Origin of the sequence: Halorubrum lipolyticum DSM 21995, from assembly GCF_000337375.1 — an archaeon.
GTDB lineage: Archaea > Halobacteriota > Halobacteria > Halobacteriales > Haloferacaceae > Halorubrum > Halorubrum lipolyticum.
In genome coordinates this window covers 56,187-112,636 of record NZ_AOJG01000007.1, presented here as the reverse complement: position 1 = coordinate 112,636, position 56,450 = coordinate 56,187, and the positions used below count along the sequence as shown (strand labels likewise).

The following is a 56,450-nucleotide window of genomic DNA, read 5'->3' as shown; positions in this document are numbered from 1 at the left end:
CGACGTAGAACGCCTCGATAGGGTGTTCTCGCGTCTCTTCCCCGTCACCCTGGAGGAGAGGCTCGGTCCGGTCGCCGCGGTGGTGGTCGCGGATCGCGCGTCCGAAGGCGTCGGTCATGCGACGCACCTGTCCGCCCGGCGTGAAAAGCTGTCCGTGGGGTCGCCTCGCAGTCACACACGGGAGGCGTCGGTCGTCCCGGTCGGGTCGATTCCGCAGCCCCCAGTCAGCCCCTCAGTCGTCGCTTTCGGCCGTCGACCCGTCGGTCGAATCGGCGACTCGCTTCGTCTCGCTGTCCACGCTGACTCCCTCCCAGTCGTCGTCGGTGTGGAACCCCTCGCGCTCCTTCGCGCCCGGCGCGACGCGGATGAACTCGGCCCGGTCGCGGGCGCGCTCGATCGTGTGGCCGCCGCAGTACGACAGCCCCGAGCGGATCCCCTGACAGAACTCCTCGGCGACCGTCGCGACCGGTCCCTTGTACGGCGTCAGCGCCTCGACGCCCTCGTCGGCGACCACGTCCGTCCCCTTGTCGTCGCGGTCCTCGGCGGCGGCGGTCGTCGCCATGCCGCGCGACCGCTTGTACCGCGTCCCGTCGACCTCGACGACCGCGCCGGGCGCCTCCGCCGTGCCGGCGAAGAGGCTCCCGAGCATCACGGTGTCGGCGCCCGCCATCAGCGCCTTCACCGCGTCGCCGGAGGTCCGGATCCCGCCGTCGGCGCAGGTCGTCACGTCCAGCTCCTCGGCCGCCGACGCGCAGTCGTCGACCGCGGTCAGCTGCGGGACGCCGGCCCCGGCGACCTTCCGCGTGGTGCAGTGCGAGCCCGGGCCGATGCCGACCTTCACGCAGTCGGCGCCGGCGGCCGCGAGGTCCTCGACGCCCGCGGGCGTGGCGACGTTGCCGGCGACCAGATCCGTGTCCGGGAACTCGTCGGCGATCTCCTCGACCGCCGCGATAGTCCGTTCGAGGTGCCCGTGCGCGACGTCGACGACCAGTGCGTCCACGTCGGCCGCGACCAGCGCGGCGCTCCGGGCCACGTAGTCCTCGTTGATCCCCACGGCGGCGGCGACTCGCTCGCCGGCCGCGGCCACGTCCTCGACCTGTGCCGCCTGCTCGTCGACGGTGAGGAACCGGTGGAGCACGCCGAGCCCGCCGGCTCGCGAGAGCTCGATCGCCAGCTCCGCCTCCGTGACGGTGTCCATCGCCGCCGAGACGAGCGGCGTCTCCAGTTCGACGCCCGGCGTGAGCCGCGTCGAGAGGTCCGCGTCGCTCCGGCTGTCGACCGGCGACCGCTGCGGGACCAGGAGCACGTCTCCGTAGCTCAGTCCGGTTCGTAGATCGTTCATACCCCTACCGATGGGGGAGATGGACACTGAAAAACCCCTCGGCGGTGACGGTCGGAATCGGGGACTCCGATGTCTCTTCCGGTGCTCCCCGCTGCTGCCGGCCGCTCAGAACCCCTGTTCGGACAGCGCGTCCTCCAGCGCCGCGAGGACGTACTCGACGTTCTTCGGCCGCGCGGAGTGGCCCATACAGCCGATCCGCCAGATGTCGCCCTCGAGGTCGCCGAGGCCGGAGGCGATTTCGAGGTCGTACTCCTCCAAGAGATGGTCGATGACGGCGCCGTCGTCGATCCCGTCCGGCACCCGAACCGCGTTCAGGCTCGGGAGCCAGTACTCGTCGGGGGCGTTCATCTCGAGGCCCAGGTCCTGCAGGCCCGCTTTCAGGTCGCCGGCGACGGAGCGGTGACGGTCCCACCGCGCTTCGATCCCCTCCTCGGCGACGAGGCGGAGCGCCTCGCGGAGCGCGTACACGTTGGTGATCGGCGCGGTGTGGTGGTACGCGCGGTCGTCGCCCCAGTACCCCTCTAAGAGGGAGAGGTCGAGGTACCACGACCGCGGCTGTTCGTCGCGGTCGAGCACCTTGTCCATCGCGCGGTCGTTGAGCGTGAGCGGGCTCGCGCCGGGCGGACACGAGAGGCACTTCTGCGGCCCGGAGTAGGCCGCGTCGATGTCCCACTCGTCGACGCGCAGCTCGACGCCGCCGAGCGACGTGACCGAGTCGGCGATCACGAACGCGTCGTGGTCGTGCGCGATGTCTGTCAACTCCGGGACGTTCGGTTGGAGGACCCCGGTCGAGGTCTCCGCGTGGACGAATCCGAACACGTCCGGCTGGTGCTCGTCGAACGCGCGCTCCACGTCGACCGGATCGAGCGGCTCGCCCCACGGGGCGTCGACCTCGACGACCTCGCCGCCGGCGCGCTCGGCCATCGACTTCATCCGCCCGCCGAAGTAGCCGTTCGTCGGGACCAGCATCGTATCGCCCGGCTCGACGAGGTTGCCGATAGCGGCCTCCATCGACGCCGATCCCGTCCCCGAGACCGGAATCGTCCACTGGTTGTCGGTCCGGAACGTGTAGCGCAACAGCTCCTGGACCTCGTTCATGATCTCGACGAACGAGGGGTCGAGGTGACCGACCAGCGGCGTGCTCATCCCCTTCAACACGCGTGGGTGGACGTCGCTCGGTCCCGGCCCCATCAGCGTCCGGTCCGGCGGCGTCAACTCCCCTACGTCCGGTGCGTCGTCCTCTCGCTCGGTCAACACGGATGCGTCACCCATGGGTGGGCTACCGAGAGCAACGCCAAAAACACGACGAAACCGAACCCGGCGCGGTCGGTCCCGGGTTCCCGCCCGGTCACTCCGCGTCGACGAACCTCGGCTCGGTGCGCTTCTCGTCGCGCTCGGCAACGAGGTGGTCGACGAACGCGTCGAGGTCCACGTCGCCGCGCTGGTTCTCGAAGCGGTCGCGGACCGAGACGGTGCCCGCCTCCTGCTCGTCGTCGCCGACGATCACCATGTACGGGAGCCGGTCGTCGTGGCCGGCGCGGATCTTGCGGCCGACGGTCCAGTCGCGGTCCTCCACCTCGACGCGGAAGCCGGCGTCCTCCAGCTCGTTTTTCACGCGGTGCGCGTAGCCCAGCGTCTCGTCGGAGACGGGGAGGATGCGGACCTGCTCGGGCGCGAGCCACAGCGGGAAGTCGCCGTCGAAGTGCTCGATGAGCACCATGAAGAAGCGCTCGTAGCTCCCGTACAGCGCGCGGTGGATCATCACCGGCTGGTGGTCCTCGTTGTCCTCGCCCGTGTAGGTGAGGTCGAACCGGTCGGGCATGTTGAAGTCGAGCTGGACCGTGGGGCCGTCCCAGACGCGGCCGAGGGCGTCCTCGAAGCCGAAGTCGATCTTCGGGCCGTAGAAGGCGCCGTCACCGGGCTCGACGTCGTAGTCGTAGCCGCCGGACTCGAGCACGTCGCGGAGCTGTTCCTCCGCGGACTCCCAGATCTCGTCGCTCCCGACCGACTTGTCGGGACGGGTCGCCAGCGCGACCTCGACGTCCAGATCGAGCGTCTCGACGACCTCGAAGATCATCTCGATGACGGACTCGATCTCCTGTCTGATCTGGTCCGGGCGGACGAACAGGTGCCCGTCGTCGATGGTGAACGACCAGACGCGCGAGAGCCCGGAGAGCTCGCCGCGCTGCTCCTTCCGGTACACCTTCCCGTTCTCGAAGTAGCGCTGCGGGAGGTCGCGGTACGACCACGACTGCTGGTCGAAGATCGTCGCGTGGCCCGGGCAGTTCATCGGCTTGAGCCCGTACTCCTCGTCGTTCACGTCGAGGAGGAACATGTCATCCTTGTAGTTCTCGTAGTGGCCGGACTTCTTCCACAGCTCCGTCCGGAACACGTGGGGGGTCTCGACCTCCTCGTAGCCGTGTTCGCGGTTGAGCTCGTTCGCGAAGTCCGACAGCTCGCGGAGCACGGTCTTGCCCGGCGGGTGGTACAGCGGGAGGCCGGGACCGGTCACCGTCGGGATCGAGAAGAGGTTCATCTCCTGGCCGATCTTCCGGTGGTCGCGCTCCAACGCCTCCTCGCGCAGTTCGAGGTGCTCCTCGAGGTCGGACTCGCTCGCAAACGCCGTCCCGTACACCCGGGTGAGCGTGTCGTTGTCCTCGTCGCCGCGCCAGTAGGCGGCCGAGACCTCGAGTAAGGTCGCCGCGCCGATCTCGCCCGTCGACTCCACGTGGGGGCCCTGACAGAGGTCCCGCCAGCCGTCCTGCACGTAGAAGGTGACCTCCTCGTCGTCGGCCTCTTCCTCGAGGATCTGCAGCTTGTACTCGTTGTCGGCGTAGACCTCCTTCGCCTCCTCGCGAGAGCGGACCTCCCGCTCGATGTCGTAGTCCGCCTCGATGATCGCCTCCATCTCGTCTTCGATCGCGTCGAGGTCGTCCTCGTCGAGGTCCACGTCCGTCACGTCGTAGTAGAACCCCTCGTCCGTCGGGGGACCGATGGTCAGGGTCGCCTCGGGGTGGAGCCGCTGGAGCGCCTGCGCGAACACGTGGGCGGCGGAGTGGCGCAACACCGTGAGATACTCGTCGGACTGGTCCGTGACGATCTCGATCCGCGCGCCGTCGTGGACTTCCGCGTGCTTTTCGACGAGTTCGCCGTCGATCTTCCCCGCGACCGTGTCGCGACCGAGCCCGGGCCCGATCTCGAAGGCGACGTCCTCGACTGTCGCCCCCGCCGGAACGTCCAGCTCTGATCCGTCCGGAAGGACGACCGTCACGTCGGCCTGCGCATCGGTCTCGCTCATACCTCTTCGGAACCGGACGAGGGGCATAAGTTTGTTCGATCCCCGGTACGGCCTCACCCCTTCGAATCGGCGGTCCCTCGCGGCGCCGATCATGGAAACACGCAAAAGGGCCGGCAACGATTGCGGCAACATGACGACCCATCGGGAGCCCCTGTCGTCGGTGCTGGAGACGATCGGGGAGACGCCGCTCGTCCGGGTGCACGACTCCCCGGACGAGGTGCCGGTGTACGCGAAGCTGGAGTCGTTCAACCCCGGTGCGAGCATCAAGGACCGCATCGGGAAGTACATGCTCGAACGCATGCTCGAGCGCGGCGACGTGGGTGAGGGCGGCACCGTCGTCGAGCCGACCGCTGGCAACACCGGGATCGGGCTGGCGGTCGCGGCCAGGCAGCTCGGGCTGAACGCGGTGTTCGTCGTCCCCGAGCGCTTCTCGGTGGAGAAACAGCAGCTCATGCGCGCGCTCGGCGCGGAGGTGGTCAACACCCCGAGCGAGGACGGGATGGGGTTCGCCATCGACCGCGCTCACGAGATCGCCGAGGAGCTCGACGACGCGGTGGTCCCCCAGCAGTTCTCGAACCCGCTCAACGCCGAGGCGCACTACGAGACGACCGCTCCCGAGATCGATGAGGCGCTCGACGGCGAGGTGGGCGCCGTCGTCGCCGGCTGCGGCACCGGCGGGACGCTGATGGGGATGGCCCGCTACTTCCGCGAACGCGACCCCGACACCCACGTCGTCGCCGTCGAGCCCGCCGGCTCCGCGTACCGGGAGTTCCTCGGCGAGGACGTGGACCACGAGGAGTACAAGACCGAGGGGATCGGCACCCACGACATCGAGCGGAACGAGCTGTTCGACCCGGCCCTCGTCGAGGACATTCAGGCGATCCCCGACCGCGAGGTCCACGAGGAGATGAGACGGCTCGCCGCCGAGGAGGGACAGTTGGTCGCCTCTTCCGCGGCCGCGAACGCGATCGCAGCCAAGCGCGTCGCCCGGGGGATCCACGACGGCGAGATCGATGCTCCCTCCGACACCGTCGTCACCGTGTTCGCCGACTCCTCGGAGCGGTACCTCTCGAAGGGCGTCTACCGTTCGTTCGAGGAGTGGGAAGGGTAGTCGGGACGGCGTTCGGTTCGCTTCGTTATCCGCGCAGCCGCCTGTGTTCGACTTTCATGCACTTGTCCTGCACGACCTCGATCCCGTCGGCCTCCGCGTCCGCGGCCGCCTCGTCGTGGCTGATCCCGAGCTGGAGCCACGCCGCGCCCGCGTCGCCGCGCTCCGCGTGCCGCTCGCGCACCGCTCCGAGCACCTCGGGCACCTCTTCGCTCGGGCGGAACACGTTCACGAGGTCCACGTCGCTCTCGACGTCCGCGAGCCTGTCGTACGCGGTTTCACCGAGCACCTCGTCGGCGAAGGGGTTGACCGGGATCACCCGGTACCCGTGCCGCTGGAGGTACGCCGGGATCTCGTGGGCGGCTTTCCCCGGGGTCGTCGAGCAGCCGATCACGGCGATCGCGTCGGCGTCGAGCAGTCGGTCGAGTCCCTCGTCGTCGGTGATCGGCATGGCAGAGCGTACGCGGTCGCGCAGATTAAAACGCCCGGCGGCGCGGGTCGGCGGGCACTCTCGCACCGACCGGCGGATCAGGCGAGCCGGATCTCGGGCTCGCCGTCCTCGGGGACCGTGATGACGCCGTCGAAGAGCTGTTTGAGGGTGTTCATCGCCTGCTCGTCGTGCGAGGTCGAGTCGATGCTGAACAGTCCGAGGCCGTTCACGCTCTGGATCCGACCCGTGAACACGTGGAGAAAGCGGAACACCGTCTGGAGGTCGGAGTACATCAACAGCGTCGACAGCGAGTGCACCATCACGCGGTTCTCCTCGATCCCGCGGTCCCCGAACGCCTGCAGGAACTCCGAGAGCTTGATCCCGATCCCGGTCATGTCGACCGGCGACGAGGCGTACTTGATCCGGTCGGACTCGGGGACGTCGGTGACGCCCTGTTGGCGGGTGACGCAGTCGACGACCGCGACCGGTTTCCCCTCGTAGGGCGTCCGCTTGGCGTAGTCTTTCAGCACGCGGTCGGCGCCGTCCTTCGTGGTGACGACGATCGCGCCGTCGCCGCGCTCGGTCCCGGCCGCCAGCAGGTCCATCATCAGCGACCGCTTCCCGGTGAGCGGCGGGCCGGTAAGCAGGAGGTTCGTCCCGGGTTCGACCTCCTCGTCGAAGTGTGGCCTCAGGTCATACATGGGCGTACCTCAGCGACGACGGAACCGACTCGGGCCACTCGTTCGGCAGTGACGCCGTGCGACCAGGACACATCTACTACGGAAACCATACCGGGTCCCGATAATATTCTTTTTGATCGCCCGTGGCGTCGACGATCATCGACGACGATCCGATCCGGTCCGAAGCGATTTCGAATCGCGGGACTTAACATCCTCACCGAAGTAGCGAGGCGTACGGGCGCTTAGCTCAGTCTGGATAGAGTGCTTGGCTTCGGACCAAGCTGTCGCGGGTTCAAATCCTGCAGCGCCCATTCTTTCACGGCCCGTTCCGAAGCAAATCGAGAGTCGGTCTACGCCTTGAGAACACCCACATCGGCAGAGATGGGTGTCCCGCATCGAACCGTCCAGACTGACCCAAACCGCTCACGGATCGTCGACCGTCACGTCCGCCGAATCTGCGCTACAACGGCGGATGGTGTTCGCGTGATTGACTACCGGATAGCACCCGGTGAGTGGCATCTGTCCGGAATCCGGCGTCACCTCCCGCCCGGGTTCGGTCGGGTTACAGTGACCGAGACGATCGCGCTCACCGCCGTCTCGACTGCGACTCGTGAGTGCGGATCTACGAGAGGGGTACGCCCGAGAAGGCCGTAGCGACGCCGGTCACGACCCAGTGCGGCTCAGAGAGCCGGTGACGCACCGTCGCAACGACACGGGAGCGAAGACACGGCCAGCGCGTGGCAAAGGGGCCAAATCATCCGGCAGCGCGGCTCCTGGTGAGTGGTAACGCTACGCTGACCCCTTTTTGTGACCGTATTCGCCGCGATCGACCCTCTCGGTCGGGGTCCGCGACGCCTCGACCGCAACGCGAGCGGCTATTCCGGCTTGACGAGTTCGACGTCACAGACGGACTGGACTTAAAAAAAGAACCGAGTCAGTCGGTCAGGATCGACTGAATCACACCCGCTGTGCATACGAAGGGTTGTGAACGAGTCGTCGCACAGTTTCAGACTCACCGACGACTGCGAGCGTCCGTTCGAAAAGGCGAACGGGACCGTGGCGAACGGCCCCGACGACAATCTACCGAGATGTATGATGATCGACGTCGAGCTCGCGGAGCTACTCAGTCAAAAATGTTCTTAAAGCCCGTGACGGAGTGGATCCAGCGACGGTCCAGCAGTTCAACACGAAGTGTCTGATTCGCAGGATCGAACAAGAATAGAAAGGCGCTGGAAATGATAAACGAGCTACGCGATCAGCTGAAGTCGTATGTCCGTTCGAAGATCGCGTTCCCGCTCGGGTCGTGAACTATCCGAACTACAGCCTCTCCACTGACGCCACTAAATCCACTGTCGTAGTTTATTTGCTTCCGTTCTCCGGTCTCCCAGGTATCACTAGCAATGGAACTATTGGCTAGCTCACCATCGATATAAAGCGAGAGATCAGCCGACTCAAGCGACTGTCCACCGGTTTTAGAAATATCGATACTACTTGTATCATTTCCATCAATTGTAAAGGTTGCCTGCGGTGCGGTATCTCCTAACTGGTCCCCCAGACCGAGCACGAACGTCCCGATAACGGCAGCCAGAATCACGGTAATCGCGACCATGAGGATGACTCCGATCACGGGACTCACCGCACGGTCCTCCGAATTGAACACGTTGCTTGGTTTCATAGTTTGAATCCAGCGGTCCACCGACGAAACGGCCACCCGTTCCGATCGGTTAGCTGGTTATTATACAGTAGGTAGGCTCCACTTATGTAGTTACTGGCATGAATATCAGCGGCGAAAATTAGATGAACAACAGATCGTTCGCCGACGGGTGAGAGAGACTCGTGCAACCCACGGTTCGACCTTCGCGCGCACGCACAAGCGATCAGCGTCCGGTGTCGCGGGAGACGGCCCTCGACGACGTCGCGGCCTCGGCTGCGTCGTCGAGCGCGTCGGCGTCGAAAACCGCGCTCCACTCGACGGTGAAGATCCGGAACTACTCGTCCGAATGGAGGTCAGTGATCGTCGAGTCAAAACTGGTCTTCTGAGTCGGTGATTCGGTTCGATTGAGGTCGACCGGCGGTTCCTCGGAGAGGAACAGGGCCTCGAGGTGCGTGTCGGAGGGCACGGCCAACACGTCACACGTCTCCTCGTAGGGGTTCCCCGTTTCGAGACACGCCGCCATCGCCACACCGGACAGAGGCGGGCTGCCCGCCATCGCTTGCCCCATCGATTTGGGCACGTGGATCTCGTATCGAGGCGCGTCGGTGTTCAAGTTGATCCGGAGACACTGTCGCTTGTGTTTCGGGACGAATCGAAACGTCACGTCGTCCGGTCGAAGTCCCAACTCCGGGTGACGAGTAATTATCGAGGCGACCGCTTTCCGGCGTTTTTCCGCGATCGAATCTCCGTCGTAGTCGTCGTCATGCTCTTCGTTACATCGTTCACACATAGGAAGACGCTCGTTCTATCGTTCTACTCTCATTTTGCTCCTCCGGAGTACCCCGATCGGAGACTACTCGCCGAGGTCGTGGTTTCCGTGACGAAGCTCCGGCTCACGGCGACAGACTCGTGGGAGAACTCACTCTGGTTCGACAGTTCCGACCACTGTGAACGTCGTCTCTACCGGCGCTGACGTCACTTGCTGATTCATGTCCCAGACGACGAATTCCGCGGTGTATTCGCCGGCGTCCCATCCGCCGGAGTTGTGGCTGTGATACGCCTCCCAACTGTAGTTGGCGTCGTTTTCGACCGGATACGTTCCGAGGTCTTCGGTGACGCTCACACACAGCCCGTCTGCGTTGAACACTCTCGAACGGGTGACAAAACGGATCGCCTTATCGACGATCTGTGGGCTAAAACGCGCTCCGATTTCGATGTTCGAGCCTAACGACGCCTCGGTGATCGCGTTATCCACCACGTCCCCGTATTCGTTCCACCCCGAAATCAAGTTGGATTCCGTAATCAGGTCTTTCCGTTGCGCGGGGCTGCTGTCTGGTTGTGAAGGCTGCCTGCTGTCGCCGATAGCGAGCTCCGACGGTAACTCCGGGAGACGGCGCGTCATGACGAGCCGTACGTGCTGGCCGACCGTGAAACCTCTCCCGGTCCACTCGAGCGACACGAGTCACCGATTCGTCCCGATCGGCGCTGCACGACGCGCACTGTCGGTCCGGATCCCTCTGGGCAAAAGAGTAATATATTCTGCCTGTCGTATTGGATGATACGACACCAACTACTGGTTGGAAGCCCCCTACGCTGCCGTCGGTCGGCATATCTCAATGGTGTGTCCCACCAAGCCTACCGATGTGGCACAGTGTTCAACTCCCACCGTGGCGGCAGCCGGATACTTTCCTGTAAACTCGGTTCAAAAAGACCGGTCTACAGGTCACCGTGGATTGGGGGGCGGCCGATGAGTCTCTCTTTCGCACTTCCGGGAGGCCTTCAGCGTGCGTCAACAGGGGTCCAGCAGCTGCTGGCAGTTCCCGGGGCGAAGGCGCTTGCGGTAGTGATGCTTCTGCCGTTCACCGGGATTTACCAGTCGATGGTCACGTCCGGTGCGTTGGATTCGCTTACCGGTGCAATCGGGCTCGGGGCAGTCGTGTTCGGCGGCCCAGCAGCGATTTCGATCGTATTCGCGAGGCTCTCCGCGAGCCGAGCACGGGGACTGAAACTCGTGTGTCTCATCGGGGCCGTACAGCTCCCGGCAGCCGCCTTCTCCGCAGCCGTCGCGACGGCCTCTCAGAACGCGCTCTGGGTAGAGGGTTTCTCCCTTCTCACGGTGGTCGTGTTGTGGGTCATCGCGTTCGACATCGTTAACGGCTCCACGCCCTCCTGGGTCCCCTCGCTGCTGACGATCGGCGGCGCCGTAACGTGTTTGATGATTCTCGATGTACTCGCGAGCGTCGTTACTGGCGAGGTGACAGTCGTACTCCCCGGTGACGGAATGATGCCGTGGGTGTGGACTGGGCTGACGACCGAGTGGGCGGTCGTCGGACGGTCGCTCGCCGCGGCGCTCTCCGGAGTTTCGCTCGTTATGCTGTCCGTCGTGTTTCGTCCTGTCCTGTTGGATTACGTTACCCTCCGCCGCTTCCAGATGGGGAGCGCGATCGCGTTGTGTCTGATCGGACTCGATGTCGCGGGGTTCGTGGCTAACGCCCCCACACTGACGATTGTGGTCGTTTCGCTCGGTCTCGCGGTCGAGACCGGTAGCAACGGAGGGGACCGGTGATGGACGTTATCGTCACCGCGACCTATGGCGTCGTGCTCGCGTCTCCTGATACCGTCTACTACGTCCCCACAAAGACGCCCCCGAGAGGTGTTCGATGGCCTGCAAAAACAGAGAAACGCGCGGACCTCAAACGCGATTCCGTCGCGTCGATAGATGCCGCTGCGGGTGAGACCGTGTCCCTGACAGCTGATGACCTCAATCGCGTCGATGGCGTTATTCCATTCTCCGGTGACAGGCGACAAGCGGTCGGTCGAGCCACCGACTGGGCACAGGTGGAGGAACTCGTTGGTCCTCTCCGTTACCGTCAAGACGTCGAGTGTGCCGCGATGTATTGGATTCCAGGTGAGGAACGGCCTCGAATTCCGGTCCGTGTCGCCGCGCACGGCCCGGGCGCAATTGCGATATATTTGTCCGCGTATGGCCACCGCCCGTGGGCGGTGGCAAAGGCCCTTCATTTAACCTACTCGGAATTATTAGAACACGAATATCGAGACGTGTACGAAAAGACTCCTTCGTTCGACTGGGAGGGGTACGAGTATGAGTGACGATGTCCCTCCGTTCTATTCGTTGCTCGAAGTCGGAACGGACGCCTCCACGGACGAGATACAGGAACAGTATCGGACGCTCGTCAAAACGTACCACCCGGACCAAGGTGGGTCCAGAAGTGAGTTCAAGAGGCTCAAGTCTGCTCGGGATACCCTGACGTCATTCTCGGAGCGACGTCGATATGACCGCTTGGGTCACGATGAATACGTCAGAGTTGCAAACCCGGGGGGATGGGAACCGGCTAGGTCAACTGGCGAATCTGCGGGCGAGGAAGGTTCATCGTCTGCTCACGACGCGTCGACGGACGAGCGGACAGCGTCGGGGCGGACTGGCCACACCGATCGCGGCCACGACGCCGCGAACGCCTCAGCCGGAACCGACAGAACGACTCGGGACTCGACGTCCGGGGGGGCAAGCGAAACGGGCACCGGTCAGTCCTGGGCGGAGAGCGGGTCGGAGACGACAAGCCAGCAGCGCACGGCTAAGACCGGGGACGCTGGGTGGGATCGGTCGGGCCGATCGACGTCGAGCCGTTCAAACGCGACCGCGGGCGACGGCGCGCAGACCGGTACAGCGAGTCACTCGGACTGGGGGAGCGCGAACACGGGTGCGAGCACGAGTACAACGACGACGGGGACCGGTAGCGACCGTCGCCGTCGCTCAGCGGCGGCGACCGAGAACGGGAGAGGGTATCCACGCACGCTCGCCGGCGTCGTGTTATCGTCTTTGCTCTCGGCCGTCTTCGGCTCGATTGGGGGGATGTCCGGAGGCCTGTCGGTCGGGATGGGGGTCGTCGCCGGCTTCGGGTTCGTCTTCGGTCGTGACGCCCTCTCCGTCCTGCGCGCGACTCCCCGAAGCGCTCCGGCTCTCGACCCGGACGATGCCGTGCTGTACGCACTCCTCTCCGGGATCGGGCCGGTTATTCTGCTTGCCGCAGTCGCTCAGGGGAGCGCGAACGGCGGACTGCTGTTCAGCAGGTTCGCCGGGGTCCTCATCGGTGGTCCGCTGTTACTCGTCGGTCTCGGTGCGGCCGGAGCGGTGTTCTGGTCGGCTGGTAGCCCGCTGCTCGCCGTGTCTGTCGGGGCGTTCTCGTCGCTGATCGTGTTCGCGGTCGAGTTCACGCCGTACCGGTGGTGGATCCCGTTTCGGGCCATTGAGAACGAGCCCGCCAGCGTTATCGCCCCGTGGGTGTCTGTCGGTCCGGTAGTCGGCTTCACACCGGGATGGGCGGCGAATTTCGGGCTGGCTATCGTGCTGTTTTACTCTCTCGCCTTCGGCCTCCTGCTTCTGCTCCTCGGGTTCTCGGACCTACTTCGAGACGGAGCCGTCGGCGGGGGACGCGTTCTCGGATGGGAGCTGTTCGCCGCGGCCCCGTTCGTGCTCCTGACCGGGTGGGCTTTGACCGGAAACACGCTGTGGGCGCTGTGGGGCGTTCCCCCCGCGACGACTGTAGCCGCCGCCATTGTGATCGTCGCATGCGCGTGGCCGTCGACCGTCTTCGTGACGTACGCGATGGTCGAGCGCATCGGTGACCGGTCGAGTCGGTAGCATCGACGACTGTTGAGGAGAACTGGTTGGCAAACATGATTTATAACCGTAGGAGAATACTATCGCTGTGTGAGACAAGACACCCTGAAACAACCTGGCACTGCGCTCTCCGGATCCGGTGTGACCTGATGGCCGGCCCCGGATTCGACGTCGACAAGGTAGTTTCGAATAACCGGCACACACCGAGTGAGTCGTTCGAGGCCGATCGACTCACCCGCGAGAACATCTCCGTCGCGCAATACCCCGCTCAGATCGACCGAGCGGCCCTCGACGTCTTGTACGGGATCGGCGTCGGGAAAGCCGCGAAGGACAGCGATTTCGGGGGCACGATAGACAGAGAGAATTTCGGAACCGCGACCGGCTCGTTTTACGTCAGCGGCCTTCAGGAGCTCGCCGGTGACGGACAGACGCTGCGAGAGACGCTGCGCAGTTACGACGACCAGCGAGTGGGCGAACTGGCGTTCCAACTCACCGGGTTGCGAGACGCGCTCGGCGATTCCGACGAGGAGTACGATGTCGACCGCGCTATCGAAGCGATCGTCGAGAAGCAGGCGACGGCGGCGATCGAGGAGAGCAGCCGTAGTGACGCGAACGACGGCGCGGGTCTGCGGATGCTTCGCGACAGCGACTCGACTGCGGACCTGATCGCGCGGCTCTTCTCGGATCCGACGGTGACCGCCTACGCGACGGAGCTGTTTGACCGACTCCCCGACGGGGACACTCCCTCCGATACCCTCGCGCACCTGCTCGATAGCCCTCAGTTGACGACGCCGCTGTGGGATCACCAGCGAAAAGCGCTCAGGAGCTGGGTCGACGCGGGTCAGCGCGGCTACGTCAACATGGCGACTGCAACCGGGAAGACGGTCCTCGGCCTCGCGGCCATCGCGACCCGCTATCGCGACCTGAGCCCGAGCGGAGCGGGCGGACTCCACCCCGTTGATTCGGGACTGATCGAGGCCGACACGGCTCGCGGCCCGTTCGACAACTCTCTCGACAGCGGCCCGGCTACCGACGCCACCCCCAGGGTTCTGATTGTCGCCGGCAACGACCTGCTGTTGTCTCAGTGGCGTCAAGAGTTCGACACGCACCTCGATATTCCGGAAGCGCGGACGATACCGAGGGAAGTCGACGGCCGCCGAGAGATCGCTCTCAGATGGGGTCGAATCGAGTTCGCCACCTCTCAGGCGCTGCTCCAGCGGGAGGGATTCAGTCAGTACGACCTGATCATTCTCGACGAGGCCCACAGATACAGTCGCGGCCAAGCGAGCGGCGGATGGGGCGACCTGTTCGAGCGACTCACCGAGGGTGGCAACGCCGTGCTTGCGATGTCCGGATCGATCGATCAGGGCTGGCTCGGCGACGAAGGCGTCCAAGACGCGCTCGAGAAGCACCTCGGTGAAGTGTCGCGGTTCGATATCGCGACGGCCCGCGAACAAGGCGTGATCGCCGATTTCTCGTGGACGGTCAGCTACGTCCCGACGCTGTCGAGCGACGAGACGACCTTGGCCGAACTGACAACCCGGCTTGTCGACGCGTACGACTCCGCGGACGGGACGCTGAACGCCGATTCTCTCGGTGTCTCCCGTGAAGCCCTCCCACCGGAACCGACGACGTACCGCCGTCTCCGCTCGTTCGTCAAAACGGCAGACGCGCGCGACCTCCGCGGAAACGCTCCGGAGTTCGACGCGTTCGCGTCCGCCCTGCAGGCTCGACAGGTCCAGCGGTGGAACGTCTCTCCGCGTCAGCAGTCGGTCATCGACATCGTCGATAAACACGCGCCCGAGGCGAAGACGGTCGTCCTCGTCCAGTCGTACGAAGCCGCCCGCGAGCTCGCGTCGTCACTCGCCGAGCGCTACGGAGAGGCGGCCGTGTTTGCGCTCGGAGACAGCACGGTCGACCGGATCGGGGTCATCGACGACTTCAACGACAGTGACCGCGGCGTCATCATCGGGCCGGGGAACCTCCTCGGGACCGGTGTCGACATGCCGGACGCTGAGGTTGCAGTCAACGTTGCACGCGGCGGCGTGAACCCCTCGCTCGTCCAGCGGATCGGGCGCGTGCTTCGGAATCCCACCGGAGAGAAGCAGGCGCAGTTCTACCACGTCGTTCCGACCCCGGCGCGGTCCGACGCGGTGGACGTTGTCGAGGACGGTGCGACGCTGCTCGGGCGCGCCGCCGAGTTCGTCTCGCTCGGGGACGGATTCCGTGAAACGCCCCGCTTCGCCGTCGACGAGTCGATCAGTGACACGCTCACCGAACTCGAACGGGGCGGCGTGCGGATGGTGGAACGGATCGACGATCTCACCCCGATCGTCCGTGACGATGCCCGCGATCACTTCCACACGATCCAAGGCCTCGTGTACGATACGGCAAATGAGGACGACGTTGCACCTCCCGCTCTTACCAGCTGGTCGGGCGGTGACGCCTCCGAGAGTATCGATCGCGCCGACGGCCCCTTCGACGAGCGGAATCAGAACTACGAACAGTACCGACTCGCACTCGGGCCGTATCGCGCGACGAAAGCCGTCATCCGCGAGCTCCACGGCTCCACGGTAAAGACGTACAAAGACGAAGCGGGCGTCTGGCAGGCCGACGTGGGCGACGAGGTCGCCGGGACGCCGGTCCACGAGACGCTAGTGGAATGGCTCCGCCGTTACAGGTCGTACCGAGAGGTCTGCGATAACCGCGACGGCGACGGTGAGCCCGGATCGCTGCCCGAATACAAACAAGTGTGGCCGGAGCCTCCCCGGGACAGAGGCGTGATGCTAGCCAGTGACGCCGCGGCGAGCCTCGGCATCGATTACACCCAAGACGACCCGATCTTCTTCCCCCGAGACGAAGACGGCGTGTACCGGATCCCGCTCGGCGACGGACGGAAACTCACTACCGAAGGGATCGTCGGTCCGGGCGAACCGGACGAGGGGCCACAGGGCATCTCCGTGAGTCCGGTCGTGCTGTCGGCCGCTCGAGATGCCGTGTCGGAGGGCCGTTACGACGACCTCTCGTCGCTCGTGGAGGACGCAACCGGTACGCTGTTGAAACGACTCGTGTCAGAGCCGGTTCCGCCGGTGTTCTCCGAACGAGCGTTCGAGACGACGGGCCTGTCCGCGGAGCTCTCCGAGCGGCATCTTCCGATCGCCACCGCCGTCGTCGAGGATGAGAGCGATCCGTTCGACACTGTCGACGCGCTCGTCGAAACCGCTTTGGCTCACGAGTTAGCGATCAGTGGCGACGAGATGGCCATCGAGATCTCGCTGGGTGGCGAGTTACGCGCAGCGGTTTCAACTCAACCCGAGGCGGACCCTGAGGCGTTCATTCGCGAGAGTGTACGTCGCCGGTTGCAGCGGAGTCAGAACTAACGGCCGATTGCCCAAACTGTCCCACGTGATACCATTGACTCATTCCACACGGAGCGAAAACAAATGAACACGGATACCGAACGGGAGATCGTGAGCGTAACGGTTTCTCCGGGAACGGCACTTGCCCTCGAAACACGCGCGGACGAGAGTGATCGTGAGTTGAGTACCGTGGTTGCGGACCTCGTCAGCGACCATCTCAAAACGAGCGTCGACGGCGATGTCAGGACAGACGTCACCGTCGAGAACGGGACGGAAGTGCCCGTTTCGCTCTCAAAGCGACAACAGACGATGGCTGCAGCGGTCGGCGGCGACCACGGCGTTGAAGGGTTCGTCGCTTCCGCACTCGAAACACGAACGGAGTCGGCCACTGAGTCGGTCACTGTTGAGCTTCCGGGCAGCATCATCGCTACGCTGGACGCGCTCGTGTTCGCCGGCGAGTACGCCGATAGACCGACAGCCCTGCGACGAGCGCTTCTCGACGAGGGCTCCGACTCGCTCTCCGATCCGCTTGACACCGCTCGAGGCGCCAACGATGAGTGATTCAGAGTACTCTCAACACCAGCGGAACTGCCTTGACGGCTTGCACGAAGCCGCTGAAATCGTCGGCGAGTCTCCGACCGTGCGTGAGTATGACTCGTTGGACGTCTCGCCTTCGTCGACGGCGATCAAAAACGCCTTCGGCTCGTGGAACGATGCGAAACGGGCTGCGGACCTCGACATCCGTAGCGTGGCCGGCCACTCGCGCGTCAGCATCAACGAAACGTATTTCGAGACGATCGATACGGACGAGAAGGCGTACTGGTTGGGTGTCCTCTTCAGTCGGTCCACGATAAGCGAGCAGGGAAACAACGGACGGGCACTACAGCTGGGTCGGACCGGAGACAAGCGATACTACGTCACGGAGTTCGCCGCCGCAGTCGATTCCGACTACTCCATCAACGAGTTCGAAACACCGGAGTCCGTGCAAGCCACCACGCTAATCTCAAACGCGGAGTTCCTCGACGTCCTCGCGGACCACGGACTGACCGATTCCGCCCGGAACGTCGCGACGCTCCCACCGGTCCCGGACGAACACAGACGCGCGATGGTGCGTGCGGTGCTTGAGAACATCGGAAACCTCGGAGTGGACGGAGGCTGGACGATCCGAGGGAGAGACGGTGGGGACCGCCTCGAACAGCTGAAAGAGTGGATCGACACGCTCGATGTGAAACACAGCAATCTGTCGACGAAAAGCGGATCTCCCATCTTGTACGTCTCCAACACGATGGACGCGGCGAAGATCTTCGAGGCTGCGTGGCCCGAGGGAGTTGCAACCGCTCCGGCGAATCCGTCGGTCGCCCGGACATACGCGGAGCGGATCGTCGAGGAACACCCCTTCCCCGAAACCCTCTCATTCACTCCGTTAGGGGAGGGTTCAGAGTCCGACGAATCAGAAGGGGTGCCGGAGACGACCGGTTCCGATGACGCTCAACCGGTTGAGGACACCGGGTCTAACGTCGATCCCGGGAGCCAGGTCGGTGGCACTGAAGAGACCGGAGAAGTCGTCGTACCCCTCTCTGTTGACACGGCCCTTCTCCTGGACACGCTCGCGTTGACAACTGATCGGAGTCGAAGCGACATCGCTGCCGACGCCGTCCGGTCGTACTTGGGCGGCTTGCTTTCCGGGCACGACCCCAACGGCGATTTCGGTGCGACTGCTGGCGTCGTTGACCGGTCACTGAACCTCCCGAACGAACTGCTACAGATCGTTGCAACGACACCGGACAATCTGCCGCTCCGCAACGTCGTCGAACCGGCGATACGCTCCGCACACAGTGCCGAAACTGCTGCCGTCACGCTTGAGCTCCCGCCCGAATCCACTTCCGAGATACCGACTACCGCCGAGCCGATCGCCGACGCGCTGCTCGAGGTACTGAACGACGACTGAGGTCGATACGCCGCTCGCGTAGCAGCGAAGCGCCGCTCTCGACTCACCCGATTTCGCGGGCCCCGATTCGTCGTCGAGATCGCAGACCGGAGGCGATCACCGGTCTCTGAATTCGACCGTGTAGCCGTTGTCGCGAAGCGCTTCGACGAGGTCGTCACCGGGCTCGATCTTGAATTCGTGAAACGAGTTGGTCGGGGAATCCGTCGAGTAGAGATCCGAGTCGATATTGTCTGGGATCTCGTTCTGATGGGTATCCTCTTGCACAACGACTGGCTGACTGGGAACGCGTTCGGAACGGTCACCGTCTGTCATTTGGATAGATGTCCCGTTGCCGCTATGCGGCTATCTGTATTCCGATTCTCGTTTCCGTTGCTCTCGGAAGACGAGCGCGAAACCGGTGGGTGTGGAGTTGGGTAGACGGGCTACTGCAGATACGGTCCACTGGGGAGACAACCGTGAGGACGGGCGATCACCGCGACGAACATTCCCGGCGACGGCGCTCGCGTCGAGATCGACACCGCGTGACCGCGCACTCTGCGCTTATAAAGCGTCTGCAGAGCGCTCCGAGCCGCCGCCGACGCTCGGCGGCAGCTCGCCGTCGTACCCCTCGGGCACGTACGGACAGAGCGGGTCGCTCTCCAGCGGGTCCCCCGTCGCCGCGAACGCCCGCGACCGACTCCCGCCGCAGACCCGCCGGAACTCGCAGGCACCGCACTTCCCCTTCAGCCGGTCGGGCTCGCGAAGCGATTGGAACAGGTCCGCGTCCCGGTAGATGTCGACGACCGACCGGTCGCGGACGTTACCCGCCGACTCCGGGAGGAACCCCGACGGGTACGCCTCGCCGGTGTGGCTCACGAACGCGAACCCGCGGCCGGCGGTGATCCCGCCGCGCCGCCGGACCGCGCTCTCGCCCCCGTCGGACTGGATCCCAACTCGTCGGTAAAAGGGCGCCTCCGTCGTCTTGACGCCGAACGGCTCCGACTCGGTGACGCCGTGGAGCCACTCCATCACGTCCTCCGCCCGTTCCGGCGGGACGGGATCGAGGACCCGCCCTCGTCCGACGGGGACGAGGAAGAACACGCTCCAGAGGACGGCGCCGAGCTCTCGGACGCGGTCGCGGATCGCCGGGAGCTCGTCCACCGTCTCCGCGGAGACGGTCGTGTTGATCTGGAGCGGCAGTCCAGCGGCGGACGCCGCTTCCGCCGCCGCAAGCGTGCTCTCGAAGCTCTCCTCGCCCCGGAATCGGTCGTGGCTCTCTCGCGTCGCGCCGTCGAGGCTGAGCGCCATCCGCCGGATCCCGGCGTCGGCGAGGTCTTCGATCCGGTCGGAGGTCAGCGACCCCGTCCCGCTGGGCGTGATCGTCATGCGGAGCCCTCGATCGTCGCCGTGCGAGACGAGATCGAGCAGATCGTCTCTGGCGAGCGGATCGCCGCCGGAGAGCACGACGAGCTGTCCCTCTCCGAACGTCGCCGCGTCGTCGAGGAGCCGCTTCCCCTCCGCGGTCGTCAGCTCGTCGGGGTGACGAGCCGGCTTCGCGTCGGCGCGGCAGTGACGACAGGCGAGCCCGCACGCCTGCGTCACCTCCCAGATGAGAACCAGCGGCCGCCGGTCCGTGTCGAGGTCGTCGAACATCGGCGTCTCGAGGGTTTCCGTCCCATCCGTTTGGTTCCTCTCCCGAACGTGTTCACGCGACCGAGAGGGGTCTCCGAGAAATCTCGTTCCGTCCGAACGGCCCCACGGATTGATACGCTCGCCCGTCGAAGGAGGCGTATGGCAGACTCCGTGCTCGTCGCGATGGACGACTCGCCGCTGAGCCGCGAGGCGCTCTCGTTTGCCCTCGAAACGTTCCCGGACGCGCAGACCACCGTCGTTCACGTCGCCCATCCCGACCTCGAGATGCTTCCCGAGGACACCGAGGAGGTGTTCGGCGCTTCCCTCGACGAACTCGACGGCGTGGGCGACGAGACCGCCGCGTCGGTGTTCCAGGCCGTCCGCGAGGTCGCCGGCGACCGCGACGTGACCGCCACCTTCCTCACCGGGGAGGCGGAGCGTCGGATCGTCGCCTACGCCGACGACAGTGGGTTCGATCACGTCGTGCTCGGCACGCACGGGCGCTCGGGGATTTCACGAGTGCTGATCGGCAGCGTCGCCGAGGCCGTCCTGCGGGAGACGGCGGTTCCGACGACGCTGGTGAAGTGACCGCGTCGACGCCGACCGATAGCCGGGTCGATTTTTTCGCCTGCTGCCCGTGCTCACATTCTCGCCTACGACCGCGATCGACTCGAGAGCGCCTCTCCGCCCGATTTGTGGACCAACGTCGGTCTCGAGACAGAAGAAAATTCGATATAGCGGTATATGATTTATTCGATAGATATCGAACGCCAATTCGGTCGGATACTCGACGACGGAAGTTGGGAAAACGGCTTCGCGTGTCCGGTCGCTATCCCGACAGCCGATACACGTTCGCCTCGTACGTCTCGCGGACCTGATCGCCCCAGTTGTGGGTGTACGTGTCGATCACGTCGTCGGCGACGTCGCCGCGGAGGTACTTAACGACGCCGCGGTCACCGGTTCGGTCCCGAAGATGCGTCGTGAAGAAGTGCCGGAAGTAGTGCGGTGTGACGTTCTCGGCCGCGCCCCCGCCGGTGCGGTACCACCCCGCCTCCCGGGCGTAGCGCTCGACGACGTGTCTGACCGCCTGCGGCTCGAGCCGCTCGCCCCACCCCTCAGCGGTGCCGACGAACAGCGGCTCCGCGTCCGAGGGGGCGTCAGGCCGCACGGCGAGCCACCGTTTCAGCGTCCGGGCTAGCTCGTCGTCGACCGGGATCACGGTGGCGCGCTTCCGCTTGTTCGAAGCCGTGCGCACCGCTCCGTTCAGCTCCTCGCCCACCGTCGCGTCCGGGGTGACGTACAGCGAGTTCGGTCGGTCCGCGAGCGCCGGCCGCGCCCCCAGCGAGAACGCCCCTCTGACCTCTTCGTCGTCGAGCGCGAGGTCACGGAGGTCGAGGTTACAGAGCTCGCCGACCCGCATCCCGGTCTTCAACAGCGTGACGACGAGGGCCCGGTGAAGCGGATGTCGGATGCCGGCGACGAACTCGCGCATCGCCGGGATCGACACGTCCCGCCGCGCGGGGTCCTTATCCACCGTCTCGTCCATCTCCTCCATCACGAGCGTCATCGGGTTCCCCTCGAAGACGCCGACCTCGGTCATGTACCCGTAAAATCGATGCAGATACGCCGCGTACGTCGCCACCGTGCTGTCGGCGGCGTCGCCGCGCAGCGAGTGGACGAACGCCATACAGTCGCGGTGGGTGGCCGATTTCGGTGTCGTTCCCTGGTCGAGAAACGACTCGAACCGACGGAGCACGCGCTCGTAGGCGTCGCGCGTCCGTTCGGTCTTCCCGTGGTAGGTGAGGTCCTCGATGAAGTACCCGATCGGATCGTCGACCTCGGCCGGGGTTCGGGTGCTACTCATCGATCAGCGCGTACCCCCCTTCCCGGCCGTTGTACCTGACGCGGTTCCGATCCTGCAGCGAATCGAGCGCGTCTTCCAGCCGCCCCTCGAAGTCGTCGAACACCGCGTCGACGAGCTCGTCCCACGAGCGCACCCCGTCGGCGAGCGCCGCTTCGACCCGCCTCTCGAGGTCGCTACCCCCAGGGTCAGACCCCGACGGATCGGGTTCGACGGGGTTCTCGGCCCTGTCGATCGAAAACTCCCGTCTCCCGGACTGTACCATCATTCTGACGAACTCGCTTTGCGACATCCCCAACTCGTCGGCGTGCTCCTGCCAGATCGCCTTCTGGTCCTCGGGGACGTACGTCTTCACCGAGCGGCGGTCGTCGCTCATCTCTCGGACGAGCCTTCTCGGGCCGCCACCTTCAATCTATCCCACAATTCGGGATAAGGTCACTTATCCAGTACTGTAGGCCTCTAAATGAGGGGGCCACTATTTAATATGCAGAATACTAGTACTACAAAAACGAAGATTCAGTCCTAGTCATCGGGATATATTCTCACTGAGTAAGCGAGGTCCTTTCGCTTGTCGGCCTGGAGGTGTGGAGGAAGATCACGTCGGTCGTGACACCGGCAGCAGGGGGAAGACGGTTTCGTTGGATATCCAATAGGTATCTTCGTCTCGGTCGATACCGCCGTCGATCGAGTCCGATCGGCGGCGATACCCCGCACATGCCGTGTCCACCACCGGTCGATCGAGTCGGGCGCATCGAGTGAGACCGAGACGTCAGGATCGACGGTGTGAATCGCTGTGTAACGCCTCGGCGTGGTTGCTTCCCTCACGTCTCCCCGGACTTCGAAACCCCTCAGCCGACGCTGACGAGGGTCCGTTCACATCGAGCGCGTTCCCGAGAGCGGCCGGGATGTCGTAGCTCTCATCAACGACACGGATACAGAGGCTTCGGGCGCTATCGCGGCCGTATGGGTCGATCTCGAGCACCGGCAGCCGATCTGATCGCGACATGTACATCACATGTCGCTATAGAAAGTACCGGGGTCAGACTCGGATCTCGGAGGACGGCGATTCGACCGCGATCGCGTCGAGCGCGCATTCGACGCGCGGGTCGTGTTCGGCCGCGTTCCGCATCAGTACGGTCTCGCTGGGGAAGAGGTGTTCGCCGACCACGAGCCCGTGTTCGCGGGCCGTCGATCCGGTGACCGTGAGGTAGACGCCGAGCCCGGTTCGGGCGATTGCGGCCTCCTCCTCCTCGTCCGCGTTCGGGTAGACGAACTCGACGCCCTCCAGCGCGTCCGTTCCCAACACGGCGGTGACGAGCCGCTCGTAGCGCGGAGAGATGCAGAGTGATCCTTCGTACTCCGCGACGAAATCGCGGTCGAGATCGGTCCCCGGTTCGATCCCTTCGGGCCGGCCCATCAGCGTGTGATAGACGGTGTCTCCGAGGCCGTTGACCACGCGCACGTCGGTGTCGACGGGATCGATCCGGTCGTTGATGTCGGCAATCTGGCCGAGACCGCCCGCTCGGATCCCGACCACCTCCTCCAAAACGAGGTCGGCGGAGTCGAACCCGAGCGCGAACTCGTGGGTCCGGAGCGCCCGAAACGGCTCCTCGCGGCCGACGAGCTTCAGGGTCACCTCGCCGAGGTCCACGGTGGCCGCGTCGAAGACGATCCGGCGTGGCTTGCCGTCGCGGTCGTCGCGCAGGAGCGTGAACTCCGGCTGTTGGGGGTCTTCGGGGTCGGAGTACTCGGTCAGCCGCTCGTACGGGCCGTCCTCGGCGTCGACGCGCCCCTTCGTGACGGCCTTCTCGTACCGGAGGGTGTTGCTCACGCGGTCCGCGAGCCCGTCGAGCCGGTCGTCCGGGCCGACGGCCGCGATCCGTTCGAGGACCGCTTCGAGGGGTCGGCCTTTCCGCGGCACGGCGACCGGTACCGGTTCGCTCATTACCGGACGTGGACCGCCGCGGGTAAAACGGGTTGCGCTTTCCGTCCGGGGCGAGTTCGGCGGCGGGGTCGAAATTCGCTTACGGCCCGAACGCCTCGTTGAGCCGCTTTCTGAACGCTTCGAGCTCTTCGAGGTGGTCGTTGATCGCGTCGAGCTCCGCCTCCACGTCGTCGAGGTCCTCGCCGAGCCGGTCCTCGATGTCGGTCAGGCGGGTGTCCACCTCCGCGAGGTCGTCCCAGAGGTCGTCGAACTCCTCGTCGAACCGCCCCATCCGGGCCTCCACGTCGTCCACCCGGTTCTCGGTCGCCTCCAGCCCCGCGGCGGCGTCGTCGACCTCTTCGTACAGCGTCTCGATGTCGTCGCCTAGGTCGTCGACCGCCTCGTCGAGGCCGGTCGTCTCGTCGTCGAGCCGCGACACGTCGTCCGTGACGCCGTCCACGGTCTCCTCGACGCCGTCCACGGTCTCCTCGACGCCGTCCACGGTGTCTTCGAGGCCGTCCACGGTTCCCTCGACCGCTTCGACCGACTCCTCGACGCCGGACACGTCCGATTCCACGCCTTCCACCCGGTCGTCGACGCCGTCGACGCGCTCGCTGACGCCGTCGATCCTGGCGGTCGCGGTCGACACCGATTCGTCGACCCGCGAGACCTCATCGCGCAGGTCGCTCCGGTCCGCGTCGGCGGACGCGAGCCGGCCGTCGATCGCGGCCATCTCCGACTCGACGGCGTCCACCTTCTCGTCGAGCTCGTCGAGGATCTCGCGGGCGGTCCCCTCGCCGTCGATGAACTCCGCGAGCGCGTCGGCGTACGCCTCGATGTCGGCGACGCTCGATTGGAGGCGGCCGATCCGCACGTCGACGCTGCGTGGAACGCCCACGTCGAGCTCGGAGCGGAGCGTCTCGAGGTCGTCGTCGTTCACCTCGCCCGCGCGTATCTCCGTGGCGAGCGCCGCTGCGAGGCCCTCTTCCGGGGTCGACGCCGGCGGTTCGTCCCCCGATTCGGGGTCCTCGGTGACCGGAGCGGACGCTTCCGACTCGGGCGCTTCCGGTTCGACCGAGCCGTCCGTCTCGTCTCCGTCGTCGACTTCGGCCGTCGCGTCCGCTGCCACCTCGGCCGCCTCGTCGGCTGTCGGTTCGTCGGCCGCCGGCTCGTCCGCGTCTGTCTCCTCGTCGTGCGAGGTGACCACTGCGGTCCCCGCGACGACTGCCCGCGGTTCGGGAGCCTCGGTGTCGTCGGCGTCGGCATCTGGGCTCTCCGCCGCGTCGGCGTCGGATTCAGATTCCGCTTCCGCTTCGACCGCCGACTCAGCCGAATCGACGCTCTCCGTGTCGGTTTCGACCTGTTCCGTTCCCTCATCCTCCGCCGCGAGCGACTCCTCCATCCCGGGGAGCGTCGCGCGATCGCCGGAGAGCACCTCCCTGACGGCGTCGGTGTCGCCGGCGCCGAGGACGTCTTCGATCTCCTCGCCGACCGGGACGTGCTCGATCACGGGCGTCCCGAGGAAGCCGTCGAGGTCGGGGTCGTCGTCGCGGATCCCGAACACCGTCTCGATCGCGTCGCCGGGGTCGATCACGCGCTCGAACTCGACGCGGTGGTCTTTATAAGCGGTCCAGTTGTCGCTCTCGTACTCCGGGTGGAACCCGATCCGGTCCATCGGGAACGACTCGGGGATCCGGTCGACGATGCGCACGCGCACGGGCTCCTCGCGCGTCGAGGAGAGCTCGTACATCACCGCGGGCACGGGGAACGCGTCGTCCGTGAAGGACTTCTCGACGCGGATACCGTCCTCGTCGACGGTCGTCGTCGCTTCTGCCGTCCGTTCGCTCATACCGAGACCCTCCCGGAGCAGGGGCTTAAATTCCACGGGCCGCGTTTCGACGTTGATAACCACCTACCGCTGAAAAAACGCGAGATCGGGTTCTCTGAGGCCGAACGCCTACAGGTCGATCCGGTCGCCGATCTCGACTATCTCGAGCCGGTTCGGGTGGGAGCGACTGCGGGTGTGCTCGTGGAGCGCGGTCGGGTCCGCGGTCAGCCCCTTCCACATGTCCCAGTGGGTCGGGACGAGCCGGTCGAGCGCGAGGTCCTCGGCGGCCGCCGCGATCTCGTTCTCGTCGCTGTACCACTTGGTCTCGATCGGCTCGCCCGTCTCCTTGTCCGGGACCCTGCCGACGGAGCCGAACGCCAAGATTCCGAGATCGATGTCGAACTCGTCTGCGAGCCCCGAGAACGACGCCGAGGGCTTGCTGTCACCGGCGTGGAACAGGGTGCCCGACTCGTGTTCGATCACGTAGCCGACCGGATGCGTGGCGTCCGCGTCCTGCGTTTCGACGACGTGGACGGTGAACTCGCCGACCCTCAGCTCGTCGCCCTCGGTCACTTCGAGGAACGCCTCCTCGTCCACGTCCCAGTGTTCCGTCCAGCGCTCCTCCTCGCGGGCGACCGCGAGCGAGTCGTCGGGCGCGAGGAAGTCGGCGTCGGTGTTCGCGAGGATCGGCGCCTGCGAGGGGCCGTGGACGTGGTCCGTGTGCTCGTGGGTCGCCAGCACCGCGTCCGCCTCGTCGATATCCTCGGGGTCGAACGGGACCGGGATCATCCGGACCGTGCGCGGCGGGTCGCCCGTCCCGACGTACGGGTCGATCCAGAGGACGGTCCCCTCACTCCCTTTGATCGCGAAGCCGTTGCAGCCGAGATACCACAGCGCCACCGTGTCGGGGTCGGCGTCCGCCACCGCGCGCGGCAGCCAGTCGCCCCAGTCGGAATCGGTCATGACCGACGGTGGGAGTGCGGGCGGTGTAATCGTTCCGGAGTCCGCGGAGAGTGAGTCGTCATTTCTGGATCGGCCGAATTTCGTCGCCGCCGTGGCAACAGTGGATCGTCTGCGGAGGGACTGATAAATCATATGCCGCAATATAAAATTCCGATCGGAGCGGTCGGCAGAGGGCTTGCTCTATCGGTCGTACGATCGGCTCGCGAATGCCCTTTTCAACGGGTCGGCGAGAAACGGCTCACAGCGACTCGTACAGCGACCGGTACCGCTCGGCGATCGCGTCGAGCGAGAACGACTCGCTGCGCGCCGCCGCGTTCGACCCGAGCCGCTCCCGGAGCGCGGGGTCGGACAGCCGCCGGAGCGCGTCTGCGAACGCCGCGGTCTCGTCGTCCCCGGCGGGGTCGACTTTCAAACAGTCCTCGCCGTCGTCGAGCCACGAGAACGTCTCGATATCGCGGACGACCACCGCCTTCCCGGCGGTCATCGCCTCCAGCAGCGCGATCCCCTCGTTCTCCTCGTGAGTCGGGAAGAGGAACACGTCGCCGGCGGCGAACGCGCCCCGGACGTCGTCGACGAAGCCGGTGAACGTGCAGTTGTCCGGCGACTCCTCGATGAGCCTCGTGGTCTCGCGCCCTTTTAACGAGAGGTCGAGCGGCCCGAACCACGCGAAGTCGACTTCGGGGAGCTCGCGGGCCAGCTCGACGAACGTCTCCAACCCCTTCCGCTTGATCACGTGGCCGACGAGGAAGACGGTCGGCGGGTCGAGGTCGTAGCGCTCGCGGTACTCGGCCTCCAGCGACTCGAAGCCGGCGAGCTTCTCGCGGTCGACGCCGTTCGAGATGACGGTCGTCGGCGCGTCGGCGTACCCCTCGATCACGCCGCGGTTGTACTCGGAGGGACAGACCAGCGCGTCGGCGAGGCCGTACGCCCGGCTGAGGTAGGGCTTGAGGGGTTTCGCGAGCGCGTTGGTGAATCGGAAGCTATCGCCGAAGTCCTCGGCGGTGACGTGGGTGTGCGCGACCACCGGAATCCCGCGGTCGCTCGCGCGCTTGGCGTACCACACCGACCGCGGCCCCATCAGGTTGCAGTGGAGCACGTCGGCGTCGAGGGTCGGCTCGGTCGTGTACGCGATCCCTTCGCGGTCGAGCATCTTCCGCTGGTGGACGACCGACTCGCGGATGCCGCCGGTGACGTGGTCCTCGAACTCGAAGTAGTGGCTGACCTTCATCGCGGGGTCGCGGGGGCGATCGCTCTCGCGTCGGTCACTCCACTTCCAGCCACGGGACCTCCATCAGCGGCGGGATGTGCGTCTCGATGTGGTGTTCCCACACGCCCTCCTCGCCGAACGCCTCGCCGTGGTCGGCGGTGACGACGACCGTTCCGTCGAGCTCCTCGGTGAGCTCGGCGACGGACTCCAACGCGATCCGGAGGTTCTCCTCGTAGAGCTTGAGCGCGGTCACGCGGGTGCCATCCGTCACGAGGTCCTTCGGGTCGAGTTCGAGCCACAGCCCCGCCTTCTGGGCGAACTCGCTGTCGTCGAGTCGGCTCTCGATCTTCGGCCGGACCGAGTCGCTGAGTGACGAAAGGAGGCCGCCGTCGTCGTCCGCGTCGCCGCTTTCCGCCTCCTCTTCCTGCCGTTTGATCCCCTTCTGGATCTGCTTGAGCTTCTGGCCCTTCCCGCGCGAGAGGTACGGCGCGTGCGGCTGCATGTAGTGGAGCACGGTCCGGTCGGCGCGCTCGACGGCGTCGAGGTTGTCCCGGTACGCCTCCGCGAGGCTCTCCGGCGGAACGGTACCCAGATCGTCGTCCCAGCCTGTCTTCCAGACGTCGTGGATGTCGCTGATGTGGTCGGAGGCGGTCCACTCGTAGTCGCAGCTCGCGCCCCACTTCAACTCGTTCAGCGGGATCCCCAGGTCGTTGATAAAGGGGTTCCCCGAGAAGTAGGCGATGTCGTGGTCGCCCGTGAAGGTCCGGTAGGCCCACTCCGGCGTCGACGACCCGACGCTCCGGCGCTTCTCGAGGTCGCCGTCGAGGTACTCGTCGTACACGTCCTCGAACACGTCGTAGCGGCACGCGTCCAACACCAGACAGTAGTCCCACTCCGATTCGAGGAACCGCTGATCGTCCATAAGTACGCGACCGTACCCCGTCGACGGTTGTATTCTTGTTGGTGCCGTCTCGGAACGCGAATCCGGCGCTTTTCTGCTTGAAACGTCGACTCTCCGCGATCGCTCCCTGTTCTCCCGGTCGAGTCCGGACCCGCCCGACGAGCGAGACCCGATCAGACGTTTAAAGTCGGCCAGCGCGCCATCCACCCCATGGACGGGAGCCAACGGCGGGGACTGCTCATCGGCGGCGTCGCGGCGGTCGCGGTCCTCGCCGTCCTCTTCGCCGTCGTCGGGGCGGACCGCGTGATCGAGACGGTGCTTTCGGCGGACCCGACCCTGGTCGCGGCGACGTTCGGGTTCGCGCTCTGCTGGCTGGTCGCCTGGAGCCTCATGCTCCGGACCGTGCTCGGCTCGCTCGACGTCGATCTCCCGGTCACCACCTCCTTCCTCGTTTACGCTGGGGCCGTCTTCGCCAACAACGTCACTCCGTTCGGGCAGGCGGGCGGGGAGCCGGTGGCGGCCGCGCTCATCTCTCGGGTCTCCGGGTCGCGCTACGAGACGGGCCTCGTCGGGATCGCGAGCGTCGACGTGCTCAACGTCGTTCCCTCCATCTCGCTCGTGCTCCTCGGCGTCGGCTACTACGCGACGACCGCCGCGGTCGGCGAGCGCCTCGAGGTCGCCGTCGGCGTCGCCGTCGCGCTGATCGCGGCGATCGTCGCGGCGATCGGCCTCGGCTGGCGGTACCGCCGAGTCGTCGTCGACCGCCTCCCGAGCGCGGTCGGCGGGCTCGCGGGACGGTTGGACCGGTTCGACGCCGACGCCGTCGAGGCCGGGATCGCCAAGCGGCTGCGGAACTTCTTCGAAGACATCGAGCGCGTCGGGACGAGCCCCGGGCGGCTGGCCGCCGCGGTCGGCCTCTCGCTCTCCGGCTGGCTGTTTCAGGCCGCCGCGCTCACGGTCGCGTTCGCCGCCGTCGGCCACGCGGTGTCGCCGGTGGTCCCGCTGTTCGCCGTCCCGCTGGCGTACGTCGCGGGCGCGACCCCGCTTCCCGGCGGGCTCGGCGGGATCGAGGCGGCGTTCGTCGCGCTGCTCGTCCCCACGACCGGCGTCCCGGCGTCCGCGGTCACCGCCGCCGTGCTCGTGTTCCGCGGCGGCGTCTACTGGATGCCGATGGCGATCGGCGGCGTGTCGGCGTCGGTGCTCGGCGTTCGTACGATCCGGTAGCGGGCGACCGTCGCAGTCCCGTCACGCGTCGTACGCGTGGCTTTCGAGCGTCTCTCGGTCCACGGCATCCAGGACCGCCTCGTTGGTCGCGTCGAGAACGACGGGGGGAACGGTCGTCTCCGGGAGCCGCTCGGCGCGCGTCGCTTCGAGCGCCTCGACCCACCGCCCGAGACAGAGGCACCAGCGGTCGCCGGGCTCGAGCCCCGGGAAGTCGAACTCCGGACGCGGCGTCACGAGGTCGTTCCCCCGCGCCTCGCTGAAGGTCAGAAACTCGTCGGTCATCACCGCGCAGAGCTCGTGTCTCCCCCGATCGTCCGGGTGCGTCCCGCAGCACCCGTCGCGTTCGAAGCCGGTCGCCGGGTCGGAGCTACAGGCGGCGAGTTCGTCGCCGAGGACGTTCCGTTCTGGCATCCCGAGAACGCACGGGCCGCGAACTGAAGGCTCTTCGCGTGAGGCCGTTTCCGAAACGCCCCCGACGCTCACCGATCAGAAGAACAGCCAGATGACGAGCAGCGCGTACAGCACCGCGAGCGCGATGATCGTCAACCGGATCAGGATGTTGACGCTGAACACGAGCCCGTTGTAGTCGTTTTTTAAGAGCTTGAGCGGCCGTGTCGTTCGGCTGGCGAGCCCGATCGTCGCCGGGGCCACCTCGTCGACCGCGCGCTCGACCGCCTCGGTCAGGGCGTCCGTGTCCGACCGCCTCGTGTTCGCGAGCTCGTGGATGGAGGCGTGGGTGTCCGTCGAGAAGACGAGCGCCTCGTCGAACTCCTCGCGGTAGTCGGCCGCCAGCTCCCGCACGTCCGGCGTGATCCCGTTGGTGTCGATCCCCAGCAGCAGGACCTCCTGCCCGTCGACCGACTCGACGAGCGCCGCGACGTCCTGGTCCGCGCGGCGGACCGCGAACCCCGCCGCGTAGTCGTGAAGCGGCGCGTCGGCGAGCCGGTCGCGGAAGTCGTCGAAGTGCCGCTTCAGTCGGTCCGCCTCGGAGGAGCCGTACAGCACCTCCTTCTCCGGGCCGTTCTGGAGGTCGTGCTTGTGGAGGTCGACGAGCAGCACCTCCGACTCGTCCACGTCGCCCATGAACACGCCCGTGTCGTAATCGTCGATCCCCTCGCCGTGGAGGAATATCACCTGCTTGTCGCCGATCCGTCGGCCGTGAAACTCGATCTCATCGTAGTCCCGGTGCACCAGCCGCGACGCGCGACCGACGCGCTCGGGGTCGGCGACGGCGTCGAGGATCGTCTCGGCGTCGTCCGGGTTCGAGAGGTCCTCCTTGTGCGTGCAGGGGACGTGGAGGAAGAAGCCGCTCTCGCCGTCGTCCCCGTCGTTCAGGGCGTCGATGACGTTCCCGCTCAGCTGGCCGCCGCCGAACCCGCCGAGCGGGCCGGGGTGGACCCACGGCGCGGCGAGCGTCAGCCGGTCGCCGTTGTCGATCGCGAGCGTCTCGACGGCGGGCTCGGCCTCGACCCCCAGATCGAGCGAGGCGCGGTCGTTCCGAAGGATGCCGGAGGTGAGCTCGAACGCGGAGACGTCGGTGTTGCTCCTGATGAGGTAGTCGACGATCGCGAGCACCAACACGAGGAACGCCGCCGCGATGAGCAGCGACGCGAACGCGAACACGTGGCGGTACGTCGTGAAGCCGAGGTCGCCGCCGGCGAACGCGTAGAACGCGGCGATGAGCGCCGCCGGCTCCGCGAGACCGACGAGGAGGATCCGCTTGTAGCGGTCGATTCCGGTCGAGACGACGAGCGCGAGGATGTTGATCAGATAAATGGTGATGAACAGGAGCCAGACGATACTCCACGCGTTCCCCACGTCGTTGGCGCCGGAGAGGACCAGCGCGTAGACGAACGTGACGAACTGGTTGACCAGCGCCAGGAAGAAGCTCCACGTCCGCGGATACCGCGGGAGGACGCGGTGGAACAGCTCACCGGCGAACAGGAACGGGAGCAGGAAGAGCAGGGCCGCGAGCGGGATGATCGTCGAGGGCTCGGGCGAGAGCGGCGTGAACGCCGTGAAGGCGGCGAACGCGACGACGCTGTACGCGACCCCGAGGACCGCCATCGCGGGGAGCTGCCGCGAGAGCGGCGGCACGCTGAACACCAGTCGCTGGAAGACGTCGACGTTGTCGGCGCCCATCTACGACACCCCGTATATCTCCTCCAAGTCGTCTATCGTCCGGTCGACGGAGAACTCCTCGACCGCCGCGCGAGTCGGCCTGTCGCCGTTGAGGCAGTCCTCAACGGCGCGCTCCATGTCGTCGAGGTCGCCGTGCTCGAACCGGGCGCCGTTGTCCGGGCCGATGGTGCGGTCGAACGGGGGCACGTCGGCGGCGGCGACCGGGGTCCCGCACGCGTTCGCCTCCAGCGTCGAGAGCCCGAGCGTGTCGCAAGTCGAGGCGGTGACGAAGACGTCGAGCGCGGAGTAGAACGCCGGGAGGTCCTCGCGCGGGAGGAAGTCGCGCAACCTGGCGTTCTCCGGGGCGTCCCGCTCGAGGGCGTCTCGGACCGGACCCTCGCCCACCAGCTCGAACCGCAGGTCTGGTCGACGCTCGGCCAGCCGGAGGATCTCGTCGACGTGCTTCTTCCGGGTCATCCGACCGCTGTACCCCACCGTCGGCTTCGTCGTCTCGTATCGCGAGTCCGCCACCGGTCGGAACGTGTCGGTCTCGATACCGACGGGGAGCTTCCGGGGGGACACGTCACGCCGGATCCGCGAGGTCGAGGCCGTGACGCAGTCGAACGACTGGAGGAACCGGTTCTCGTAGGCCACGTACGCCCGGCCGGCGATCCCGGCCAGCAGCTCCAGTTTCAGCCCCTGAACGAAGTAGTCTTCCACGGGCGTGTGGTGGGTGTAGACGGATTTCACGCCGTGCTTCTTCGCGTATCGACGGCCCATGAGCCCGGTCGACGCCGGGCCGTGACAGTGGACCACGTCGAGGTCGGGAAGCGTCGAGAGCCGCCGGTAGGTCGGGACGCGGTACTGGCCGTAGAAGGGGTTCGGCAGCGACGGCACGGGGATCTCGCGTTCGTCGGGCTCGTGGCTGCTCGCCGGGTAGACGACGTACACCTCGTGGCCCCGGTCCTCGAGCCGGTTCCGCCACGCGCGGATCGTGTACGTCACGCCGTCGACGCCGGGAAAGTAGCTGTCCGTGAAGAATCCGATGTTCATGAGAGGGCCCGTCGTCTCCGCGTCGTCTGTCTCGCACCGCCGTCGGAGCACTCGCCGGGGTCTGGCGACCGCGTCGATCCGCCGCGGACCGCGTCCGGGAGCGGGGGCGCCACCGTCCCTCCGGTCGCCGTCGCGCCGCCGTCGCGAGCGGATCGGCCCGCAGCGCCGTCGTCGTGTCCAGGCTGTGCCACGGTTGTTACGTCGCGGATTTTCCTCGGACGTGCATCAACATTTTCATTTCCCGACCGACGCGATTCCGGGCGCGAAAACGCCGCTCTCCCCGCGGCCCCAGCATTAATCTCCCGGCGCGCGAACGCTCGCCCATGATCACCACCGATCGGATGGCGGCGGTCGACGCCAACGCCGCCGCCCTCGGCGTCCCGCGGAAACAGCTGATGGAGTCGTCTGGCAACGCCGTCGCCCGCGAGGTCCGGGCGCTCGCCGACCCCGGCGCGAGCGTCGATCTGCTCTGCGGGCGCGGGAACAACGGCGGGGACGCGTTCGTCGCGGCGCGCTTCCTCTCCGCGTACGACGTGACCGTCCGCCTGCTCGGGCGGCCCGAGTCGATCCGGACGGAGATCGCCCGCGAGAACTGGGCGGCCCTCGAGCGCGCCGAGATTCCGACCGAGACCGTCGCGGACGCCGCGGACCTCGCGCTCGACGGCCCCGACGTGATCGTCGACGCGATGCTCGGAAGCGGCGTTACCGGCGCGCTCCGAGAGCCGGAGCGGACCGCGGCGCGGCTGGCGAACGAGAGCGACGCCGCGGTCGTCGCCGTCGACGTACCCTCCGGGATCGACGCCGACACCGGGGAACCGGCCGGGAGCGGGTCGGGGGAGCCGACCGGGAGCGACGCCGGCTCCGCGGTCCGCGTCGAGGCCGACCGCGTCGTCACCTTCCACGACGAGAAGCCCGGACTGGCGGCGCTCGACGCCGAGGTGACCGTCGCGGACATCGGCATCCCGGCGGCCGCGGAGCGGTTCACCGGCCCCGGCGACCTGCTCGGACTCGCGCGCGATCCGGACTCGCACAAGGGCGAGAACGGCGAGGTGCTCGTGATCGGCGGCGGCCCGTACACCGGCGCGCCCTCGCTCTCGGCCCGGTCGGCCCTCCGGACCGGCGCCGACCTCGTGCGCGTCGCGTGCCCGGAGACGGTCGCGGGGACGGTACAGGGGTACTCCGCCGACCTGATCGTCCGCGGGCTCCCGGGCGATCGGGTCGGTCCAGCCCACGTCGACCGCGCGCTGGAGCTCGCCGCCGGCAACGACGCGGTCGTCCTCGGTCCGGGGCTCGGCGACGGCGAGAGCGCGAGCGAGTTCGTTCGGGAGTTCCTGTCGCGGTACGACGGGCGCGCGGTCGTCGACGCCGACGCGCTACGCGTCGTCCCCGAGGTCGACACGGGCGCCGAGCTGATCTGCACGCCGCACCAGGGCGAACTGGTCGAGATGGGGGGCGAGACCGCCGACGACCCCGACGAGCGGGCGGCGCTCGTGCGGTCGTTCGCCGACGAAATCGGTCACACGCTGCTGGTGAAGGGCGCGGTGGACGTCGCGAGCGACGGCGACGCGGTCCGCCTGAACCGCACGGGCAACCCGGGGATGACCGTCGGCGGGACGGGCGACGTGCTCGCGGGCGCGGTGGGCGCGCTCGCGGCCGTGACCGACCCGTTCCGGGCGGCCGCGGTCGGGGCGTACGTCAACGGGCTGGCCGGCGACGCGGCGGCCGAGGAGATGGGGTACGGCCTCGTGGCGACGGACTTACCCGATCGGCTTCCCGAGGCGATGCGTGATGAGTGACGAGCGCGCGGAGCGGGGGAGAGCGACCGACGAGGGAGCCGACACCGACGAGCTGACCCACACCGACGCGTCCGGCGAGGTGCGGATGGTCGACGTGGGCGACAAGCCCGACACGAGCCGTCGCGCGGTCGCGCGCGGCGAGATCCGACTGACGCCCTCGACGATCGCGGCCGTCGAGGCCGACGAGGTCGGGAAGGGCGACGTGCTGGCGACCGCCCGGGTGGGCGCGGTGCAGGCCGTCAAACACACCTGGGAGACGATCCCGATGTGCCACCAGATCCCGATCACGAACGTCGACACCGACTTCGTCGTCGGCGACGACCGGATCGAGCTGACGGTCGCCGTGGAGACGACCGGGAAGACCGGCTGCGAGATGGAGGCGCTGGAGGGCGTGACGACCGGGCTCAACGTCGTCTGGGACATGGTAAAGGCGGCGGAGAAGGACGAGGACGGTCAGTATCCGGACACCGGGATCACTGACGTTGGCGTCGTCGCAAAGGAGAAGCGGGCGCTCGGCGAGTAGTCGGACCGCCCGTCCCGTCTCAGAACAGCCCCGTCACGTTCCCGTCGGCGTCGACGTCGATATCCTCTGCGGCCGGCCGGGCGGGGAGCCCCGGCATCGTCATCACGTCCGCGGTCTTGACGACGACGAAGCCGGCGCCCGCCGACGGCGACACCTCGCGGACGGTGAGCGTCCACCCCTCCGGCACGCCCGTCAGCGAGGGGTCGTCCGCGAGGGAGTACGGCGTCTTCGAGACGCAGACGGGGAGGTCGCCGTCCCCCCACGCCTCGACGCGGTCGAGGTCCGCCTCGGCGCCGTCGACGTACTCGACGCCGTCGGCGCCGTACACCTCGCGGGCGACGGTCTCGATCTTCTCGCGGAGCGGGGCGTCGAGGTCGTACAGCGGCGCGAACTCCCCGGTCCCGGCGCGCTCGCGGACCAGCTCGGCGAGACCGGTCGCCCCCTCGCCGCCGTCGCGGTAGGCGGTCGAGCGCGCGACCGGAACCCCCGCGTCGGCAAGCGTCGACTCGAGGGCCGCGAGCTCCGACTCCGCGTCGTCCGGGAAGACGTTTATCGCGGCGACCGCCGGGACGCCGAACGACTCGACGATCTCGACGTGCCGTCGCACGTTCTCGACGCCGGCCCGGACCGCCTCGGGATCGGTCTCCGCGAGCGCGTCGAAGTCGGCCGGCCACATCTCCAGCCCGTGACGCTTGGCCCCGCGGACCGTCGCGACGACGACCGCCACGTCGGGGACGATCCCCTCGCGGGCGACGATGTGCATGAACTTCTCGGCGCCGAGGTCCGCGCCGAAGCCGGCCTCGGTGACGAGGTAGTCGGCGAGCGAGGCGCCGACGCGGTCGGCCACGAGCGTGTTGGTCCCGTGCGCGATATTCGCGAAGGGGCCGCCGTGGACTAAGGCGGGGACGCCCTCGACGGTCTGGACGAGGTTCGGGCGGAACGCGTCGCGGAGGAGCGCCGCCGCGGCCCCCGTCACGCCGAGGTCGTCCGGCGTGACCGGGTCGCCGTCGGCGTCCTCGGCCAGCGCGATCCGACCGATCCGGTCTTTGAGGTCCGCGAGGTCCCCCGCGAGCCCGAGGACGGCCGTCAGCTCCGAGGCCGCGGTGATGACGAACTCGTCTTCGCGCGGGACCCCGCGCGCGGGCCCGCCGAGCCCCACGACGGTCTCGCGGAGCGCGCGGTCGTTGACGTCGAGCGCGCGCGGCCAGTCGACGCGGCGCACGTCGATCCCCTCGTCGTTCCCCTGATGGAGGCGGTTGTCGAGCGTCGCGGCGATCAGGTTGTGCGCGGCCGTGAGGGCGTGGATGTCGCCGGTGAAGTGGAGGTTGATCGCCTCCATCGGGAGCACCTGCGAGTACCCGCCGCCCGCGGCGCCGCCCTTGACCCCGAAGACGGGGCCGAGGGAGGGCTCCCGGACCGCCACCGCCGCGGACTCCCCCAGCCCGGCGAGCGCCTGTCCGAGCCCCACCGAGGTAACGGTCTTCCCCTCGCCCTTCGGCGTCGGGGTCATCCCGGTGACGAGCACGGTCGTCCCGTCGGGCTCGCCCGCGGTCGCCGAGCGGACGGCCGACTGCGTGAGCTTCGCGACCCCGTCGCCGCGGGGTTCGATCTCGTCGGCCGTCAGCCCGAGGTCGGCCGCGACATCCTCGATGGGACGGGTGGTCGCGGCGCGCGCGACGGCGAGGTCGGACTCCGGTCCGTCCGCCGCGTCGGCCCCGTCGACCGCCGGGTCTGCGTGCACCATACCCGAGCGTTCTCTCGGCGTCGTAATCAGTGTTGGAGGCGTTCTCGTCCGATAAAAAACCGGTCGCGAGACGGCGATCGCTCAGTCGTCCGCCGGTTCCGCGTCGCCCGACTCCGCGTCGCCCGACTCCGCCTCGGTCTCGCCGCGGCTCGCGCGCTCTCCGCCGTCGGTGACGGTGACCGCGATGTCCGCGGCGGCGGCCTTGTACTCGGGTATCTTCGCCCGCTCGTCGAGCACGTCGTTCGTGAGGCGGTTCGCGGAGGCGGCCGCGAAGTGCGGGGTCGTCCAGACGACGCCCTCCTTGATGTCCTCCGTCACCTGCGCTTTCACCTCGATCTCGCCGCGTCGCGACCGGAGCGTCACCCGGTCCCCGTCCTCGATGCCGTACTCTTCGGCGTCGTTCGGGTGCACGTCGACGAAGTTCTCCGGGTGTTGCCGCGCCAGCGTCGGCGAGCGCCGGCTCATCGTCCCCGTGTTGTAGTGCTCCTCGAGCCGGGCGGTGGTGAGGATCAGCGGGTACTCCTCGTCCGGCACCTCCGCCGGCGGCTGGTGGCGGACGCCCTCGATCTGGCCGAGCCCGCTCTCGGTGTCGAACGACTCCGCGTAGAGGTACTGGTCGCCCTCGTCGCCCTCCTCGTAGCAGGGCCACTGGAGCCCGGTCTCGCCGAGCGCGTCGTAGGTCATCCCGTGGTAGATCGGGCACACCTCGCGCAGCTCCTCGAAGACGGCCTCCACGTCGTCGAAGCGGAACTCGTCTTCGCTGAACAGGCGGCTGCCGACCTCCATCAGGATCTCGAGGTCGTGTTTCGTGTTCCCGTGGACCTTCTCGGCGCCGCGCATGCGCTGGACCCGCCGGTCGGTGTTGGTGACGGTGCCGCCGCGCTCCGCCCACGTCGTCGCCGGGAGGACCACGTCCGCGAGCTCGGCGGTCTCGGTCATGAAGATGTCCTGCGCGACCATGAACTCCAGCGACTCGAGGCGCTTCTCGACCTCGTTGCCGTCGGGCTCGCTCATGATCGGGTTCTCGCCCATCACGTAGAGCCCCTTCACCGAGCGGCCCGCCTCGTGGGAGATCTCCACGTTGGTGAGCCCGGGCTCGTCGGGCACCTCGAACCCCCACACGTCCTCGACGCCCTCGCGGGCCTCGTCGTCGTCGACGAGCTGGTAGCCGGGGAGGACGTTCGGCATCGCGCCCACGTCGCTCGTCCCCTGGACGTTGTTCTGGCCGCGGAGGGGGTTGACGCCCGTGCCGGGCTTCCCGAGGTTCCCCGTGATCAGCGCGAGGTTGATCTCGTTCTGCACGTTGTCGACGCCGCAGGTGTGCTGGCTCATCCCCATCCCGGTGAAGATGGCCGCGTTGTTCGCCATCGCGTACTTCTCGGCGGCGAGCTCGATGTCCTCGAGCGGGACGCCGGCCTCCTCGGCGGCCGCCTCCTTGTCGAAGTCTTCGAGAGTCTCTTTTAAGTGATCGAACCCCTCGGTGCGCTGTTCGACGAACTCCTCGTCGATCCAGCCCGCGTCGGGCTCCTCCTCGTGGCGTTCGAGGACCGTCTTCAGGACGACGTTGAGCAGCGGGATGTCGGCGCCCGGGTTCACCTGCAGGTGCATGTGCCGGTCGGTCTCGCCGATCTCGAACGACCGGGTGGTCTTGTTGGCGTGGGGGTCGACCTGGATGACCGTCGCGCCCTCCAGGACGGCCTGCCGGAAGTACTGGCTGTTGGCGATCGGGTGCTGCTCGCCGGGGTTCGCGCCCTGGATCCAGAACACGTCGGCCGACTCCTCCAAGTCGACCATGCTGTTCGTCATCGCGCCCGCCCCCAAGCTCGTCCGGAGCGCCCACACCGTCGAGGCGTGGCACATCCGGGTGCAGTTGTCGACGTTGTTCGTGCCGTACCGGCGCGCGATCTTCTGGAGGAGGTAGTTCTCCTCGTTCATCGTCTTCGAGGAGCCGAAGAATCCCATCGCGTCGGGGCCGTTCTCCTCGCGGATCCCCTCCATCTCCGAGACGATCCGCGAGTACGCCTCCTCCCACGTCGCCTCGCGGAACTCCCCGTCTTCTTTTATAAGCGGCTCCGTGAGTCGGTCCTCGTGGTCGACGACCTGGGTCGCCGCGCCGCCCTTGATACACACCCGCCCCTCGTTGACGGGCGCCTCGCCCCACGGCATGAAGTTCACGTCGCCGGGGTCGTCGCCCTGGTTCACCTTGATCCCGCAGCCGACGCCGCAGTACGGGCAGATGGTCTTCACCGGTTCGTCGTCCTCAGCGGACATAGCTCTCACCTCGACGTGCGATCATATGTCATGATTTGTGATGCCACCTCAATGAGTGTGTCGGTGGTTCCCGCCGGAAGCCGACGCGAGCGGCCGGGGCGGGCGGTCGACGGAGCCGGCGCGAGCGGCCGCCGAGCCGACGCGGGTGGCCTGCATCGCTGGCGGCCGCCGAACGGTTTTGTCGGCCGGGGCCGTTCGAGGGGACATGGACCGCACCGTCGCCGACGTCGAGGACAGCGTCGCCGACCACGTCGAGGCGTACCGGGAGTCGGCCCCCTTTCACCCGGTCGAGGCGGAGGCGATCGAGTCGCTCCCGGCGGCGTTCCGGGCCGGCGAGTACGGGAAGCGGGACGTTGAGTGGGTCGTCCGCTGGTACTTCCGGCGCGCCGTGACCGACATCGACCACGGGGAGCGGCGCGCGGCCGAGGAGGCCGTCTCCGACGCCGAGCCTCGGGAACTCCGCGGCGCGATGTGGGACGCGATCGACGCGCTGGACGGGGCGGAGTCGGAGGCGGTCGCCGACTCGACCCCCCCGCATCACCGCGCGTTCGACGCTCTGACGCAGATACCGGGCGTCGACGTGGCGGTCGCCTCCGCACTGCTGTGGTTCCTCGTCCCGGACGAGCAGTTCGTCGTCGGCGAGCGCGAGTGGGCGGTCGTCGCCGCGCTGACCGACGACGCTCACCTCGGTGCCGCCCTCGACGGCCCCTATCCGGAGCCGATGACGGTCGATGCGTACGACCGGTACCTCGACGCGGTGCGAGCCCTCGCCGACCGGCTCGGCGTCGACGGCTGGCACCTGTACATGGTGCTTCGAAACGTCCACGCGGAGGCGGTCGAAGGAGAGCGCTAAGCCCGGTTACCGGTCCAAAAACGGCGGTATCACGACCTCGGCGCGCTTCTCGTCGCCGCGCACGACGACGCTCACCTCGGTTCCGGGCTCGGTGTAGTGCTCGTGGAGGTACCCCAGTCCGATCGGCTCGTCGAGCGTGGGGCTCATCGTCCCGGAGGTCAGCTGGCCGACCCGCGTGAGGTCGCCGTCGGTGACGGCGTACCCGTTGCGCGGGACGCCGCGCTCGAGCAGGCGGACGCCGACGAACCGCTCGTCGACGCCCTGCTCCTTCTGGGCCTCGAGGGCGTCGCGGCCGACGAACTCGGTGTCGAGCTTCACGACGAACCCGATCCGGGCCTCGTAGGGGCTCCGCGGCTCGGTCTCGGGGTCGAAGTCCTGCCCCGAGAGGAGGTACCCCATCTCCGTCCGGAGGGTGTCGCGCGCACCGAGCCCGCAGGGCTGGGCGGCGCGCGGCGCGTCGACGAACGCCCCCCAGACCGTCTCGACGCCGTCGGCCGGACACATCACCTCGAAGCCGTCCTCGCCGGTGTAGCCGGTCCGGGCGACCCAGCCGTCGACCCCGTCGACGGCGGCGACCGTCGCCTCGAACTTCGAGAGGTCGACGACCCGGTCGGTCGGGGTCGCCTCGTCGAGGGCGTCGGCCGCGTCCGGCCCCTGCACCGCGAGCATGGCCCAGTCGTCGGTCGCGTTCGCGACCGCGGCGTCGAGCCCCTCCTCGCCCCGGTAGTCGACCCACCGGTCCGCCATCTGCTCGTCGTGGCCCGCGTTGGGGACGAAGAGGTACGCGGGGTCGCCGGCGCCGGCGTCGAGGTCGCGGTCGAGCCCGGCGAGGGACGCGGCGCCCTCGCCCGCCTCGATCCCGTCGGGGAGGCGGTAGACCACCGTGTCGTCGAGCATGACGCCGTCCGCGTTCGTGATCGCGGCGTACTGGGAGTCGCCCGGGTCGAGCGCCGTCACGTCGTTGGTCGTGAGGCGGTTCATCAGCGTCGTCGCGTCCGGTCCCGACACCTCGATCTCGCCCATGTGCGACACGTCGAAGACGCCGAGCGAGTCGCGGACCGCCGCGTGCTCCTCGCGGATCGAGTCGAACTCGACCGGCATCTGCCACCCGCCGAAGTCGGTGAACTTCGCGCCGCGTTCCTCGTGGACCTCGTGAAGGGGAGTGCGTCGGTCAGGCATGCCGAACCCGTCTCTCGGCCGGACCTAAGGTCTTGCCATCCCGCTCACGCCGCCCCCGTACCGCGACGGCGACTCCCTCGAAACTTCCCGTGAGCGGGGCCCGTCGCCGACAGCCTCAAGCCGTTTCCTCCCCCGATACCGCACGTGACGCGGAACGCCTCCGACCTGCTCGCGCCCGCCGTCGCGGTCCTGCTGGTCGCGGTCGTCGTCGCCGCGGTCGCGGGCGCGTGGCCCCCCTTCGTCGCCGTCGAGAGCGGGAGCATGGCCCCGGAGGTCGAGCGCGGCGACCTCGTCGCGGTCACGTCGACGGACCGGTTCCCGTGGGGCGGGCTCGTCGGCGCGACGGAGCCCGGCGCGCCGACGCGCCTCGGCGGCGCCGGCGACGTGGTCGTGTTCAACCCGCCGAACGACGGCCATCGACCGATACTCCACCGGATCGCCTTCCCGGTGACCGCCGGCGAGGACTGGACGGAGCGGGCCGACCCCGCGCTGCTCGACGGCGACTGCTCGGCGATCGCGTCCTGTCCCGCCCCGCACGACGGGTACGTCACCTACGGCGACGCCAACGGCGAGTACGACCAGAGCGCCGGGATCGCCCCCGTCGTCCGCGAGGAGTGGATCACCGCCAAGGCGCTGTTCGCCGTCCCGGACCTCGGCTGGTTCCGGGTCGGCGTCGACGCCGCGGTCGCCCGGGCGGGACTCCTCCCGACCGCCGTCGGAGTCGGCGGTCTCGCGGCCGTCACCGGGGGGTTCGGCGCGCTCCTCCTCGGTCGGATCGCGGCGCGTCGACGGCCCAGCGACGAGCGCGACGAGCGCTAGCGGACGGCGCCGTCTCTCTGACGCCGATCACGAACCGTCGTTTTCATCGTTTCCCTCGTCCTCGTCGCCGTCGAGCGTCACCGAGTCCGTCGTGGCGTTTCGGAGCGCGTCGGATCGGCCGAACTCCCCGGGCGCGATCGCGAGCGTCCGGATCCCGTAGCCGTTCGCGGTCTCGACGACCGGCTTGAAGTCGGTGTCGCGCGAGGCGATGGCGAGCGTCGACATCCGGCCCTCGGCCGCGAAGCGCGCGGCGTCGACCGCGAGCTTCACGTCCACGTCGCCGCTCGTGACGACGACCTCGAAGCCGCGGGCCTCCGCCGCCTGTATCAGCCCCGGCGTCGCGTGCTCGTCGAGGTAGAGCCGCGTCGTCACGAGCTGCCCCTCCGCCTCCGCGGCGACCCGCACGTCGTCGAGGTCGACGTCGAACTCCTCCCGCAACACGTTCGGTCCGTCGACGAACAGCGCCACGCCGACGGGGTCGTCGTCCGACCGGCTGGATTCCATGCGTCTCGGTGCGCGATCCGCGGAGATATGTGTGCTGGTCTGGCGCGGCGGCGAGACGACAGTTAAACAGCCGACAACAACACCACTCGGTCAGTTATAAACAGTCGATCAACCGAATTGAGACACGGACTCCCGCTATCGATCGAGACCGAGCGTTCGACGACTGACCGTTCCGGCTCGGCTCGTCTCCGCGAAGAGAACTGCAACGGAGGCACACGGGGAGACCAGAGAGAACACGAACTGATGCGTGCGGACACACCACTTATCCGTGCGTCGGATGTAGGTCGTCCTATGATATCCCGCGTGCTGGTGCCGATGGACGAGTCGGAGATGGCGGAGCGCGCGCTGCGGTTCGCGCTGGAGGCGCACCCGGACGCGGAGATCGTCGTGCTCCACGTGGTGGGCCAGCCCTCGTCGATGATGGGGGGCGCGGCCGGGCTCGCGCTCGCCGACGACACCGAGGAGGCGGCGGAAGAACAGGCCAGCGACCTCCTCGACCGCGCCCGCGAGATCGCCGCCGAGAGCGGGATCGAGGTCGATACGGAGGTGATGGCCGGCCACCCGGCGCGGTCGGTCGTCGACGCGAGCGAGGGGTTCGACGTCGTCGTCATCGGCAGCCACAGCGGGAGCCTCGCGGACCGACTGCTCGTCGGCAACATCGCCGAGAAGATCGTTCGAGGCTCCGCGGCGCCCGTCACGGTCGTTCGGTGAGTCGGCGGCCTCGTTCCGACTTCTATACACCTTATATTCGTATTACCACCTGATCGACGACTGTAGTGAATATACGAAGTATTGAAGTAGGATGTCCAAGAATAACCGATTATGATGTCCGGACCCAACGCGTACACCGTCATTTCCGAGCAGAACGATCACGATTGCACCACGGTACGTGCACATCCGCGCAACGAGACCTTCCACGTCGTCGAGTACGCCGACGAGGACGCGCGCGACCGCGTCGCGGACCTCCCGGTGGGCTCGGTGGTCAAGATGGAGCTGTCGCGGGCCGGCCGCCGGAGCAACGTCTGGCGCGCCGAGTCCGTCCGGACGGCGCACACCGACGGCGGGACGGTGGGAGAGTAGGAGAGGCGGGACGGAGAGCGGAAAAACGGTCTGCGAGCGCTTATTAACGGTCGGCGGTGTTCGTTCGACTCTTTATAAGTCGCGGGTCAGTCTCGGATTCGTCACGGCGCCGTCGGACGCGCCGGCGAAGTCGCGGGCGTACTTCGCGAAGACCCCGCCCTCGTACTGCGGTTCCGGCTCCTCCCACTCCGCGCGGCGCTCGGCCAGCTCCTCCTCGGAGAGGTCGACGGCGAGGTCGCGCTCGGGGATGTCGACGGTGACGTGGTCGCCGTCCTCGATGAGACCGATCGGGCCGCCGTCGGCCGCCTCGGGCGCGACGTGACCGATCATCGGGCCGCGGGTCGCGCCGGAGAAGCGGCCGTCGGTGAGCAGCGCCACGTCGTCCTCGTGGCCCGCGCCGACGACGGCGGCGGTGACGCCGAGCATCTCGCGCATCCCGGGGCCGCCGGTCGGTCCCTCGTTGCGGATCACGATCACGTCGCCGGAGTCGACCGCGCCCGACTGGACGTACTCCATCGCGTCCTCCTCGTTCTCGAACACGCGCGCCGGCCCCTCGTGGTAGAACTCGTCGTCGCCGGTCACCTTCAGCACCGAGCCGTTCGGCGCGAGGTTGCCCTTGAGGATCTTGATGGCGCCCTCCTCCTCCTTGGGGTCGTCGACGGTGTAGAGGAAGTCGGCCTCGATCTCCGAATCGTCGGGGAGCACGCCGCGCTCCTCCAGCTCACCCAGCTCCTCGGCGAGGGTGCGCCCGGTGACGGTCATCGCGTCGCCGTGGAGCAGGTCGGCCTCGAGCAGGCGCCGGAGCACGACCGGCACGCCGCCGATCTCGTGGAGGTCGTTCATCACGCGGCTCCCGCCGGGCTGGAGGTTCGCGATCTTCGGCGTGCGGCGCGAGATCTCGTCGAAGTCATCGATCGAGAGGTCCACGTCGGCCTCGGCGGCCAGCGCGAGCAGGTGGAGGACCGCGTTCGTCGACCCGCCCATCGCCGTCTGGAGCGCGATCGCGTTCTCGAACGACTCCCGCGAGAGGATGTCGGAGGGGCGGCGGTCCTCCTCGATACACTCCAGGGCGAGCTCGCCGGCGCGCTCCGCGATCTCGTAGCGCTCCGGGTCCTCGGCGGGCGCGGAGGCGGAGCCGAGCGGCGCCATCCCGAGCGCCTCGGAGATGGAGGCCATCGTGTTCGCCGTGAACATTCCGCCACAGGAGCCCGCGCCGGGGCAGGCGTGGCGCTCTAAGTCGTCGAGCTCCTCGCCGCTCATGTCGCCCTCGGCGTAGGCGCCGACGCCCTCGAACACCTGCACGATGGTCACGTCGCGGCCGTCGTGCTGGCCGGGCATGATCGAGCCGCCGTAGAGGAACACCGACGGGAGGTCGGTGCGGATCGACGCCATCAGCATGCCTGGGAGGTTCTTGTCGCAGCCCGCGACCGTCACGAGCGCGTCCATCCGCTCGCCGAAGGAGACGAGCTCGACCGAGTCCGCGATCACCTCGCGGGAGACGAGGCTCGCCTTCATCCCCTCGGTCCCCATCGAGATGGCGTCGGAGATGGTGATCGTCCCGAACTCGATCGGCATCCCGCCCGCCGCGTCGATCCCGTCGATCGCGGCGTCCGCCACGTCGTCGAGGTGGACGTTACACGGCGTGATGTCGGCCGCCGGGTTCGGCACGCCGATGATGGGCGAGGAGAGGTCCTCGTCGTCGAACCCCATCGCCCGGAACATCGCGCGGTGCGGGGCCTTGTCCGCCCCCTCCGTCACGTCTCTGCTTCGCAGATTCTCGTCCTTCTCGCCCGCGAACCGGTCCGCGTCGTCGCGGTCCCGGGAGCCCGCTCCCTCCGACCGCGGCTGCTGTTCGCTCATACTCGTATCTGTAACTCGGGGGTCTTAAACGGACGCAACGGAGCGAGGGTTGCTCGGTGGGGCGAACTGGTTCGGGGTGGGAGTTACCACTCGCCGTCGAAGTCGATATCGACGCCACAGGCGTTAGCGAACTCGCGGAGGTGGCGCTTCTTGTCGCCCTTGTTCAGCGAGGTGTACACGTAGTAGTCGCCACCAACCGCACGATATAACCGCATTTCCTCGCCTGACGGATGCGTCGGTTCGTCGTTTAATATTGCAATCTTCTTGCCGGGAACGTACGGGAGCGGGGCATACGCGTCGATCAGGTCGTGGTCTCTGATAAGGTGGTCGACGACGATCCCCATGAGGTCGGCTTGACTGTCGTCGCTGAACAGGTTTGAGTCCGTTTGATCAGCGATTTCGACCACGTACGCACCGGACAGATCATCGACGCCGGTCTGTTCGCTACGATCCGATTCAGTTTTCGGCTGTGCAGAGTTACTCGCGTCGGTGTTGCTGTTGTTTTGATCACTTTCCAACTCCGCGATCAGATCGTCGACGAACGTTTTCGAGAGCGACTCCGCCGGCTGAGAGACCACCTCGCCGACGCGGTCGACGACAGTCTCGCGGATCGCTTCGGCGACCCCCGCTTTTTGTTCTGTGAGCGTCTCAATCGCCTGCCGGCGGCGTTCGACACGCTGGTAAATCTCCGTTGATGCTCCCGACCGGATCGACTCCTCGGACAGCGCGGCGAGCAGCCAGTCGTTTGCCGTGAGGTCGGACAGATCGATGCGTCGGAGGAATTCCACGTCGGGCTTGTTGCCGTCTTTTTTGAGTCGGTAGATGTGGTACGACTTTCCGTTCGTGAGAAGCCCCCAGTCGACCCACTCCTGTCGCATGTAGCTCCGGAGCTGGTCGGCGTGCGACTCCGTGATAGTGGTGTCACAGCCTTTCGCTTCGACGAACACTGCCGGCGATCCGTCGGTGAATAGTGCGTAGTCGACCTTCTTTTTCGTCGATCCCATCTGGACCGAGTACTCCATCTCGATCGATGTTGAATAGAAATCCCAGCCGAGAACGTCTCTTATAAATGGGTCTATCAGTCGCGCCCGTGTGTTCTGCTCGTCCATTTGCGGCGACGACTCGACGAGCGACTGAGAGCGTGCGACGTATCCTGACACCGTCTCCTCGTCCATCTTCTCGATATGTCGCGTGCGTGTCCTCTTAAAAGTACAACCGTTCGTGTTGTCTCCGTTATACCGCCGTTTTCAGCTCCACCCGGTACCCGAACGGGTCCCGGACGTACACGGCGGGCGACTCGCCGACCGCGCCGAGCGGCTCGTCGAGCGACTTCTCGATCTCGACGCCCGCCGCGTCCAGCTCGGCCTCGAGCTCGTCGGCCGAGCCCTCGACGACGACGGCGACGTGGTCGTAGTTCGTCGCCGTCGGCGGCTCGAACTCGTCGGTCGGCCACAGGTGGATCACGGCGGTCGCCGACAGCCGCACGTCGAAGAAGGGCTTCTCGCCGGCCGCGTACGGCCCGTCCTCGATGCCGAAGCCGAGCCGCTCGCCGTAGAACTCCCGGGCGTCGTCGACGCCGTCGGCGGGGATCCGGAGGTTGACGTGGTCGATGTGGCGTGCCTGCATGGGGGCCGGTTCGGGCGCGGAGTTCAAAAAGTGAGCCGGTCGGAATCCGAGCCGACGGGATCGGGCGCTCCTCATATATGTATAGCAGTGTAACTACTACACATGACTACGATCGGCCACGGCGGACGGGTCGCGGCGGCCGTCGGTCTCACCGCGCTCGGGGCGTTCGCGCTCGCCGCGCTCCTCGTCGGCGTTCCCACCGCGGGACCCACGGTCGCGACGACCGGAGCGGGGTCGATGGGAATGATGGGCGGCATGGGCGGCGCGGCCGGACCCGGGATCGCGCCGTTCCTGTTCGTGCTCCTGCCGCTCGCGGCGGTTCTCGTCCTCGCCTACGTCGGGGTTCGCACGCTGTCAGTCGACGGGGCGGCCGAGTCGCGAGAACGGGACGCCGGCCGAGACGTCGTCGACGAGGACCCGGTAGAGCGGCTTCAGCGGCGGTACATGGAAGACGAGCTCAGCGAGGACGAGTTCGAACGCGCGCTGGAGCGCGAGCTCGGAGACGAGGCGGACGGCGAGGCGGAACGCGGAGCGGGGACCGTTGACCGCGAGCCCCGAGAGCGCTCGGAGCGAGCGTCCGATCGGTAGCGAGCGTCCGATCGGTAGCGAGCGATCGCGAGACCACCGCGAGACCACCGCGGGACCTCCGTACCGAGTCGGAAGCGCTCAGTCGCGACGGATCCAGGCGTCGACGTGCGCGTCCGGGCCGTACGACTTCCCGACGACGTCGAGGGCACCGTCGCCGGTGAGATCGACGGGCTTCGCCTCGTGGGTCGGGACCCCCCGTCCGATCTCGACGCGCTCGAAGCCGGCGTCACTGTCGAGGTCCGCGCCGCGGTTCCGATAGACGAACAGCCGGGCGTCGTCGTTGTCAGCGAGGCCCATCTCCCCGACGAGGAGGTCGGGTCGGCCGTCGCCGTCGAAGTCCGCGATCTGGGCCGTGTGCGGGCAGAAGAGGTCGTCGTCGAGCACGGTCACGTCCCAGTCCGGCGGGTCGAAGACGCCGACGCGCCCGAGGCGGTCCCCGTGATACGGCAGGTCGCCCTCGGTCAGCACGATCTCCGACTCCCCGTCGCCGTCGAGGTCGGCGGCGGCGACCCGCGTCCACTCCCAGTCGTCGCCGAGGCGCTCGCGGTCCCAGCCGCCGTCGGGCCCGCGGCGGAACACGTTCGGACCGGCGACGATCTCCGACTCCCCGTCGCCGTCGAGGTCGGCGACGGAGAGCCCCTCGACGTTCAGCCCCGCGGCGACGACGTGGAGGCACTCCTGGGGCCACGGCGAGGCCCGGGGATCGTCGGGAACGTCGAAGTAACAGACCACCTGGCTCAGCTGTGAACACACGACCACCTCCGGCTCCCCGTCGCCGTCGACGTCGGCGACCGCCGCGTCGTGGTACTTCCGGAACGCGTCGGTGATCAGGTGTCGGGTCCACGGCTCCCGCGGGTCCGGCGGGACTTCGAACCAGTACAGACCGGTGCCGTCGTTCTGTCCGACGACGAGGTCCGGTCGGCCGGTGCCGGTAAGGTCGCCGAGCGACGCGCCGACCGAGAGGTCCGGGCAGTCGGCGACCTCGTGTCGCTCCCACCCCGGGTTCTCGTACCAGAACACGTTGGACTCGAGGCGTTCGATCGCCGCTCCCACGACCGGCAGCAGACGGAGCTTGATCCGCTTCCCGAGGACGGTGACGGGCCTCGTCGACCCCATCCCGCCGACCACCACGTCGGGGCGGCCGTTCCCGGTCAGGTCGGTCGTGAGGCAGAAGCCGAGCCGCCCGCACGGGGGGTCGTCGTCGATCCGTTCGTGTTCGAATCGCATCACCCCGACTGTGCACGTGCGACGGGTTTGCTAACGAGTACATAACGGTTTCTAGCAGAGACGGCCACCGCTCGCTCCGACGGCAATCGGCCGTTCCGCCGGCCACCGCCGCCGACGCCCGTCCGGGATCGTCGACGGCCGAAGCGGACTCTCGGCCCGCGCCGACGGCAATCAACTCCCGCCTAACAATATCGGTCGACGGCTTAGCTCGCGTCATCGTGGCTCCACCGATGTACCGTGTCAGTTCTCGCGCCCCCGGCGCGGCGGACCGTCCGCGCGGTCGTAACGCATGACGGACGCCGAGCACCGCACGGTCGACGCCGACCACCGCACGGCAGACGCCGAGCGCGATCGGGTCCGCGTGCTGATGTGTCCCGACTACACGGAGTCGAACCCGTACCAGTCCGAGCTGATCGACGCCCTCGCGGACCGCGATGTCGACGTCACGCCCGTCGCGGTCCGCGGGGCGTTCCCGCTCCTGTCCGCCGCCCGCCGGCACGGCGTTCCCGACGTGGTGCACCTCCACTGGGCGCACCGGTTCCTGATCACGGAGCGGCGGTTCCCCGCCGTGTTGGCCGCGGCCCTCGGCGTCAGGCTCCTCTTCGAGGCCTGCGTGTTGCGGGCGCTGGGCGCGCGGCTCGTGTGGACCGTTCACAACCTCGCCGACCACGAGCGGCGTGCGCCACGCGTCGAGCTCGCGGTCAGGCGGGGACTGGCGGCGGTCGTCCACCGGCTCGTCGTCCACTGCGACGCGGCGGCGGCGTCCGTCCGCGAGACGTACGGGCTGCCGAACCGCGTCGCGAGGCGCATCCGGGTCGTCCCCCACGGCAACTTCGCGGGCGTCTACCCTGACGACGTGACGCGTGAGGAGGCGCGTCGGCGCCTCGACCTCCCCGAGGACGTTCCGGTGCTGCTGTACTTCGGCCTGATACGGCCGTACAAGAACGTCCCGTCCCTCGCGGACACGTTCCGAGAGACGGACCTCGACGCGCGGCTCCTCGTCGTGGGGAACCCCTGGAGCGACGCCCTCGACCGGGAGGTCCGCGCGGCGTGCGACGGCGACGACAGGATCCGGGCGGTCCTCGAGTACGTCCCCGACGACGAGGTCCAGCGATACATGCGGGCCGCCGACGCGGTCGTGCTCCCGTTCGACTCGGTCCTGACCTCCGGCAGCGCCGTGCTCGCGATGACGTTCGGACGGGCGGTGGTCGCGCCCGAACTCGGCTGTCTCCCGGGGCTCGTCGGCTCCGCGGGCGGGCACCTGTACGACCCCGAAGAGCCCGAGGGGCTCGCCGACGCGCTCCGCCGGGCGGTGGCGGACGCCGATCAACTGGGGTCGATGGGGCGGCGCAACCGGGCGGTCGCCCGACGGCTCGACTGGGGCCGGATCGCCGACCGGACGCGGGCGGTGTACCGGGACGCCGCACTCGTCGGCGCGAACCGAATCGGAGGTGACGACGGCGACGCCGAGCCGTCTCCGACGTGACGGGTCGCGAACCGGACGAGTCGGTCGCCGACGGGGGCGTCTCGGCGTGAGCGTCTCGATGCGCGGGTTGTTCACGTGGGACGTGGTCGCGGTCGCGGGCTACGCCGCGGGAGCCGTCGCGCTCGCGGCGCAGGTCCCCCCGGCGCTCCGGCTCGTCGTCGTCGCTCCCGTGCTCCTGTTCCTGCCGGGATACGGGCTCGCGGCGGCCCTGTTTCCCGGACGCCCGAGCGTCGGGCGCACGCCGCTCAACGGACGCGCCGTCGAGGTGCCGCGGCTCGGCCTCGTCGAACGCGCCGCGCTCTCGTTCGGACTGAGCGTCGCGCTGCTGCCGCTGCTCGCGCTCGCGTTCGGGGTCGCCCTCGGTGACCTCGGCGGTCCGATCGTCCCGGTCGCCGCGGCCATCGCGACCGGCGCGACCCTCGTCGGCGCGGTCAGGCGGAGCGCGCTCCCGGAGGGGGACCGCTTCGTCGTCCCCCTCGGCAGGTGGCTCGATGCGGCGCGGGCCGGGACCGTCGAGGGCTCGACGCGCACCGCGGCCGTGAACGTCGCGCTCGCCGCGAGCGTGCTCGTCGCGGTCGCCGTGGCGGGGGTCGCGTTCGCCGCGCCACAGGAGGGGACGTCCTACACCGAGTTCGCGGTCGGCACCGAGCGGGACGGCGAATTCGTGGCGGGCGACTACCCGACGGACGCGACGGTCGACGAACCGATCTCCCTCCAACTGCAGGTGGAGAACCGGGAGCGGACCGCCACGACGTACCGCGTCGTCGCCCAGTTCGAACGAGTCAGCGACGGGGGCGTCTCGGAGGTGGTGCGCACCGACGAGTTCGGTCTGACCGTCGAGCCCGGCGCGACGACGACGCGGTCTCACGAGGTCTCGCCGCCGATCGCGGGCGACGACATCCGGCTCACCTATCTGTTGTACGTCGACGAGCCGCCCGAGAACCCCGGCCGCGACAGCGCGTACCGGTCGGTACACGTCTGGCTCCCGGTCGACCGCGGCCCGGGCGGCTGACGCCGCGAGGGGCGTCGGTAACGCGACTATAACGCCCGACGAGAGGTCTGTCGGAGCTCGACCGCGCTCCGGCGGCGTCTCCCGAACGCGACGGCGCGTCGAGGGGAGTCGCGACGCCGGCCGCGCTCCCGTCCCGGGGCGTCCCGCCGGCGGTCGAAAGGCGAGGGATAACAAAGACCCGACGGGCCGACAGTGCAGTCGAACCGGTCGGATACCGAGGAGACGGAACTCACACATGGATCGTAACCACTCACGACGCGCGCAGGAAGCGTTCGGACCGCCTCCGACCCACGGGTCACGCGACCCGCCCGGGCGGAGGGCCACGGAGGGAACGCCGGACGGCGACGGACCGTCGGCGACGGACCGCTCATGAGGGAGACGACAGCGTGGTTGGACCTCGCGAGCCCCTCTCATCCGCTGTTCTTCGAGGGGCTCTTGGCGGACATCACCGACGTTCGGTTCCGGACTTCGGTCCGGCGGAAGACGGAGACGGCCGCGCTCGCGCGGGAGGCGGGCTTCGAGTTCGAGCTGGTGGGGCGCGACTTCGACAACGTCGCGCTCCGGACGATCGGCGTGCCGCTCCGAACCGTGCAGCTCGGGTTTCAGGCCCCGAGCGCGGACGTCTCGCTGTCGGCGAGGAACGCGATGTGCGTGTTGGCGTCGCGCGCGAGGGGGATGCCGTCGATCCACTTCTCGGACAACGACATCACCGCGTACGCCGAGACGCCGCTCGTCGAGCGGCTCTTCTGTCGGTTCAGGTCGTACGCCACCCGGCACGTCGTGCCGTCGGCGTTCCGGACCTCGGAGCTCACCCGCTGGGGGGTCGACCCGGACCGCATCCACACCTACGACGGGTACAAAGAGGACATCTACGTCGCGAACTTCGAGCCCGACGAGTCGTTCACCGAGGCGCTCCCGTTCGACCGCTACGTCGTCGTCCGGCCGGAGGCGCTCGGCGCCGCGTACGTGGACGAGTCGGAGACGCTCGTGCCGGCGCTGCTGCGGGCGCTCCGCGACGCCGGGACGAACGTCGTCTACCTGCCGCGGCGCCCCGCCGACCGACCGCACGCGGAGCCGTTCGACGACGACCGGGTGTACGTCCCGGACGGCGCGCTCAACGGCCTCCAGCTCGCCTGGCACTCCGACGGGATGTTGACCGGATCGGGGACGATGGCCCGGGAGGCGGCGTGCATGGGGAAGCCGGCGGTCTCCTTCTTCCCGGGACCGCTCCTCTCGGTCGACAGGCAGATGGTCGCCGACGGGATGGTGTTCCACTCCCGCGACCCCGACGAGATCGTCGACCACTTGGCGCCCGCGGGAGGCGTCGAGACCGAGCCGGACCTCGACCGGTCGATCCGCGTCCGTCGGGAGGTCTCCCGGCTGGTGCGCGCCCTCATCGACGACCCGATCGACCCGGATCTCGACCGCACGGACGGCGTGCTCGACGAGCGCCCTCCGAGAGCGGACGGGCGGTGACCCCGCTCAGGGCGTCCGGAAACGGGCGCATAACTTATCGGGCGGGTGCCGAACCGCCGGCAAGATGGGTCAGGATGCGCGAGCGACCGACGACGACGCCGAAAGCGTCGGCGAGACCGGGACCGATCCCCCCGCCGCGACCGCCGAGCGGGCCGACGACGGGGCGACCGCCGAGCCGGCGGAGCTTCGGCTCGGTGGGGTAGTTCACGAACTCCGGGCCCCCGGGGCCGACGGCGAGGAGCGGGCGACGGTCGCCGGCTACGACCCCGCGGTCGTCCTCGACGCGGCGCTGGGGTGGGCTCGCGACCGGGACTACGCCGGCTACGACCCGTACGACGGGCTGAACAGCCCGATCCTCTCGGCGATCGCGCGACGGCCGATCGCCCGGCTGGTGGCGATCCACGGCGTCCAAGCCTCCCCGGTGAACCTCCGCCCCGCGCTCGGCGTGCCGCGCGAGCGGAATCCGAAGGGGATCGGGCTGTTCGCGACCGCCTACCTGAACCGGTACGAGCTGACGGGCGACCGGGCCTCGCTCGCGGAGGCCGAGCGCCTGCTCGACTGGCTCGCCGAGCACACCTCGGAAGCGTTCGACCGCCCGTCGTGGGGGTACAACTTCGACTGGCAGAACTCGACGAAGTTCTTCCTCCCCGCGGGGCACCCCTGCGGCGTCGTGACGGTGTTTTGCGCCCGCGCGTTCCTCCGTCACCACCGACTGACCGGCAGCGAGCGGTCGCTCTCGATCGCGCGCGGCGCGGCGTCGTTCCTCCTCGAGGACCTCGAAACGGTGCGCGTGGGCGAGTACGACGCGCTCAGCTACACCCCCTACGACTCGTACGTGGCGGTCAACGCGAACGCGCTCGCGGGCGATCACCTGCTCGCCGTCGCCGACGCGGTCGGTGACGACGCCCTCCGGGACCGCGGCGAGCGGCTCGTCGAGTTCGTCATCGACGAACAGACCGAGGAGGGCGGGTGGCACTACTCCGTCCCCGCGTCGGACTCCCATCTGGGGTACGACAACTTCCACACCGGGTTCGTCCTCGAGAGCCTCTCTCGGTACGCCGAGGGCCGATCGCCCGACCACCCCGCGCGCCGCGCCTACGAGCGCGGGATGGCGTTCCACCGCGAGCACCACTTCGAGCCGGACGGCGCGCCGAAGTTCGAGCACGACCGGTCGCACCCGTACGACGCCCACGCGGCCGCACAGGCGCTGATCACGTTCACGCGTCGAGACGACCCGGCGGACCGGGAGGTCACACGCCGCGTCCTCGGGTGGTCCCTCGAGCACCTGTACGACCCCGACGGCTACTTCTACCGCCGGATCGGGCGCGCACTGACGGACAGGACGCCGTACATCCGCTGGAGCCAGGCGTGGATGTGTCTGGCGCTGAGCGAGTACCTCCTGCGGACCGCGGAGGACCGCCCGTGAGCCCCCGATCGCTCCCGAGCACTGCGGCGGGCGCCGTCGCCGCCGCGGTCGCCGTGACCGGGACTGCCGCCACGGTCATCGCGGCCGTCGCGGGGGCCCTCGACCGCCTCGCACGCGGCGCGTTCGAGGAACCGGACGCCGACGACGCGAGTGAAGCCGGCGACGACGCGGGGGAAGCCGGCGACGGTTCGCCGGCGCCGGACGCCGTCGCGGTGCCCGACGACGGCCCCGCGGACGGCCGGCGCGCCGCTGGGAGGCCGGGCCGGCTGCTCGTCGTCGGGGCGTCGAGCGGCGCCACCGGGGGAGTGGGCCAGTACATCACCGAGCAGCGGAAACACCTCGCGGGCGACACGGCGCTGCACAACGTCGCCTCCCCGGACGGCTCGGGGACGCGGTGGTTCGTCGCGGCCGCCGCGAAGGCCGTCGCGGACGCGGCGCGGTTCGTCGTCCGCGACCGGCCGGACCTCGTCCACGTCCACTGCTCGCACGACTACTCGTTCGTCCGCGAGTCGTTCTACGTGCTGTTCGGCCGGTACGCGTGGCGCCGGCCGGTCGTGTTACACGTCCACGGCTCCTCGTTCGACGAGTTCGTCCGGACCGACTCCCGGCTGCTGGGCGCCTACCAGTCGCTCGTCTTCGACGCGGCCTGTCGGGTCATCGTGCTCTCGACGTACTGGAAGGAGGCGGTCTCGCGCCGGGTGGACCCGGCGTCGGTCGCGGTCGTGCCGAACGCGGTCGACCCGTCCGAGTACGACGCCGAGGGCGAAGACGACGCGGTGGACGGCGAGGGGGAGAACGACGACGACCTGGCGAACGATGAGCGCGCGACCGACGGCCTCCACGTCGTGTTCCTCTCGAACCTGATCGAGCGGAAGGGCGTGAGCGAGTTCCTCGACGCGCTCGAGACGCTCGACGAGACCGACTCGCCGCCGTATCACGCGACGATCGCGGGGAAGGGCCCGTACTCGGACGCGGTCGAGCGGTTCGCGGCCGACCGCCCTCACGTCGCGGTCGCCGGATACGTCTCGGAGTCGGAGAAGCGGGCGCTGCTCTCGGCGGGCGACGTCTACGTGCTGCCGAGCCACGCCGAGGGGCTGCCGATCGCGATCCTCGAGGCGATGGCCGGCGGCAACGCGATCGTCTCGACGACGGTGGGGAGCATCCCGGAGACGGTCGGTCCGGAGAACGGCCGGACGGTGCCGCCGGGCGACGCGGACGCGCTCGCCGAGGCGATCCGCGAGCTGATCGCGGAGCCGGAGTCGACCGCGCGGATGGGACGGACGAACCGGGAGCTGGTCGCCGAGCGGTACTCCTGGGAGGTCGTGACCGCGGAGCTCCGGGAGGTGTACGCGTCGTGTCTCGCCGAGGGGGCGTCGTGAGCGCGGTCCGCCGCCGTCGGCGGTCGCCGCGGAGACGCCCGCGGGACGGGGTTATTCCGCATCTAACGAAGCCGGGGAACCCCCTTCGTCGGGGCAGATGAGCTACCGGGCACGAAACTCCCGCGGCGGGCGCGACGAGAGGCGGCGCGACCTCCGCAAGGCAGTCCTCGCCGTCGGGTTTCTGGGGATCGCCGTCGGGACGCTGGCCGCTTGGAACGCGCCCGCGACCGGGTACGAGATATCCATCTACCGGGCGACGCCGACGGCGTTCTGGGCGGGCGCGCTGGTCGCGTTCGCGGCGGCCGGCGCGGTTTGCGTGATGAACCCGCGGGACCGGCTCTCCGGGATCGGGGTGCTGCTCGGCTGGCTGACGACGGTCCTTATCAGCGGACTGCCGGCGGTCCGGAGCTACCGCTTCCACGGGAGCGGCGACCCGATGACGCACCTCGG

Annotated in this window: 52 protein-coding genes and 1 tRNA gene (2 of these 53 cut by a window edge); 24 read left to right on the top strand and 29 right to left on the bottom strand. The window is 68.0% G+C overall.

Going from position 1 to position 56,450, the window contains the following annotated elements; translation table 11 throughout:
- The 4 genes from C469_RS02780 to thrS form a co-directional block, all read right to left on the bottom strand.
- On the bottom strand, nucleotides 1-118 hold the beginning of the coding sequence (locus tag C469_RS02780; RefSeq protein ID WP_008003675.1) for a hypothetical protein. The gene continues 602 nt to the left of window position 1, outside the view; the window shows 118 of its 720 coding nt (coding positions 1-118); it begins with the start codon at nucleotides 116-118; the stop codon falls past the left edge of the window.
- Nucleotides 119-232: 114 nt separating this feature from the next.
- A complete protein-coding gene (locus C469_RS02775) occupies nucleotides 233-1,342 on the bottom strand; it encodes a guanosine monophosphate reductase (RefSeq protein WP_008003673.1) in 1,110 nt (369 codons plus the stop codon).
- Nucleotides 1,343-1,447: 105 nt separating this feature from the next.
- Complete coding sequence (locus C469_RS02770) at nucleotides 1,448-2,614, bottom strand: pyridoxal-phosphate-dependent aminotransferase family protein (protein ID WP_008003671.1); 1,167 nt, start codon at nucleotides 2,612-2,614, stop codon at nucleotides 1,448-1,450.
- Nucleotides 2,615-2,690: 76 nt separating this feature from the next.
- Nucleotides 2,691-4,667, bottom strand: a complete 1,977-nt coding sequence (gene thrS, locus C469_RS02765; protein ID WP_187127436.1) for a threonine--tRNA ligase — start codon at nucleotides 4,665-4,667, stop codon at nucleotides 2,691-2,693.
- Nucleotides 4,668-4,770: 103 nt separating this feature from the next.
- On the opposite strand from thrS, the gene C469_RS02760 reads away from it, so the two are divergent.
- The gene (locus tag C469_RS02760) at nucleotides 4,771-5,751 is read left to right on the top strand and encodes a PLP-dependent cysteine synthase family protein (RefSeq protein WP_008003667.1); all 981 of its coding nucleotides are present in this window, start codon (nucleotides 4,771-4,773) and stop codon (nucleotides 5,749-5,751) included.
- Between the two features lie 25 nt (nucleotides 5,752-5,776).
- Here C469_RS02760 and C469_RS02755 read toward each other — a convergent pair whose 3' ends face one another.
- Together C469_RS02755 and C469_RS02750 are read right to left on the bottom strand one after the other, a co-directional pair.
- Complete coding sequence (locus C469_RS02755) at nucleotides 5,777-6,199, bottom strand: CoA-binding protein (protein WP_008003665.1); 423 nt, start codon at nucleotides 6,197-6,199, stop codon at nucleotides 5,777-5,779.
- Nucleotides 6,200-6,276: 77 nt separating this feature from the next.
- Nucleotides 6,277-6,879, bottom strand: a complete 603-nt coding sequence (locus tag C469_RS02750; RefSeq protein WP_008003663.1) for an RAD55 family ATPase — start codon at nucleotides 6,877-6,879, stop codon at nucleotides 6,277-6,279.
- A gap of 215 nt (nucleotides 6,880-7,094) precedes the next feature.
- Here C469_RS02750 and C469_RS02745 point away from each other — a divergent pair.
- Together C469_RS02745 and C469_RS17815 are read left to right on the top strand one after the other, a co-directional pair.
- Nucleotides 7,095-7,169 (top strand) — tRNA-Arg (locus tag C469_RS02745).
- A 673-nt stretch (nucleotides 7,170-7,842) separates the two neighbouring features.
- Entirely contained in the window at nucleotides 7,843-8,001 is a 159-nt protein-coding gene (locus C469_RS17815; RefSeq protein WP_449272113.1) for a DUF7386 family protein, read from the top strand.
- Nucleotides 8,002-8,113: 112 nt separating this feature from the next.
- On the opposite strand, the gene C469_RS16180 is transcribed toward C469_RS17815, so the two are convergent.
- The 3 genes from C469_RS16180 to C469_RS02735 all read right to left on the bottom strand — a co-directional run bounded on the left by C469_RS16180 (nucleotide 8,114) and on the right by C469_RS02735 (nucleotide 9,971).
- Entirely contained in the window at nucleotides 8,114-8,533 is a 420-nt protein-coding gene (locus tag C469_RS16180) for a type IV pilin (RefSeq protein ID WP_082230091.1), read from the bottom strand.
- Nucleotides 8,534-8,846: 313 nt separating this feature from the next.
- A complete protein-coding gene (locus tag C469_RS02740; RefSeq protein ID WP_008003660.1) occupies nucleotides 8,847-9,302 on the bottom strand; it encodes a hypothetical protein in 456 nt (151 codons plus the stop codon).
- Nucleotides 9,303-9,431: 129 nt separating this feature from the next.
- A complete protein-coding gene (locus C469_RS02735; protein WP_008003659.1) occupies nucleotides 9,432-9,971 on the bottom strand; it encodes a hypothetical protein in 540 nt (179 codons plus the stop codon).
- A gap of 288 nt (nucleotides 9,972-10,259) precedes the next feature.
- On the opposite strand from C469_RS02735, the gene C469_RS02730 reads away from it, so the two are divergent.
- From C469_RS02730 to C469_RS02710, 6 genes are all read left to right on the top strand, one after another.
- Nucleotides 10,260-11,078, top strand: coding sequence for a DUF5794 domain-containing protein (locus C469_RS02730; RefSeq protein ID WP_008003658.1), 819 nt, complete (start codon nucleotides 10,260-10,262; stop codon nucleotides 11,076-11,078).
- The gene (locus tag C469_RS16620; protein WP_147587232.1) at nucleotides 11,078-11,623 is read left to right on the top strand and encodes a hypothetical protein; all 546 of its coding nucleotides are present in this window, start codon (nucleotides 11,078-11,080) and stop codon (nucleotides 11,621-11,623) included. The genes C469_RS02730 and C469_RS16620 overlap by 1 nt, the downstream gene beginning before the upstream one ends.
- Entirely contained in the window at nucleotides 11,616-13,172 is a 1,557-nt protein-coding gene (locus C469_RS16175; RefSeq protein ID WP_082230090.1) for a J domain-containing protein, read from the top strand. Before C469_RS16620 ends, C469_RS16175 begins: the two co-directional genes overlap by 8 nt.
- A 128-nt stretch (nucleotides 13,173-13,300) precedes the next feature.
- Nucleotides 13,301-16,531 carry a DEAD/DEAH box helicase gene (locus C469_RS02720; protein ID WP_008003656.1) on the top strand — a complete coding sequence of 1,077 codons (3,231 nt, stop codon included), beginning with the start codon at nucleotides 13,301-13,303 and terminating at the stop codon, nucleotides 16,529-16,531.
- 63 nt (nucleotides 16,532-16,594) lie between these two features.
- Complete coding sequence (locus C469_RS02715; RefSeq protein ID WP_008003655.1) at nucleotides 16,595-17,071, top strand: hypothetical protein; 477 nt, start codon at nucleotides 16,595-16,597, stop codon at nucleotides 17,069-17,071.
- Nucleotides 17,064-18,458 carry a homing endonuclease associated repeat-containing protein gene (locus tag C469_RS02710; protein ID WP_008003654.1) on the top strand — a complete coding sequence of 465 codons (1,395 nt, stop codon included), beginning with the start codon at nucleotides 17,064-17,066 and terminating at the stop codon, nucleotides 18,456-18,458. Before C469_RS02715 ends, C469_RS02710 begins: the two co-directional genes overlap by 8 nt.
- Before the next feature lie 96 nt (nucleotides 18,459-18,554).
- Here the strand turns inward: C469_RS02710 and C469_RS02705 are convergent, their stop codons facing one another.
- Nucleotides 18,555-18,770, bottom strand: a complete 216-nt coding sequence (locus tag C469_RS02705) for a hypothetical protein (RefSeq protein WP_049910953.1) — start codon at nucleotides 18,768-18,770, stop codon at nucleotides 18,555-18,557.
- Nucleotides 18,771-18,998: 228 nt separating this feature from the next.
- Nucleotides 18,999-20,090, bottom strand: a complete 1,092-nt coding sequence (locus C469_RS02700) for a radical SAM protein (protein WP_008003651.1) — start codon at nucleotides 20,088-20,090, stop codon at nucleotides 18,999-19,001.
- 138 nt (nucleotides 20,091-20,228) lie between these two features.
- Here C469_RS02700 and C469_RS02695 point away from each other — a divergent pair, with 138 nt between their 5' ends.
- Nucleotides 20,229-20,657: a universal stress protein gene (locus tag C469_RS02695; protein WP_008003649.1), complete on the top strand. Its 429-nt coding sequence runs from the start codon at nucleotides 20,229-20,231 to the stop codon at nucleotides 20,655-20,657.
- 241 nt (nucleotides 20,658-20,898) lie between these two features.
- Here C469_RS02695 and C469_RS02690 read toward each other — a convergent pair whose 3' ends face one another.
- The 7 genes from C469_RS02690 to C469_RS02660 form a co-directional block, all read right to left on the bottom strand.
- On the bottom strand, nucleotides 20,899-21,933 hold the full coding sequence (locus C469_RS02690; RefSeq protein ID WP_008003647.1) for a tyrosine-type recombinase/integrase: 1,035 nt from the start codon (nucleotides 21,931-21,933) through the stop codon (nucleotides 20,899-20,901).
- Entirely contained in the window at nucleotides 21,926-22,306 is a 381-nt protein-coding gene (locus tag C469_RS02685) for a DUF5805 domain-containing protein (protein ID WP_008003644.1), read from the bottom strand. The genes C469_RS02690 and C469_RS02685 overlap by 8 nt, the downstream gene beginning before the upstream one ends.
- 663 nt (nucleotides 22,307-22,969) lie before the next feature.
- Nucleotides 22,970-23,875 (bottom strand): hypothetical protein, encoded by a 906-nt coding sequence (locus C469_RS02680; protein WP_008003642.1) that lies wholly within the window; start codon nucleotides 23,873-23,875, stop codon nucleotides 22,970-22,972.
- A 79-nt stretch (nucleotides 23,876-23,954) separates the two neighbouring features.
- Entirely contained in the window at nucleotides 23,955-25,703 is a 1,749-nt protein-coding gene (locus C469_RS02675) for a hypothetical protein (protein WP_008003640.1), read from the bottom strand.
- Nucleotides 25,704-25,811: 108 nt separating this feature from the next.
- Nucleotides 25,812-26,645: an MBL fold metallo-hydrolase gene (locus C469_RS02670; protein WP_008003638.1), complete on the bottom strand. Its 834-nt coding sequence runs from the start codon at nucleotides 26,643-26,645 to the stop codon at nucleotides 25,812-25,814.
- A 238-nt stretch (nucleotides 26,646-26,883) separates the two neighbouring features.
- Nucleotides 26,884-27,873, bottom strand: coding sequence for a glycosyltransferase family 4 protein (locus tag C469_RS02665; protein ID WP_008003636.1), 990 nt, complete (start codon nucleotides 27,871-27,873; stop codon nucleotides 26,884-26,886).
- Between the two features lie 34 nt (nucleotides 27,874-27,907).
- Nucleotides 27,908-28,774: a hypothetical protein gene (locus C469_RS02660; RefSeq protein WP_008003634.1), complete on the bottom strand. Its 867-nt coding sequence runs from the start codon at nucleotides 28,772-28,774 to the stop codon at nucleotides 27,908-27,910.
- A gap of 189 nt (nucleotides 28,775-28,963) precedes the next feature.
- On the opposite strand from C469_RS02660, the gene C469_RS02655 reads away from it, so the two are divergent.
- Nucleotides 28,964-29,977, top strand: coding sequence for a lysylphosphatidylglycerol synthase transmembrane domain-containing protein (locus tag C469_RS02655; protein WP_008003631.1), 1,014 nt, complete (start codon nucleotides 28,964-28,966; stop codon nucleotides 29,975-29,977).
- Between the two features lie 21 nt (nucleotides 29,978-29,998).
- Here the strand turns inward: C469_RS02655 and C469_RS02650 are convergent, their stop codons facing one another.
- The 3 genes from C469_RS02650 to C469_RS02640 all read right to left on the bottom strand — a co-directional run bounded on the left by C469_RS02650 (nucleotide 29,999) and on the right by C469_RS02640 (nucleotide 33,151).
- Nucleotides 29,999-30,388: a DUF2237 family protein gene (locus C469_RS02650; RefSeq protein WP_008003630.1), complete on the bottom strand. Its 390-nt coding sequence runs from the start codon at nucleotides 30,386-30,388 to the stop codon at nucleotides 29,999-30,001.
- A gap of 75 nt (nucleotides 30,389-30,463) precedes the next feature.
- Nucleotides 30,464-32,119: a DUF2070 family protein gene (locus C469_RS02645; protein WP_008003628.1), complete on the bottom strand. Its 1,656-nt coding sequence runs from the start codon at nucleotides 32,117-32,119 to the stop codon at nucleotides 30,464-30,466.
- On the bottom strand, nucleotides 32,120-33,151 hold the full coding sequence (locus tag C469_RS02640; RefSeq protein WP_008003626.1) for a glycosyltransferase: 1,032 nt from the start codon (nucleotides 33,149-33,151) through the stop codon (nucleotides 32,120-32,122).
- A gap of 323 nt (nucleotides 33,152-33,474) precedes the next feature.
- Here C469_RS02640 and C469_RS02635 point away from each other — a divergent pair, with 323 nt between their 5' ends.
- Together C469_RS02635 and moaC are read left to right on the top strand one after the other, a co-directional pair.
- Nucleotides 33,475-34,947 carry a bifunctional ADP-dependent NAD(P)H-hydrate dehydratase/NAD(P)H-hydrate epimerase gene (locus C469_RS02635; protein WP_008003625.1) on the top strand — a complete coding sequence of 491 codons (1,473 nt, stop codon included), beginning with the start codon at nucleotides 33,475-33,477 and terminating at the stop codon, nucleotides 34,945-34,947.
- Nucleotides 34,940-35,470, top strand: a complete 531-nt coding sequence (gene moaC, locus C469_RS02630; protein WP_008003623.1) for a cyclic pyranopterin monophosphate synthase MoaC — start codon at nucleotides 34,940-34,942, stop codon at nucleotides 35,468-35,470. Before C469_RS02635 ends, moaC begins: the two co-directional genes overlap by 8 nt.
- A 19-nt stretch (nucleotides 35,471-35,489) precedes the next feature.
- Here moaC and C469_RS02625 read toward each other — a convergent pair whose 3' ends face one another.
- Nucleotides 35,490-37,214 (bottom strand): formate--tetrahydrofolate ligase, encoded by a 1,725-nt coding sequence (locus tag C469_RS02625; RefSeq protein WP_008003622.1) that lies wholly within the window; start codon nucleotides 37,212-37,214, stop codon nucleotides 35,490-35,492.
- A gap of 81 nt (nucleotides 37,215-37,295) precedes the next feature.
- Entirely contained in the window at nucleotides 37,296-39,485 is a 2,190-nt protein-coding gene (gene fdhF / locus C469_RS02620) for a formate dehydrogenase subunit alpha (RefSeq protein WP_008003619.1), read from the bottom strand.
- 205 nt (nucleotides 39,486-39,690) lie between these two features.
- Here fdhF and C469_RS02615 point away from each other — a divergent pair, with 205 nt between their 5' ends.
- Complete coding sequence (locus tag C469_RS02615) at nucleotides 39,691-40,338, top strand: hypothetical protein (protein ID WP_008003617.1); 648 nt, start codon at nucleotides 39,691-39,693, stop codon at nucleotides 40,336-40,338.
- Between the two features lie 6 nt (nucleotides 40,339-40,344).
- On the opposite strand, the gene gcvT is transcribed toward C469_RS02615, so the two are convergent.
- Complete coding sequence (gene gcvT, locus C469_RS02610; RefSeq protein WP_008003614.1) at nucleotides 40,345-41,517, bottom strand: glycine cleavage system aminomethyltransferase GcvT; 1,173 nt, start codon at nucleotides 41,515-41,517, stop codon at nucleotides 40,345-40,347.
- Between the two features lie 144 nt (nucleotides 41,518-41,661).
- On the opposite strand from gcvT, the gene C469_RS02605 reads away from it, so the two are divergent.
- Complete coding sequence (locus C469_RS02605) at nucleotides 41,662-42,336, top strand: S26 family signal peptidase (RefSeq protein ID WP_008003612.1); 675 nt, start codon at nucleotides 41,662-41,664, stop codon at nucleotides 42,334-42,336.
- A gap of 27 nt (nucleotides 42,337-42,363) precedes the next feature.
- Here the strand turns inward: C469_RS02605 and C469_RS02600 are convergent, their stop codons facing one another.
- Entirely contained in the window at nucleotides 42,364-42,840 is a 477-nt protein-coding gene (locus tag C469_RS02600) for an NYN domain-containing protein (RefSeq protein WP_008003610.1), read from the bottom strand.
- Nucleotides 42,841-43,131: 291 nt separating this feature from the next.
- Between C469_RS02600 and C469_RS02595 the strand changes: the two genes are divergently transcribed.
- A complete protein-coding gene (locus C469_RS02595; RefSeq protein ID WP_008003608.1) occupies nucleotides 43,132-43,551 on the top strand; it encodes a universal stress protein in 420 nt (139 codons plus the stop codon).
- 114 nt (nucleotides 43,552-43,665) lie between these two features.
- Nucleotides 43,666-43,920 (top strand): hypothetical protein, encoded by a 255-nt coding sequence (locus tag C469_RS02590; RefSeq protein WP_049910962.1) that lies wholly within the window; start codon nucleotides 43,666-43,668, stop codon nucleotides 43,918-43,920.
- Nucleotides 43,921-43,992: 72 nt separating this feature from the next.
- On the opposite strand, the gene ilvD is transcribed toward C469_RS02590, so the two are convergent.
- The 3 genes from ilvD to C469_RS02575 all read right to left on the bottom strand — a co-directional run bounded on the left by ilvD (nucleotide 43,993) and on the right by C469_RS02575 (nucleotide 47,406).
- On the bottom strand, nucleotides 43,993-45,780 hold the full coding sequence (gene ilvD / locus C469_RS02585; protein ID WP_008003605.1) for a dihydroxy-acid dehydratase: 1,788 nt from the start codon (nucleotides 45,778-45,780) through the stop codon (nucleotides 43,993-43,995).
- 83 nt (nucleotides 45,781-45,863) lie between these two features.
- Nucleotides 45,864-46,955: a type I restriction enzyme HsdR N-terminal domain-containing protein gene (locus tag C469_RS02580; protein WP_082230088.1), complete on the bottom strand. Its 1,092-nt coding sequence runs from the start codon at nucleotides 46,953-46,955 to the stop codon at nucleotides 45,864-45,866.
- Nucleotides 46,956-47,013: 58 nt separating this feature from the next.
- Nucleotides 47,014-47,406 carry a VOC family protein gene (locus C469_RS02575; protein ID WP_008003602.1) on the bottom strand — a complete coding sequence of 131 codons (393 nt, stop codon included), beginning with the start codon at nucleotides 47,404-47,406 and terminating at the stop codon, nucleotides 47,014-47,016.
- A gap of 102 nt (nucleotides 47,407-47,508) precedes the next feature.
- On the opposite strand from C469_RS02575, the gene C469_RS02570 reads away from it, so the two are divergent.
- On the top strand, nucleotides 47,509-47,994 hold the full coding sequence (locus C469_RS02570; protein ID WP_008003601.1) for a hypothetical protein: 486 nt from the start codon (nucleotides 47,509-47,511) through the stop codon (nucleotides 47,992-47,994).
- A gap of 78 nt (nucleotides 47,995-48,072) precedes the next feature.
- Here C469_RS02570 and C469_RS02565 read toward each other — a convergent pair whose 3' ends face one another.
- A complete protein-coding gene (locus C469_RS02565; RefSeq protein WP_008003599.1) occupies nucleotides 48,073-49,221 on the bottom strand; it encodes an FG-GAP repeat domain-containing protein in 1,149 nt (382 codons plus the stop codon).
- A gap of 289 nt (nucleotides 49,222-49,510) precedes the next feature.
- On the opposite strand from C469_RS02565, the gene C469_RS02560 reads away from it, so the two are divergent.
- The 6 genes from C469_RS02560 to C469_RS02535 all read left to right on the top strand — a co-directional run.
- On the top strand, nucleotides 49,511-50,707 hold the full coding sequence (locus tag C469_RS02560) for a glycosyltransferase (RefSeq protein WP_008003597.1): 1,197 nt from the start codon (nucleotides 49,511-49,513) through the stop codon (nucleotides 50,705-50,707).
- A gap of 46 nt (nucleotides 50,708-50,753) precedes the next feature.
- A complete protein-coding gene (locus C469_RS02555; RefSeq protein ID WP_008003596.1) occupies nucleotides 50,754-51,719 on the top strand; it encodes a DUF1616 domain-containing protein in 966 nt (321 codons plus the stop codon).
- Nucleotides 51,720-52,088: 369 nt separating this feature from the next.
- On the top strand, nucleotides 52,089-53,195 hold the full coding sequence (locus tag C469_RS02550; protein WP_049910949.1) for a DUF354 domain-containing protein: 1,107 nt from the start codon (nucleotides 52,089-52,091) through the stop codon (nucleotides 53,193-53,195).
- Between the two features lie 64 nt (nucleotides 53,196-53,259).
- Entirely contained in the window at nucleotides 53,260-54,621 is a 1,362-nt protein-coding gene (locus C469_RS02545; RefSeq protein ID WP_008003591.1) for a hypothetical protein, read from the top strand.
- Nucleotides 54,618-56,000, top strand: coding sequence for a glycosyltransferase family 4 protein (locus C469_RS02540; RefSeq protein WP_008003589.1), 1,383 nt, complete (start codon nucleotides 54,618-54,620; stop codon nucleotides 55,998-56,000). The genes C469_RS02545 and C469_RS02540 overlap by 4 nt, the downstream gene beginning before the upstream one ends.
- Nucleotides 56,001-56,097: 97 nt before the next feature.
- Nucleotides 56,098-56,450, top strand: partial view of a hypothetical protein gene (locus C469_RS02535; protein WP_008003588.1) — the start only. It continues 1,669 nt past the right edge of the window; only the first 353 of its 2,022 coding nucleotides appear in the window; its start codon is at nucleotides 56,098-56,100; the stop codon falls past the right edge of the window.

Coding starts and splice junctions, on each gene's coding strand:
- C469_RS02645 (WP_008003628.1), bottom strand. CDS start 32,119: ATGGGCGCCGACAACGTCGACGTCTTCCAGCGACTGGTGTTCAGCGTG.
- C469_RS02715 (WP_008003655.1), top strand. CDS start 16,595: ATGAACACGGATACCGAACGGGAGATCGTGAGCGTAACGGTTTCTCCG.
- C469_RS16180 (WP_082230091.1), bottom strand. CDS start 8,533: ATGAAACCAAGCAACGTGTTCAATTCGGAGGACCGTGCGGTGAGTCCC.
- C469_RS02650 (WP_008003630.1), bottom strand. CDS start 30,388: ATGCCAGAACGGAACGTCCTCGGCGACGAACTCGCCGCCTGTAGCTCC.
- C469_RS16620 (WP_147587232.1), top strand. CDS start 11,078: ATGGACGTTATCGTCACCGCGACCTATGGCGTCGTGCTCGCGTCTCCT.
- gcvT (WP_008003614.1), bottom strand. CDS start 41,517: ATGCCTGACCGACGCACTCCCCTTCACGAGGTCCACGAGGAACGCGGC.
- C469_RS02690 (WP_008003647.1), bottom strand. CDS start 21,933: ATGAGTAGCACCCGAACCCCGGCCGAGGTCGACGATCCGATCGGGTAC.
- C469_RS02720 (WP_008003656.1), top strand. CDS start 13,301: ATGGCCGGCCCCGGATTCGACGTCGACAAGGTAGTTTCGAATAACCGG.
- C469_RS02615 (WP_008003617.1), top strand. CDS start 39,691: ATGGACCGCACCGTCGCCGACGTCGAGGACAGCGTCGCCGACCACGTC.
- moaC (WP_008003623.1), top strand. CDS start 34,940: ATGAGTGACGAGCGCGCGGAGCGGGGGAGAGCGACCGACGAGGGAGCC.
- C469_RS02550 (WP_049910949.1), top strand. CDS start 52,089: ATGAGGGAGACGACAGCGTGGTTGGACCTCGCGAGCCCCTCTCATCCG.
- C469_RS02685 (WP_008003644.1), bottom strand. CDS start 22,306: ATGAGCGACGACCGCCGCTCGGTGAAGACGTACGTCCCCGAGGACCAG.
- C469_RS02590 (WP_049910962.1), top strand. CDS start 43,666: ATGTCCGGACCCAACGCGTACACCGTCATTTCCGAGCAGAACGATCAC.
- C469_RS02775 (WP_008003673.1), bottom strand. CDS start 1,342: ATGAACGATCTACGAACCGGACTGAGCTACGGAGACGTGCTCCTGGTC.
- C469_RS02670 (WP_008003638.1), bottom strand. CDS start 26,645: ATGACCGATTCCGACTGGGGCGACTGGCTGCCGCGCGCGGTGGCGGAC.
- fdhF (WP_008003619.1), bottom strand. CDS start 39,485: ATGTCCGCTGAGGACGACGAACCGGTGAAGACCATCTGCCCGTACTGC.
- thrS (WP_187127436.1), bottom strand. CDS start 4,667: ATGCCCCTCGTCCGGTTCCGAAGAGGTATGAGCGAGACCGATGCGCAG.
- C469_RS02565 (WP_008003599.1), bottom strand. CDS start 49,221: ATGCGATTCGAACACGAACGGATCGACGACGACCCCCCGTGCGGGCGG.
- C469_RS02750 (WP_008003663.1), bottom strand. CDS start 6,879: ATGTATGACCTGAGGCCACACTTCGACGAGGAGGTCGAACCCGGGACG.
- C469_RS02740 (WP_008003660.1), bottom strand. CDS start 9,302: ATGTGTGAACGATGTAACGAAGAGCATGACGACGACTACGACGGAGAT.
- C469_RS02755 (WP_008003665.1), bottom strand. CDS start 6,199: ATGCCGATCACCGACGACGAGGGACTCGACCGACTGCTCGACGCCGAC.
- C469_RS02580 (WP_082230088.1), bottom strand. CDS start 46,955: ATGGACGAGGAGACGGTGTCAGGATACGTCGCACGCTCTCAGTCGCTC.
- C469_RS02635 (WP_008003625.1), top strand. CDS start 33,475: ATGATCACCACCGATCGGATGGCGGCGGTCGACGCCAACGCCGCCGCC.
- C469_RS02625 (WP_008003622.1), bottom strand. CDS start 37,214: ATGGTGCACGCAGACCCGGCGGTCGACGGGGCCGACGCGGCGGACGGA.
- C469_RS02700 (WP_008003651.1), bottom strand. CDS start 20,090: ATGTTCGACGACCTCGACACGGACCGGCGGCCGCTGGTTCTCATCTGG.
- C469_RS02545 (WP_008003591.1), top strand. CDS start 53,260: ATGGGTCAGGATGCGCGAGCGACCGACGACGACGCCGAAAGCGTCGGC.
- C469_RS02595 (WP_008003608.1), top strand. CDS start 43,132: ATGATATCCCGCGTGCTGGTGCCGATGGACGAGTCGGAGATGGCGGAG.
- C469_RS02695 (WP_008003649.1), top strand. CDS start 20,229: ATGGCAGACTCCGTGCTCGTCGCGATGGACGACTCGCCGCTGAGCCGC.
- C469_RS02570 (WP_008003601.1), top strand. CDS start 47,509: ATGACTACGATCGGCCACGGCGGACGGGTCGCGGCGGCCGTCGGTCTC.
- C469_RS02560 (WP_008003597.1), top strand. CDS start 49,511: ATGACGGACGCCGAGCACCGCACGGTCGACGCCGACCACCGCACGGCA.
- ilvD (WP_008003605.1), bottom strand. CDS start 45,780: ATGAGCGAACAGCAGCCGCGGTCGGAGGGAGCGGGCTCCCGGGACCGC.
- C469_RS02640 (WP_008003626.1), bottom strand. CDS start 33,151: ATGAACATCGGATTCTTCACGGACAGCTACTTTCCCGGCGTCGACGGC.
- C469_RS02760 (WP_008003667.1), top strand. CDS start 4,771: ATGACGACCCATCGGGAGCCCCTGTCGTCGGTGCTGGAGACGATCGGG.
- C469_RS02710 (WP_008003654.1), top strand. CDS start 17,064: ATGAGTGATTCAGAGTACTCTCAACACCAGCGGAACTGCCTTGACGGC.
- C469_RS16175 (WP_082230090.1), top strand. CDS start 11,616: ATGAGTGACGATGTCCCTCCGTTCTATTCGTTGCTCGAAGTCGGAACG.
- C469_RS02665 (WP_008003636.1), bottom strand. CDS start 27,873: ATGAAGGTCAGCCACTACTTCGAGTTCGAGGACCACGTCACCGGCGGC.
- C469_RS02770 (WP_008003671.1), bottom strand. CDS start 2,614: ATGGGTGACGCATCCGTGTTGACCGAGCGAGAGGACGACGCACCGGAC.
- C469_RS02705 (WP_049910953.1), bottom strand. CDS start 18,770: ATGACAGACGGTGACCGTTCCGAACGCGTTCCCAGTCAGCCAGTCGTT.
- C469_RS02675 (WP_008003640.1), bottom strand. CDS start 25,703: ATGAGCGAACGGACGGCAGAAGCGACGACGACCGTCGACGAGGACGGT.
- C469_RS02575 (WP_008003602.1), bottom strand. CDS start 47,406: ATGCAGGCACGCCACATCGACCACGTCAACCTCCGGATCCCCGCCGAC.
- C469_RS02680 (WP_008003642.1), bottom strand. CDS start 23,875: ATGAGCGAACCGGTACCGGTCGCCGTGCCGCGGAAAGGCCGACCCCTC.
- C469_RS02660 (WP_008003634.1), bottom strand. CDS start 28,774: ATGGACGATCAGCGGTTCCTCGAATCGGAGTGGGACTACTGTCTGGTG.
- C469_RS02655 (WP_008003631.1), top strand. CDS start 28,964: ATGGACGGGAGCCAACGGCGGGGACTGCTCATCGGCGGCGTCGCGGCG.
- C469_RS02730 (WP_008003658.1), top strand. CDS start 10,260: ATGAGTCTCTCTTTCGCACTTCCGGGAGGCCTTCAGCGTGCGTCAACA.
- C469_RS02600 (WP_008003610.1), bottom strand. CDS start 42,840: ATGGAATCCAGCCGGTCGGACGACGACCCCGTCGGCGTGGCGCTGTTC.